Below are 57671 nucleotides of genomic sequence, written 5' to 3' on the forward strand. Positions count from 1 at the left end.
CAATGGATAGAGATAGGCTCTTCCAGGTAATTGGAAAAATACTAAAACTGCGGTCAGGATTAATGCGGTAGAGAAAACAACTAATGCGCTGGACCGAAGAAGAATCTCATCGAAATTGCTCAATTTGAATTTCATCAGCAATGCGGCACATATTGCACCTCCGGCTGTTGCTGAGACGATTATTGAAAAATTAACTGGAGGTAAACCTTCATAGGCTAGAAAGGACGCCAAATGTGGGTCGTAAATTCCTAAAGCCAGCGATGTAAGCAGGGAGTACAAAAAACCTATGCGTAGTTGAAAGGGCAAGGCATTGAATATAGAGAGTCCTCTTGTAATGTCGCGATAAAGTGGCAGGGCGTTGGTAGCGGTGCCATTCATTGGCGTTCGGAATGCCAGGCAAATAGACCTTAGGAGTGGGAAGGTTAATAAAACGGCGACTGCCGAAAAAAAGAATAAATCCTTAGGTGATAATGCTGCCGTTAACAAGCCTGCAAGTAACGGCGCAAAAATTTTGGAAGATTGATCAAATACACTTACGTGGCTGAAAAAAGATTTGCGCTCCTCGGCATGTATCAGTTGCCGAACTATAATGGTTATCGAAGGAAAGTAAAATAAATTTGACACACCTTTGAAAATGACGAAAAGCAAAAAGCTCTGAAGATCTGGAGACACTGCTAGCCCTACGGTAGACAGTGTGCGGAGTAAGACGCCGGATACTAGTGTTTTCCTTACGTCATATCGATCTATCAGCGTTCCTACGATAGGACCTAGAAACAACATAGGGGCGCCCAGGCAAAAAGCCAAGAACGCTATTGATGAAGGAGAGGCATGCCATAGATAAACGGGAACCGTAAAGATTAAAAAAATATCAAGCCATAGTGAGAAGCTGGATAGCGCTTGCACGCAAATAAGCTTACTTGACGTTTTCATCAGGTCGATCTGAATGTAGGAAAAGTGTGTCTTCAAATACGAAGCCGTCGAGTTCATGTTCACTGGCGAATCGATACAAGTCGCTAAGTCTATTTATAAAGCCGCGTCCGTTAAAGTTTAAGGAGGTGTTACAAAGTACGCCGACTCCTGATATAGCACGATAGGCGCTTAGCAGTTGATGTATACGAAAATTTTGCAATTCATTGACTGATTGAGGACGCGCTGAGTTATCAACGTGCGTCACCGCCGGAATGCTGGCTGAAATGACTTTACGAAACTCCAGCATGTAGGGTGAGGGGTTAGACGGGCAGAAATATTCAGCCATACATTCTTCTAAACATATCGGTGCTATAGGGCGGAATCCTTCGCGCCTCTTGATTTTGTTCAACTTAATGAGATTTTCTCTAGGATAGGGCGCCGCTAATATTGAGCGATTTCCCAGTGCTCTAGGACCCATTTCATATCTGCCCTGCACCCAACCTAATATGCAGCCTTCATGAAGTAATCGCGCTACACGTCTCGTCTCATAGGGTTCACTAATGAAGGTGCCTGTGTTATCTGTGTCAGAATGTGATAGCTCCCCTGCATAGGGTGACCAAGTTACTTTGGCAAGTCCTTTGGTATGCAGTAATGCATCAATCGCAGTTCCAATTGCAGACCCGCTGTCGTTTGTGCACGGAGGAATAAATACATCAGAGAATAGTTGTGTCTCTTTCCATTTTGAGTTCCAGTCACAATTTAATCCGCATCCGCCAACAATTAATAAAGGTGCGTCATCAAAGACCAGTAGCTGTGCAAAATCACGAAACAGATTGAAAATTGCGTTTGAAAGATGATATGCAAGTGATGCAAATCGAGGGTTGTTGAGTCCAATATTGTAATATGCACTTTTACGGAAATGGTGCTTGTGAAGCTTTCTAAAGTCTATGTTCTTGTCGACTAGGGTGGTTATTATGTGTCTGGCGTCCTCGTCAAGATTGCCATTTTCTCCATAAGCGGCAAGTGCCATGAGTTTGCCTGCATCACTTAAACGAATTTGTCCCGCTCCAAGATTAAAAGTAGGATCTGCGAGCGCATATAAAAAAGCAAATCTGTCCCCGGGGTTTTCAAGTGCACTACCTAATTTGGTAATGTTTACGTTTTCATCAATTCGATAGAATGCACCGAAATAGCCCTCCCAGAGCAATGCATAGCAAGGCTGTCCTTGTGGAAAGGGTGAAAGCCCGTATCCGCATAAAAGGTGTGAGCGCTCATGTGAGGATGAAAAATAAGTGACATTATGACCAAATATTGAACGTTCTTGATGAATAATCTTCTTTAGTCCTGAATAGCCTGCACCAATGATGTCACTTTCTGAGTTCAGTCCTCTACTCCAACCGCTCTGAGCTACTATATCCACGGGTTTGTTAATCATGTGAGAAACTTTCAGTAGTGCGTCAGGTGTCACGCTTGAAAATCGAAGGCCGTTATCTTTTTCTGCTTCTACAGAAAACTCCAAGTGGTTCCCCACAATTAGGGCTACCGCCCCGTCATGTCCATCTTTAAGGCCAAGTATTACAATGTCATTATTTTCTCCATTGACCATGCTCAGTCCCCTCATTAGATTCCGTCGAGTAGTTCTCTAACTTCTGTGGTGTACGAACTACCCGTTCCATTCCCCGCACCCACCAAAAAAATGACTTGCTCTGAAGGAAGGTTGACCTCTAAAAGTTCATTTATTTCTTTGTCATGAAAGTAACCGGTCAGCCAAGGATGTAAGCCAAGCGCCGTAATTAATAAATTTGCTGTTTGTGATAAATGTCCAACGTCCAGCAGCATTGGGCGATAGGCGCGGGAGTGGGGGTATTTCCACCAAAGCTTGTCAAAGCGAGAAGTAAAAAAAATTGCGAATGCTAAGTTGTTTGCCCAGTGCTGGCCACATAAATAAGTAGATATTACTTCAGGCGGAAGGTCGCGTACCTTCTCCAGAGTATGCTGTTCACTTATATAATGATAAATGCCGGGGGCAAGATCCTCGACATTTCGCACCCATACATAACCCTCCGTCGCTTGTAAGCCTCCGGCCGAAGGTGATGTTCTTCTGAAACCGAATTTTTGAGCGCCAATCGGAGCGTCGTAATCGGTCTCTTTCTTATCCGCTAAAGTTCCATACAGTATGGTTGCCAGTGATAATATTGATACTGAAGTGTCAAAAAAATCTCGGCAGGTATGACGCGCCAAAAGCGTCTCCCAAAGACTCGCTATTTTTAATAGCCGAAAGGTTTGGAGGTGGTAGTAATGTCTTTTCTCCTCCTTTTATCAAAGAAATATTTGGTTCGTTTTTATGAATTGACTTGCAAAAGTTTAAGTAGCTTTTGGCATATTCAATGTACATTTCAGGCTTGTCTGGGGTTGGCGAATTCGGGTGAGATGTCCCAATATGGAATATTTTTGATAGCACGTCCCAGCCCCATTCATCGGCTGGTTTCACTTCATACAGTACCCCGGAGGTGTCTATGGATATGTCATCAGCTGTATCCGATACGAAATCGCCTGCGGAAAAACTCACTAACCGCTCAAATTCTCTTGTGCTTATTTGGTATTGGACGTGATTTCTATAGTCCCACAAATAAGCTGCGCCATCTTTAAGCACTAAAAATATGTCGTTCGAGAGCCATTTTTTTTTCGCAGTACACATAGCCGCCTGACCACCCATGAGTGAGGTTCATTTTTAGTGGCTGCCTGGGCCGAAGCCCAGGCGGTACATCATTATTTAATCGCTAGCTTTCTGCTATTAGAAGCTTCGATAACGCTACCCCCATCGTTGGGAATAAATTTGTAGTGAGGTACAGTCACCGTCTTAATTGAGAAGTGAGGGGTCTGGTACGCGTCGTTTGACTGATTGTTGAGCGTCGGTTCTATAATTACACGTTTCATATATAGTTCCTCTGTGTTGGTGTCTTCGCAGATTTGCGATGCACTTAAACCGTATGAGGGCTTATTATGAATGTCAATTTCTGTTTTTTGAATTGTATTGTTTTTCAGCTGAGTCTTTGTGTGTTTTTGTAGGGGGTTGTCGGATAGTTCTGATTGGTATTTCCTACATCTCGCTCCATCGCGGATATCTAAAAATACTGATTAATACACAAGGCGGTAACATCCAGTTGCACATATGCCGAAGATTCGGTTGTCGTTGTGGTTCACATGTTTTTCTTCGCGGGTGCTCAATTTAGAGCGTTCAGTCGGGGGCACCAAGTGCGGCGTATGGAATGTCTACGTTGATATTGGCCTGTATCTGGGGTTTACCCTCGTGGCCGTGAACGCCGTACTGGGGGTAACTCCTCGAAGATCCAGCCGATCTTTCAGGGAGCGCTGTACCAGTGCTCAGCAAAATCTAGTACAGCGCTTAAATCCTGAGCAACAGGCATAAAAAATCCGGAGTCTGATAAGAACTCCGGATTTTCCGGCTGCTTGAGGATTAGTCAACAATCCTTAAGTGAACAGCATTGCGCGTTACTGCAGGCTTGTTGTTAGGATTTGATTACCCCGCGGGTGGGGTATCAAAGCCTCGCCGCTCAATCACATGAAAGACATCGCTCACGTCCTGCACCAGAATGCTTGCGGTATTGGCAACGTTATTCAGATCACGCTCGGCGAAGTCCGGCAGGCTGGAGCAGGCGATCAGATTGAGGTCTTCAAGGGCGGCGTTGAGGCGTTCACGCAGGCAGGCGTGGAGGTCGCTGTCGATTAACAGCACCGGGTAATCGGTGGCAGTTTCGGTGCAGGGGGTGAAATGACGGGGTGGCAGCTGTGTGCGGGTTCGCAGACCGAGGATACGAGGAACCCGGCAGGCCCGAAGGTCTCCCATACACAGCCATCATAAAATAAACGCTGGGCGCAACAGCGCTCGTCGTTTAGCGGGATGGCGGGGTGTCAGTCGCGGGAAGTAGTGGCTGACACTCCGCCATCGCGGGCAAGCCCGGCTCCTACAGGGCTCGTGGCTGTTCAGAGGTGGGAATAGTCTCTGACGCCATCGGACAATGCCTGCTCGAATCGAGGCCGATCCGTTCACTCGTGATCAATATCCAACTTCGCAAACGTCACCTTCGCGCCTTCCTTGCTGTCCCCGCTGTTGTCCTGCACATAAGCGCCCGCCTTGAAGTACAGCGGCTTGGCGGCCCACGCCGCACCAATGCGCTCGTTCCATTCGCTGTCGGCGGCGTACACGCTGAGCAGCCCGGCTTTGTTGAGGTTGATCACGTAGGTAAAGCTTTTCTCCAGCGGCACATTGGACGCGACGATGATCACGCGGCTTTCATCTTCATCCGGGCGCATGCGCACCTTGGCGACGATGTTGCCGGTCTGGGTCTTTTCCTTGAACTGGTATTCGAGCTTGATCAGCGGTTTCTGGCTGTCGTAGGCGTGGATCTGACCGATGACGATCTTGCCGCTGGAGGGCACCTGGTTGACCGCGAGGGTGGCGCGCAGGAAGTTGTCGGCTTCGGGGTAGGTCCAGTTGCGCAGGCGGCCGTCGGCGTAGGTTTCGCGCAGTTCGCTGCGCGGGTACACGGCGTTTTCGGTGCGGGTGCCGGTGACGGGTGTCCAGAATTGCACGTTGCTGCCTTCGGCCTGGAAGTATTGGTCGTTGAAGCCGCTGAGCAGCCTGGGTGTGTCGATGGTCGCGGGGGGAGAGCCGACCGGAATGCTCAGGTTCCAAGTGGAGAGGTCGATCATGGCGTTGGCCTTTTACAGGGGGTGAAGGCTTTGGCCCGGGGGCCTGACAGGTTCTTTATAGGCGGTGGTCGGCCAGTTGTTAAACACTTGCTGGCAATTTATTGGCGCCAAGGGAATGCCAAAAAGCCATGTTTCCCATGAACCGTGGGCTGTAGAGGTTGACCGTTAGTCGGCTGACTGAACTTTGGCGCAATGATGGCATCCACGTCACTTCTGATTTTCAGGATCCGGGGCTAGAGTGAGGCCTCAATGTTTGTCCGGGTTTTCTCTCAGAAGTGACCGGAGTAGACCCAAGGAAGAGACCTAGCATGGAATGCGTTCCACCTCATGGCGATGGCAGTTCGGTTCTTCTGGTGGTCGATGACTACCCGGAAAATCTGATCAGCATGCGTGCACTTCTGCAACGTGATGATTGGGTGGTGGTAACGGCCGCGTCCGGGGTGGAAGCCCTGGAGTTGCTGCTGCAGCATGAGGTCGACCTGGTGCTGCTGGATGTGATGATGCCCGGCATGGACGGTTTCGAAGTCGCGCGCTTGATGCGCGGCAGCCAGCGCACGCGCATGACCCCGATCATCTTTCTGAGCGCCAACGCTCAATCCCCCGCCGCCGTGCTGGAAGGCTACGCCAGCGGCGCCATCGACTACCTGTTCAAGCCCTTCGACCCGCATGTCCTCAAGCCCAAGGTCCAGGCGTTGCTGGAGCACCAGCGCAACCGCCGGGCCTTGCAGCGCCTGAGCCATGACCTGGAGTCCGCCCGGGCGTTCAATGCGTCGGTGTTGGATAACGCCGCCGAGGGCATCCTGGTGGTGAGTGAAGAGGGCATGATCGAATACGCCAACCCGGCGATTTCGCGCCTGCTCAATGCCACAATCCAGGAGCTGCAAGGCCAGGAGTTCCTGAGTTTCCTGCAAAAGCCCCACGTGCCCGTCTGGCTGGAATCGCAGATGTACGCCGGCTACCGCCGCGGTGAGACCTGGCGCCTGCATGATGCGCTCCTGCGCACCGGCCGCGGCCAGCAGGTGCCGGTGGCGTTGTCCTCTGCGCCGCTGCCCGCTGAACAGAAGGCCATGGTGGTGACGGTGCTGGATATGTCCGAAGTGCGTCACTTGCACCAGCAGCTGGAGTTCCAGGCCGTGACCGACCCGCTGACCGGTCTGCTGAACCGGCGCGGTTTTTACCAGGCGGTGGAAAACACCTTATCGCGCAGTGAGCGGACAGAGCAGTCCCTGGTGTTGCTGTACCTGGACCTCGACGGTTTCAAGCGGGTCAACGATTCTCTGGGCCATGATGCCGGCGACCGTGTATTGCGCTGGGTCTCGGAGCAATTGCAGGGCTGTCTGCGTTCCTACGACATTATCGGCCGCATGGGCGGCGATGAATTCACGGCGTTGCTGGAGCTGGAGTTTCCGGAGCAGGCGGCAAAGATCTCGGAAAAACTGATCGAACGCGTGTCGGTGTGCCAGCAGGTCGACGGTTTGGATGTCATGCTCGGCGTCAGCATCGGCATTGCCACCTTCCCGGATTGCGGCGCGGATTTGAGTGGTTTGCTACGTGCGGCCGACATCGCCATGTATGAAGCCAAGCGCGCCGGCCGTCAGCAATATCGCTATTACGACCAGGAAATGAACGGCCGCGCCCGCTCGCGGTTGATGCTCGAAGACAGCGTGCGTACAGCGATTCAAAACAAGGATTTCACCCTGGTCTATCAGCCCCAGGTTTCGCTGGTGGATGGGCGTTTGCGCGGCGTTGAGGTGTTGTTGCGCTGGCAGCACCCCAGCGTCGGCGATGTGCCGCCGGGGCTGTTTTTACCTTTGCTGGAAGAAGCACGGCTGATCAGCCAACTGAGCGCATGGATTTACCAGCAGATCGCCGCCCAGCGCCAGGCGTGGCAGGCCGCGTTCGACGATGAATTGGTGCTGAGCGTGAGCCTGAGCAGCAGCCAGTTCAATATGCCCAACCTGGTGAATCAACTGCAGCAGATGCTGGATCGCTATGGGCTGGAGGGGTACCAGTTGGAGGTGGAAATCGGCGAGGACTGCCTGATGAGTAACCTGGAAGAGGGCGCCAAGCAGCTCAAGTTGCTGCGCCGTATCGGGGTGCGTATCGCCCTGGATGACTTCGGTTCGGGACAGTGTTCCCTGGCGCATTTGCGTGACCTGGCCTTCGATACGCTCAAGCTTGATCCGCAATTGGTTGCGCGGCTGCCGGGCTCGGTGCGGGACGCGGCGATGGCGCGCAGCATTATCGAGCTGTGCAGGCATTTTGAGGTGGTCGTGGTGGCCGAGGGCGTGGAAACCCAGGAGCAGGCCCAGTGGCTCAAGGCCCAGGGTTGCCCGTTTATCCAGGGGCCGTGGGCGGCGCAGCCCTTGATGGCTGAAGAAGTGGTCGACTGGTCACGCGCCCGCACGCACTGAATTCGCTACACTGGCGCCCATCCGAATCCTGTTGCAGACCCCAATGACCGCGCTGAAATACCTCCAGGCCTACCCCGCTGCCCTCCAGGAGCAAGTGCGCCAACTGATCGCCAAGGACCAGTTGGGCGCCTACCTGGAGCAGCGTTACCCCGATCGCCATGGGGTGCAGAGCGACAAAGCCCTGTACGCCTATGCCCAGGCCTTGAAGCAGGAACACCTGCGCAACGCGCCGGCCATCGACAAAGTGCTGTTCGATAACCGCCTGGACCTGACCCACCGCGCCCTGGGCCTGCACACCACGATTTCACGGGTGCAGGGCGGCAACCTCAAAGCCAAAAAAGAGATCCGCATTGCCTCGCTGTTCAAAGAGGCCGCGCCGCAGTTCCTGCGCATGATCGTGGTTCACGAGCTGGCGCACTTCAAGGAATCGGACCACAACAAAGCGTTCTACAAACTCTGCGACTACATGATGCCCGGCTACCACCAGGTGGAATTCGACCTGCGGGTGTACCTCACGTATCGCGACCTGCAGGGCAAGCCCTGACCGCACAAGGCGACCAACCATGGATGTGAGCAAGACCAAAAGCAGCTTCTACCGCCGGCTGTACGTGGCGTACCTGATCGACAGTGGGCTGGCCAGCAGCGTCCCGGCGCTGACCGACGTCACCGGCATGCCCCGGCGCACTGCGCAGGACACGATTGCGGCGCTGGCGGACCTGGATATTGTGTGTGAGTTCGAGCAGGAGGATGGGGCCCGCAACCATGCCGGGCATTATCGGATTCGCGATTGGGGCGCGATTGATCGGGGGTGGATCGAGGTGAATCTCAGCCAGATCAAGCGGGTTCTGGATTATCCCTGAGTTCAGCGGTGGCTGGGCCGGCGCTATCGGGAGCAAGCCCCCTCCCACAGTTTGAACGGTGAATACATTCAAATGTGGGAGGGGCGGTGCGACGATTCGACTTGCTCCCGATAGCGGCCTCAAGCGCGCCGCATCCCGATATGTGGAATGTCATCCTCCAGGTATTCCTCACCCGCCACCACAAACCCATATCGCCCGTAATACCCCTGCAGATGGGCTTGGGCTGACAGGAAGATCGGCGTCTCAGGCCAGATCTCGTCAATCTGCCTGAGGGTTTCTTCCATCATCTGGTGCCCCAGCCCGGCGCCCCGTGCAACCGGCGCCACGATCACGCGGCCGATCACCACGTCGCCGCCCTGGGACTCCGGGTCCAGCAGGCGCAGGTAGGCCACCAGCTCGTCGTCTTTCCAGGCCATCAGGTGATGGGTATCGCCCGCCAGGTCTTGCCCGTCGATATCCTGGTAGACGCACTTCTGCTCGACAACGAAGACCTCGCCGCGCAAACGCAAAATGGCGTAGAGCTGCTCCTTGCCCAGGTCGGTGTGATGTTTACAGACCCAATCGACTGTCATGGTGTGTTCTCACTTGAATGTCTGTTCTGGATAGTAAGCGCGGCGGACGACTCTGTCTAAATCGACTATTTTTGTGAATGAAATCAATTTGCCATCATTGAGTGCTCTCGACGTCCGTTTCTTTGTGTAATCTGAGCTAATGTTAGAACCTCAGGCCCTGCCTGAGCCAAGGCCACCGCCCGCCGCCAAGGATTTTGAGCATGCCGCGATTGTCTCGTGCCGTTGCTTTGATTGGAGTGTTGTTGCTGGCGACACCTGTGTTCGCACAGCGTCTGCGCCTGGTCGCGGATGCCTGGCCACCGTTTACCGATGCCACCTTGATCAACGGTGGCCTGGCCACCGATATAGTCACCACGGCCTTGGCCCGTGCGGGCTATGCCAGTGACTTCGAACAAGTGCCCTGGGCGCGGGCGCTGATGGGGGTGGGCGACGGGCGCTATGACGTGCTGGTCAACGCCTGGTACGACGAGGCCCGTACACAATTGGGGCAGTTTTCCGGCGAATACCTGCTCAATCGCGTACGTTTCATCAAGCGCCGTGACGATCCCATCGAGTTTCAGAACCTGGAGCAGTTGCATGACTATCCCATTGCCGTGGTGCGCGGTTATGCCTATTCGGCGGCGTTCGATGGGGATGGGCAGTTGCAGAAAGTGCCGGTGCATAACTTCGCCATGGCGGTGCGCATGCTGGCGGCGCAGCGGGTGCGGTTGACCGTGGAGGATGAGTATGTGGCGCGCTATTACCTGTCGCGCGAGTCGGTGCGGGTGCGCAATGCGGTGGAGTTTCTGCCCACGCCGCTGAGCGAAAACAGCCTGCATATCCTGGTCAGCCTGAAGAACCCTGAGCATGCGCAGATCGTTGCCGGTTTTGACCGCGAGATTGCCAGGATGAAGGCGGATGGCAGTTATGAGCGGCTGATGAAGGCCCATGGCATGTAGGGCCTGTGCGGGCCTCATCGGGGGCTTGCCTCCGATAGCGACCTAAGCCGCGCTGGTATCTTTGATCAAATGCGCCGCCAAGGTGCGCAACGGCCCCAATTGCCGGCATATCAACGCCAACTGCGTCTGCACCAACCGCTGCCCTTCATCAATCTCATCCGGCATCTGCTCCAGGTCCGCCGCCAGGGCCTCCTCGGCATCGCTCTGAATCGCAATCGGCTGCTTGTTCGCCAGCCCGGTGGCGATTTCGTCAATGCTCGCCGCCAGGCTATTGCCGGCGCCATCGATCAAGTGCGCGCGCACCTCGGCCGGCAGTTGGGTTTCGCGGTGTGCTCCGAGCCCCGACAGGTAGCTGAGCAAGGTGTGCGACAGCACCAGGAAGCGGAAGCCCACGTCCGCTTCCTTACGGAAATGCCCCGGCTCCATCAGCATATTGGCCAAGGTGGTGGACAGCGCCGCATCGGCGTTGTGGGCATTGCGCCGGGCCAGGCGGTAGGCCAGGTCGTCGCTCTTGCCAGCGGCGTATTGCTGCATGATCTGGCGCAGGTAGATGCTGTTGCAGGTCAGGGTGTTGGCCAGCACTTTGTTCAGGCGCCGGCCTTGCCAGTCCGGGAGGAACAGGAACACCGCCAGGCCCGCGATCAGGCTGCCGAGCAGGGTATCGAACAGGCGTGGCAGGAACAGTCCGTAGCCATCGCCCACCTGGTTGAAGCAGAACAGCACCATCAGGGTGATCGCCGCCGTGGCCAGGGTGTAGCGGGTGGTGCGGTTGATAAAGAACACCAGGCCGGCGGCGATGGCGAACATCGATTGCACCAGCGGGCTTGGGAACAGGTCGAACAGCGCCCACGCCACGGTGAGGCCGATGGCGGTGCCGATGATCCGCTGGCCGAGCTTGCGCCGCGTGGCACCGTAGTTCGGTTGGCAAACAAACAGCGTGGTGAGGATGATCCAGTAACCCTGGGAGGCGTGGATCGCATGCAGCATGCCGTAGCCGACGGTCAGTGCCAGGGACAGGCGCAGCGCATGGCGGAACAGCAGCGACGTCGGCGTCAGTTGCGTACGCAGGCGCGTCCACATTTCCTTCAGGTTGCGTGGGGCGCGGTCCAGCAGGTTGCTGTCGGTGGCGTCGGCCAGGGCGTCGGGGTTGCTGGCGTCGCCGAGCAGGCGGTCGAGGGTGGACAGGTTGGCCGCCAGGGCGCGCAAGGAGCGCAGCAGGCCGCGCCAGGCCGGGTTGCTCTGGATGCGCAGGTGTTCCAGGGAGGCGTTCAGGTCGCCGAGGGCTTCGGCGAAGCTGTCGTCATAGATGAACGGCTGACGCAACTGGATCGACTCGGCCAGGGACTGGCAGGCCTTGCCTTGCTGGCGCAACAGGCGTTGGCAGCGGAACAGCACATCGCTGTGGAAAAACGCATCCGCCAGGGCGTTGTAAGGATAGTGAGAGGAGCTGGCGCGTTCGTGGATGTCCTGGGCCAGGAAGTACAGCTTGAGGTAGCGACTGACCTTCGAGCCGGGTCGGCCATTGCCGACGCGGTGCAGGATGATTTCCTTCGCCGCATTCAGCGCCGCCACCACCCGGCCGTTTTGCTGGGCCAGTTCCAGGCGGCGGGCTTCCACGTCCAGTTGGCGAATCGGTTCGAACAACGATGATTTGAGCTTGAGGTAACGTCCCAGTTCGCGGAACAACCGCGCCAGGCTCTGCTGCACCGGCTGGTTGGAGAACAGCGCCTGCCACAGCACCGATAACGCGCCGTACCAGGCGGCGCCGGCCACCAGCAGCAACGGCTCATGCCAGAAATCACTGACGGCGCCGCCGCGCTGGTCCACACCGATCATGGTGTAGACCGACAGAATCAAGGTGGCCGAAGCAATCGCACCATAGCGTTCGCCCAAAGCGCCGAGCATGGTCAGGCAGAACGTGGCCAGGGCCAGGGAGATGGCGAAAATCCAGGGGTAGGGGAACAGCAGCTCCACCGACAGCGCGGCAATGCTGAAACACACCAGCGTCACTGCCAGGGCGTTGAGGCGACCTTGCCAGCTGTCGTCGGTCTCGGCCAGGGCGCTGGCGATAATCCCCAGGAACAGCGGGATCAGCAGGGTCATTTCATCCTGATACCAGCACAGCGCCATGCTGCCGGTGAGGGCGATAAACACCCGGATGCTGTAGCTGAATTTATCCAGCGCCCACAGGCGCCGCATGGACTGCTTGAACGAGGTCGATGACATGAAGTCTGGAGTCTTCCGGGACGATGCCGCTAAATTGAGCCATCAGTGACGCCACGGCAAGGGTGGTGATCACATCTGGCAGCAAATTATTCCCAGGCATACCGCAAATCAAAATGTGGGAGGGGGCTTGCTCCCGATTGCAGTGTGTCAGTCAGAACATCTATCACTGATACACCGCTATCGGGAGCAAGCCCCCTCCCACATTTTTTACTGCGTCGTGTCAAACAAACTGCGCGGCCGCGTAACCGGAAGCCCAGGCCCACTGGAAGTTAAACCCGCCCAGATGCCCGGTCACATCCAGCACTTCCCCAATAAAGTACAAGCCCGGGCTTTTCAGCGATTCCATGGTCTTGGACGAGACTTCCCGCGTATCCACCCCACCCAAGGTCACCTCGGCCGTGCGGTAGCCCTCGGTGCCCGCCGGCACCAGTTGCCAGCTCGAGAGTTTTTGCGCGATATCGGCCACTTCAGCGTGGGTGTACTGCTTCATCGGCTTGGACGCGAACCAGGTATCCGCCAGCAGATTGGCCATCTTCTTGGTGAAGATTTCACCCAGCAGGGTTTTCAGCTCGCTGTTGGGGCGCTCGACCTGCTGCTGTTGCAGCCAGGTGTGGGCGTCGTGGTCGGGCAGCAGGTTGATCTCCAGCGTGTCGCCGGACTCCCAGTAGGAGGAAATCTGCAGAATCGCCGGGCCGCTGAGGCCGCGATGGGTAAACAGGAGGTTCTCGCGAAAGCTCTGGCCGTTGCAGCTGACCAGGCAATCCACCGAGGTCCCGGACAGCTCGCCACACAAGTCCTTGAGCTGGTCGGTGATGGTGAACGGCACCAGCCCGGCGCGGGTCGGCAACAGCTCATGGCCGAACTGCCTGGCGACTTGATAGCCAAAGCCGCTGGCGCCCAGGGTCGGGATCGACAGGCCGCCGGTGGCGATCACCAGGGATTCGCAGCGCAGTTCACCCAAGGTGGTTTGCAACTGGTAGCCGCTGTCGACCTTGGCGATTTCTTCAATCGAGGTGTCCAGGTGCAGGCTCACGCCGGTCTGGATGCACTCGTCCAGCAGCATGCCGAGGATGTCACTGGATTTGTTATCGCAGAACAGCTGGCCGAGTTTCTTCTCGTGGTACGGCACGCCGTGCTTGGCCACCAGGCCGATGAAATCCCACTGGGTGTAACGGGCCAGGGCCGACTTGCAGAAGTGCGCGTTGTGCGAGAGGAAGTTGGCCGGCTCGGTGTACATATTGGTGAAATTGCAGCGGCCACCGCCCGACATCAGGATCTTCTTGCCGGCCTTGTTCGCATGGTCGAGCAGCATCACCTTGCGCCCACGCCCGGCGGCGGTCAGTGCGCACATCAAGCCTGCGGCGCCGGCGCCAATGATCACAACTTCGGTCGAGCGCAAAACGGTGTCCTCATACAAATTCTGATTTGGAATGCAGTTAATGTGGGAGGGGGCTTGCCCCCGATAGCGGCGGTTCAGTCACATCTATATTGACTGACACTCCGCTATCGGGGGCAAGCCCCCTCCCACATTGGATCTCCATTGGTGCGGAGATCGTGTTACAGGATCCGCACACGCAACGAGCGGCCTTTGATCTTGCCGTCGTTCAAGCGCTGCAACGCCTGCTTGGCGATGCCGCGTTCCACGGCCACGAAGGCCTGGAAGTCGAAGATCGCGATCTTGCCGACCTGGGCACCCGGGATGCCGGCTTCGCCGGTCAATGCGCCGAGGATGTCGCCTGGGCGCACCTTGTCTTTACGGCCGGCGGCGATGCACAGGGTGCTCATCACCGGCAGCAGCGGACCACCGCTTTGCGGCTTGAGGTTGTCCAGTTGGTCCCAGTTCAGCGGCGACTTCTGCAATTGCTCGATGGCCTGGGCGCGATGCGCTTCGGACGGTGCCACCAGGCTGATGGCGATGCCGGTCTCACCGGCACGACCGGTACGGCCCACGCGGTGGATGTGGATTTCCGAGTCGCGGGCCAGTTCGACGTTGATGACCATGTCCAGCGCGTCGATGTCCAGGCCGCGGGCGGCGACGTCGGTGGCCACCAGCACCGAGGTACTGCGGTTGGCGAACATCGCCAATACCTGGTCACGGTCGCGCTGTTCCAGGTCGCCATGCAGGCCGACGGCGGAAATGCCCTTGGCCGTCAGGTGGTCGACGGTTTCCTGCACTTGCTGCTTGGTGAAGCAGAACGCCACGCAGGAGGCCGGGCGGAAATGCGCCAGCACCTTGGTCACGGCGTCCATGCGTTCTTCCGGGGAGATCTCGTAGAAACGCTGCTCGATCTGGTCGTCGGAGTGGAACGCTTCGGCTTTCACTTGCTGCGGCGCGCGCATGAACTTCGACGCCAGCTGCTTGATGCTCACCGGGTAGGTGGCCGAGAACAGCAGGGTCTGGCGGCGCGGCGGGGTCTTGCTGATGATGTCTTCGATGGCGTCGTAGAAGCCCATGTCGAGCATGCGGTCGGCTTCGTCGAGGATCAGGGTGTTCAAACCGTCCAGCACCAGCGAACCCTTGCGCAGGTGTTGCTGGATACGGCCCGGGGTGCCGACGATCACGTGGGCGCCGTGCTCCAGGGAAGCGATCTGCGGGCCGAGGGACACGCCGCCGCACAGGGTCAGGACCTTGATGTTGTCTTCGGCGCGGGCCAGGCGGCGGATTTCCTTGGCGACCTGGTCGGCCAGCTCACGGGTCGGGCACATCACCAGGGCCTGGCAGCCGAAGTAGCGCGGGTTGATCGGGTTCAGCAGGCCAATGCCGAACGCCGCGGTCTTGCCGCTGCCGGTCTTGGCCTGGGCGATCAGGTCCAGCCCCTTGAGGATCACCGGCAAGCTTTGCGCCTGGATCTGCGTCATCTCGACATAACCCAGCGAGTCGAGGTTAGCCAGCATGGCGGCGGACAGGGGCAAAGTATTAAAAGCGGTGGCGATGGTAGTCACGGGACTGGCTCTGCAAAACAAAATGTCGCGCAGTGTACCAGTCTCGTAGGATTTCCCCGCAAGTTCTAGACGAGACGCTGGTTAATGCTCGATATGCTGTTCCGGGCTGGCCGCCCGTTTGCCGTCTTTGGGCGACAGTTGCAGGAAGATCGCCGCTGCGAGCATCGCCATGATGCCCACGGTGAGGAAGGTCAGCTGGAACGCGCCGAGCACCGTGCTCACGCCATCGTTGCCCGATTCGGCGGTAAACCCGCCGAGCAATGCACCGGCACAGGCCACCCCCAGGCTCAGGGACAGTTGCGCCACCACCGACAGCAGACTGTTGCCGCTGCTGGCCTGGGCGTCATCGAGGTCGATCAGGGTGACGGTGTTCATCGCCGTAAATTGCAGCGAGTTGATCGCCCCCAGCACCGCCAGCATGGCCAGCAGCAGCGGGTAGGGTGTCTGCTCGCTGACCAGGCCCATGCTCGCCAGCATGATGCCCAGGGCCAGGGTGTTGCCGGTCAGCACCACGCGATAACCCAGACGCTCGATCAACGGACGCGCCACCGACTTGGCGAACATCGCCGCTGCCGCCAGGGGCAGCATGCTCATGCCGGCCTGGGACGGCGAGTACCCCAGGGCCACTTGCAGCAGCAACGGCACCAGGAACGGCAAGGCACCGCTGCCCAGGCGCGCGAACAGGTTGCCGAGGATGCCCACCGCAAACGTGCGGGTCTTGAACAGCGCCGGTGAAAACAGCGGGTTATCGATATGCCCGGCGCGCAGCCAGTACGCCGCCAGGCACGCCAACCCGCCGAACAGCAGCAGCATCACCCGCAGGTGCGGCAGGTGCAGCTCGCCCAGGCCTTCCATGGCAATGGTGATCAGCACCATCGCTGCGCCGAACAATAGAAAACCGAGGCCATCGAAGCGTGTGCGCTCGCTGCCGCGCAGGTCGGGGATGAATTTCCACACGGCGTAGCAACCGATCATGCCCACCGGCAGGTTGATCAGGAAAATCCAGTGCCAGGTCAGGTATTGCACCATCCAGCCGCCCATGGTCGGGCCGAGCAAGGGCCCGAGCAGGCCGGGGATGGTGATGAAGCCCATGATCCGCACCAGTTCGGAGCGGGGGTAGGCACGTAGCACCACGAGCCGACCGACCGGCAGCATCAGCGCACCGCCGAGGCCCTGGATGACCCGCGCGCCCACCAGCATGGTCAGGCTGCTGGACAGGGCGCACAGCAAGGAGCCGATGCTGAACAGCATGATCGCGCCGAAGAAGATTTTCTTGGTACCGAAGCGGTCGGCGATCCAGCCCGAGGCCGGGATCAGCAGGGCGACGGTGAGCATGTAGGCGATCACCACCCCTTGCATGCGCAGCGGGTTTTCCGCCAGGTCCCGGGCCATGGCCGGCAGTGCCGTGTTGAGAATCGTCCCATCCAGCGATTGCATGAAGAAGGCAATCGCGACCACCCAGGGGAGCCAGCGGGCGGTCTTGGCATCGAGAGGGGCACGATCTGGCATGGGGTACCTTTTTGTTAGCCGGCTATGTGTTGGCGATTATGCGCCATCCGTCGCTCCTTTTCCCACTGGCGGTTCGTCTAAATCCGACAGCGCCGCGTGCTCGCCCACCAGGAAATCCAACAGCGCACGGTGCACCGCCAAAGCCGCCTCGCGGGACTCCAGGTCGAGTAAATGCCCGGTGTGTTCGGCCACGGCAAAGCTGCTGCGGCCGACGTAGTGCTTGAACAGTTGGGCATCCGCGGCGGGGGTGTATTCGTCCAGCGTGCCGTTGAGAAAGTGCACCGGGGTTTCGATCTGGCGCAGTGCCGGCAAGTAGTTGCCATCACCCAGGGCCAGGACCTGGTGGATATGAAAGCGCGCCTGGCGGTACTCGGTGGTGGCCATGTTCGACAGGTGCCGATGATTGTTGCGCTTGAGGCGCGGCGACAGGTATTTGCCGACGGTCTCGTTCAGCAGGTGGCCGACGGCGGATTTGTCATCGGCCTCGATCAGCACCCGCACGCGCTCCACATAGTCGAGCATGGCCTGGTTGAGGTTGGGCGCCAGGGCCATCACCACCGAGCTTTCGATCGACGGCGGGTTGTGCGCCAGGGTCAGCAGCGTGGAAATACCGCCCCAGGAGGCCGAGACCAGGTGGTTGACCTGGAAGCGCTCGACCAGGGCGCGCAGGATTTGCACCTCGTCATCCTTGGTCACCAGATCCAGGTCGGTGTTGTGTTCGCGGGAATAGCCCGAGAAGGGTAGGTCGAACAACAACACATTGAAATGCTCGGCCAGGCATTTACTGGTACGGGCGAATGAGCGTGTGGTGGACAGTGCGCCATTGACCATCAGGATGGTCTTCTTTTCCGAATCGTTTCCCAACTGCTCAACATGAACGTTGTAGTGCTTGAACAGCTTTTCTATGACAAAACTTCCATGGTTCATGTCAACGCTCCAGCTTGCCCTTCCCGGGCAAGGTCGTGCTCTCGTGGGTGAGGTGGCGGGGTGCCACTAACCGTTATAACGAGGTTTTTCGCAGGCGACAACAGGCTGCCCGTGCAGACTGGTAGGAAGAGAATTTACGGTAGGAAGGGCTGAAACCGGGATGTCTGAAATCAGCACAGGACAAGGTGGGAGAGGGCAAGCCCGCTCCCACAGGGGGGGTGTATCTACAGGGTCAGGGTCAGGCGTTTAACCAGGGCACCCGGTAGCAGGTTGGACGCGGTATTGCGCTGGCCGTAGGTGCTGGCCGACAGCAGCAGTTCCCGCTCGGCGGTCAGCGCTTCCAGTTGCGAACCGAGCAACTGGTAGACACTGTCATCAAAACGCATGGTGCTGACCGGCGCCTTGATCTTGCCGTCTTCCACCCAGAACGTGGCGAAGCGCGTCATGCCGGTCAGGCGTGCGGCGGGCAGGTCGGAGTAATTCAGGTACCACAGGTTGCTGATGTAGAGCCCGTTGCCCAGTTGCTTGAGGATATCGGCCTGGGCCAGGGTGCCCGCCGCAATCTGCAAGGCGCTCGGTGACTCATCGCCGCTGGCGCCGTTGGCGCTGAGGCCATATTCGGCGGCGCTGCGGGAGTTCACCAGTTGGCCGTCGGCCTGGCCGGCGTTGATCAGGGTGACGTCACTGCGCGGGTAGCCTTCGCTGGAGAACGCCTGGCTCAGGGAGTCCGTGATGTGTTCTTTCACCGTCACCAGCGGGCTCAAGGACTGCTCGCCGGCATACAGCCGTTGCAACGAGCTGCCTTTGCTGGCGATGGCCTGGGCGGAAAAACCACCCCAGGTGATGATGCTGATGATTTCTTCCAGCGCCGCCGGGGCGAGGTAGGCGCGGTATTGCCCGGGCGCCAACGGGTGCAGCGGGCGGCCGAGGAACTCCAGCTGTTCGCGGGCGAGCTGGAAGCGCCGGGCGAACTCGGCGCTGTCCCAGGCGTCGCCGGCGTAGCTGGCTTTTACCGCCTCGCCATTGGCGTGGAACAGGCTGAAATCGAAGTTGAAGCTATTGGCCTGATGCCAGCCAAACGCGCCGTCCGAACTGGCGAAGCCCCGGCTGATCGGGCCGGCGGCATAGAAGCCGACCAGGTCGACGCCATCGGCCGCCTGGCTGATTTCTTCCAGCACCTGGGCCAGATCGGGCAGGGGGCGGGCTTGTTCGTGGTGGCTTTGCCAGGCGTTGTGGTTGAGCAACAGGTACGGGTCATGGGGCAGCAGCGGCAGGGTTTCGCGCAATTGCTGCAGGCCGTCGGCGAGGCGCTGGCGATCCAGCTCGGGCTCGCCGGCCAGGGTGATGCCGAGGTCGGCATGGCGGCCATCGCTGATCAGCTTGAGGTTGAGGCTGGCCTGCTGCACGTGCCCGGCCTGACGCACCTTGGCGTGGTTGAAGCGCACGAACTCGGACGATTCTGCCGCGTAGCCCAGGTGAAATTGTTCCTTGTCGGTGATGGCCTGCTTGAGCCACTGCACCAATGCCTTGAAGGTGTTCATCAGGCATCTCCTCCAAATACGTCAACGTTGCTGAACACACAGGCCGGCGACGCATGGCCGACGCGGATGACCTGGTTAGGCTCGCCCTTGCCGCAGTTCGGCGTGCCCAGCACCTTGAAGGTACTGGCGTCGCCCACGGCGCTGAGGTTGCGCCAGAACTGCGCGGAAATCGCCCGGTAGTTGGGGTTTTTCACTACGCCCTTGAGCTCGCCGTTTTCAATCAACTGGGCCCACTCGCAGCCGAACTGGAACTTGTTGCGCGCATCGTCGATGGACCACGAACGGTTAGTCGACATCAGGATGCCGCTTTCGATGCCGCCAATCAGTTGCGCCAGGCTCTTATCGCCGGCTTCGATATTCAGGTTGGCCATGCGGTCGATCGGCGCGCGGTTCCAGCTGCTGGCGCGGCTGTTGGCCACGCCGCCCATGCCCGAGCGGAACTGCGACAACGCCCCACCCAAGGGCTTGAGCAGCAGCCCTTCACGGATCAGGAATTGCTTGCTGGCGGCGGTGCCGTCGTCGTCATGGCCGTAGCTGGCCAGTTGCTCGGGAATGTCCGGGTCGAACGTCACGTTCAACAGCTTGGAACCGTATTGCAGCTGGCCGAAGTCGCTGGCCTTCACAAAACTGGTGCCGGCGTAATTGCGCTCGTCGCCGAGGATACGGTCGAGTTCCAGGGGGTGGCCGATGGACTCGTGGATCTGCAGGATCATCTGGTCGGGCATCAGCAGCAGGTCGCGCGGGCCCTGGGGCGTGTTGGGCGCCAGCAGCAGTTGCAGGGCTTCGTCGGCAATGCGCGGCGCGGCGCCCACCAGGCCGAAACGGCTGATCACGTCAAACCCGCCTTGCTGGCCGAAGTTACTGCCGCCGAGGGTGCGCGATTGGCTGTCGTTGCCGTCGTAGGCCGTGACGTTGACGCCGGGGAACACAAACCGCTGGGCCTGGCGCAGTTCGGCGCCGGCACTGTTGAGGTAGATCTGCTCGACGTGGGTCAGGCCGAGGCTGACCTCCCAGTTCACCAGGCGCTCGTCCTGGGGCACCGCAGAGGACTCATCGCCGAGCAGTTGGTAGCAGTCGCTCAAGGACGGGAAGGCGTGCTCGAGGTGCGGCGACAGGTAGTCGGCGACATCGCTGGACACCGGTTGGTTGCGCAGGTCGAGCAGGGCGTGCGGTTTTATCAGGCGGGCTTGCTGTTCGGCGCGCTCGAGGGCGGCTTGCAGGCCAGGCAGGGAAATATCGTGGGTCGCGGCGTAGGTTTCCACACCGTTCAAACGCACGGTGAGCATGGCACCTTCGTCGTGGTTCAGGTGCGGCGGTTCGGCGACGTTCTTGCGCACCGACAGGTACTGGCCGGACTCGCGCACGTAACGCAGGGAGAAAAATTCGGCGGTGGTGCGCAGGGCACTGAAATGCTTTTTGAGTGTGGTGTGGTGGTCGAACATGGGGCCTTCCTTGTGGGCGGCTCAGCGCGGGCAGGCACACAGAGTAGGCCTGGGCTGGGGAGCGATCAAGGAGAGGTGATTCTTTGTAGCGAGTGCCCCTGTGGCGAGCGGGCTTGCCCGCGTTGGGCTGCGCAGCGGCCCCCAAAATCTTGGGAGCGCTGCGCACTCCAGCGCGGGGCAAGCCCGTTCACCACAGGGTTTGGCGTTATTGCGCCAATGGCCCCACTTCACGTAACGGCTTGCCACGCACCGGCGCGTCGCCGGCCACGTAGTAGTCGGCAGTGCTGCGCGGCAGCGGCTGGCGGCCACGGATCTTGTCGGCGATTTTCTCGGCGATCATGATCGTCGGCGCGTTCAGGTTGCCGGTGGTGATGATCGGCATGATCGACGCATCGACTACGCGCAGGCCCTGCATGCCATGCACGCGGCCTTCGCCATCGACCACGGCCATCTCGTCGTCGCCCATCTTGCATGAGCAGGACGGGTGGAACGCGGTCTCGGCGTGCTCGCGGATGAACTTGTCCAACTGCTCATCGGTTTGCACCTCGATGCCCGGGCTGATTTCGCGGCCACGGTACGGGTCCAGTGCCGGCTGCTGCATGATTTCACGGGTCAGGCGGATGCCGTCGCGGAATTCCTGCCAGTCCTGCTCGGTGGCCATGTAGTTGAAGAGGATGCTCGGGTAGTCCCGTGGGTTCTTCGACTTCAGTTGCACGCGGCCACGGCTCGGCGAGCGCATGGAGCCCATGTGCGCCTGGAAGCCGTGCTCTTTCACTCCGTTGCTGCCGTTGTAGTTAATCGCGACCGGCAGGAAGTGGTACTGGATGTTCGGCCATTCGAATTCTTCACGGGTACGGATGAAACCGCCCGCTTCGAACTGGTTGCTGGCGCCGATGCCGGTGCCGTTGAACAGCCACTCGGCACCGATGGCCGGCTGGTTGTACCAGAGCAGCGACGGGTACAGCGACACCGGCTGGGTGCACGCATATTGCAGGTACAGCTCAAGGTGGTCCTGCAGGTTTTCGCCGACGCCGGGCAGATCGTGGACCACCGGGATGTCGAGGCTTTCCAGCAGCTTGGCCGGGCCCACGCCGGAGCGTTGCAGCAGCTGCGGCGAAGCGATTGCGCCGCTGCACACCAGTACTTCTTTACGCGCACGGGCTTCCACGCGCTCTTCGGCGGCACCGATCAGGTAACGCACACCCACGGCACGCTTGCCTTCGAACAACACCTTGTCGGTGAGGGCGTGGGTGACGATGGTCAGTGTGGAGCGCTTCTTGGCTATGTCCAGGTAACCGCGTGCGGTGCTGGCGCGACGGCCGTTAGGCGTGACGGTGCGGTCCATCGGGCCGAAGCCTTCCTGCTGGTAGCCGTTCAAGTCTTCGGTGCGCGGGTAACCGGCCTGCACGCCCGCTTCAACCATGGCGTGGAACAGCGGGTTGTTGCCGGCTTTAGGCGTGGTCACGCTGACCGGGCCATCGCCGCCGTGCCAGTCGTTCGGGCCGATGTCGCGGGTTTCGGCCTTGCGGAAATACGGCAGGCAGTCGAGGTAGCTCCAGTCTTCCAGGCCTGGCAGCTTCGACCAGTTGTCGTAGTCCATGGCGTTGCCACGGATGTAGCACATGCCGTTGATCAGCGAAGAGCCACCCAGGCCCTTGCCACGCCCGCATTCCATCCGGCGGCCGTCCATGTGCGGCTCCGGATCGGTTTCGTAGGCCCAGTTGTAGCGCCGGCCTTGCAGTGGGAAGGCCAGGGCGGCGGGCATCTGGGTACGGAAGTCGAGGCGGTAGTCGGGGCCGCCGGCTTCCAGCAGCAGGACGGTGACGCCTTCGTCTTCGGTCAGACGGGTCGCCAGGGTGTTACCGGCGGAGCCGGCACCCACAATGATGTAGTCGTATTCTTGGGACATAAATGCACCCTCTTTGAAGTGTGGTCAGGTCGGACCTCATCGGGGCGGTGCGACAAGCCCCGATGGCGGCCTCAAAGGCACTACAGAACCCGGGTCTTAGAACACCGAGGCGTAGTCGCCCAGCTCAACCTGTACCGATTTGATGCGGGTGAAGTTATTCAGCGAGCTGATGCCGTTTTCACGGCCCACACCGGATTGCTTGTAGCCACCCACCGGCATCTTCGCGTCGGATTCGCCCCAGGCGTTGATCCAGCAGATGCCCGCTTCCAGCTGGTGAATCACGCGGTGGGCGCGGTTCAGGTCCTTGGTCACAAGGCCCGCAGCCAGGCCGAAGTCGGTGTCGTTGGCGCGGCGGATCACTTCTTCTTCGGTTTCATAGGTGAGGATGCTCATCACCGGGCCGAAGATTTCTTCACGGACGATGGTCATCTCGTCGGTGCAGTCGGTGAACACGGTCGGGGCCACAAAGGCGCCTTTGGCCAGGTCGCCGTCGGTCAGGCGGTCGCCGCCGCACAGCACGCGGGCGCCTTCTTCCTTGCCTTTGGCGATGTAGCCCAGCACGCTTTCCATGTGGGCGAAGCTGACCAGCGGGCCGAAGTTGGTGTTGGCGTCCTGCGGGTCGCCAACGCGGATGCGTGCAACGCGCTCAACGATCTTGGCTTCGAATGCCGCTTGCAGGTGCTTGGGCACGAACACGCGGGTGCCGTTGGTGCAGACCTGGCCGGAGCTGTAGAAGTTGGCCATCATCGCGATGTCGGCCGCACGATCCAGGTCGGCGTCTTCGAACACGATCAGCGGCGACTTGCCGCCCAGTTCCATGGTCACTTCCTTGAGCGACGAGCTCGAAGCGCTGGCCATGACTTTCTTGCCGGTGTCGGTGCCGCCGGTGAACGAGACTTTCTCGATGCGCGGGTGCTCGGTCAGCCAGGTACCGACTTCACGGCCGCTGCCGGTCAAGACGTTGAACACGCCGGCTGGAACGCCGGCTTCGGTGTAGATCTCGGCCAGTTTCAGGGTGGTCAGCGAGGTGACTTCGCTTGGCTTGAAGATCATCGCGTTGCCGGCGGCCAGGGCCGGTGCGGATTTCCACAGGGCGATCTGGATCGGGTAGTTCCACGCGCCGATACCGGCGACCACGCCCAGGGGCTCGCGGCGGGTGTAGACGAACGAGGTGTCGCGCAGTGGGATCTGCTCGCCTTCGATGGCCGGTACCAGGCCGGCGTAGTATTCCAGCACGTCGGCGCCGGTGACGATGTCGACGTACTGGGTTTCGGAGAAGGCTTTACCGGTGTCCAGGGTTTCCAGGGCGGCCAGTTCGTCGTTGCGCTCGCGCAGGATGTCGACGGCACGACGCAGGATGCGCGAACGCTCCATGGCGGTCATGGCGGCCCAGATTTTCTGGCCTTTTTCAGCGCTGACCACGGCACGTTCAACGTCGTCGAACGTTGCGCGTTGCACTTGGGCGAGAACTTCACCGTTAGCCGGGTTGATGGCGTCGAAGGTGGCATCGCTGCCAGCGTCGCTGTAGCCGCCGTCAATGTAGAGTTTTTGCAGGTCGAAACGGGCCATAAAGTCCTCGCAAGTGCATAAGTGGTTGGCGTTACCCGCCGCACAGTGGGCCATGAGGGTGTGGCAACACTGGGCGGCGGACGTTCAGGGGTTGAGCGTTTATAAGGGCTCTAACTCACCTGCTTGGCCAATTGGAAATCCATGTATTCGTAAGCGATCCGTTGCGCCTGCGCCGTGTCGAAAGCGTCTCCCGACAGGGCGCCGCGCAACCACAAACCGTCGATCAGGGCCGCCAGGCCTCTGGCTGCTTTGCGTGCGTGCGGCAGTGGCAGCACTCGGCGGAACTGGCAGCACAGGTTGGAATACAGACGTTGATCGTTGATCCGCTGCAACCTGTGCAATGACGGGTGATGCATGCTGGTGGCCCAGAAGGCCAGCCAGGTTTTCATTGCCGGGCCATTGACCTGGCTGGCGTCGAAGTTGCCCTCGATGATCACCCGAAGGTGCGCCCGTGGGCTGTCGTCCTTCAGCGCAAGCCTGCGTTCGTGGACGTTCTCGATCAGCACGTTCATCAGGTAGCGCATCGTCGCGGCGATCAGGCCGTTCTTGTCCTGAAAGTAGTGACTGATGATGCCGTTCGAGACCCCGGCCAAACGGGCGATCAGCGCAATGCTGGCATCTCCCATTCCGACCTGGTCGATGGCCGTCAACGTGGCTTCGATCAACTGTTGGCGGCGTATGGGTTGCATACCGACCTTGGGCATGTAGCACCTCTCCTTAGGCCTGCCGACGGGCGATGAACGTTCGTCGACTTGAAGGCCAGTCTATTTTGTTTTGATTGAACGTTCAATCAACAAAGAATAAGCTCTGCGACAAATGGTCGCTGCCTACAGGTATTTCCTACGTGAGGGCCGCGGCATCCGGCACCTGCAAAAACCTTTGAAACAGGCGGTATCAAGGCCTGCCCACTGCCTGGTGGGGCTCAAGGATTTTCGGGGTGTCTTTATAACACCCGTCCGTCGACTGCCGAAAAATCGATAGGTCGGGATAACCGCTGCCTTGTGTTTCTCTCTCGCACTGCCCGGAGCATCTGCGCCATGAGTTCTGCCTCTCTTATAAAGACCCCGCCGGAAAAGGTACGGGTCAACGGTTGGGTGTTCTACACCTCCACCGCGCTGATTCTGTTGTTGACCGCCATTCTGATCATCGCCCCGCAGGAGGCCGGGCGCATGCTCGGCGTAGCCCAGGCCTGGCTTTCCAAAAGCTTCGGCTGGTACTACATGGTGGTCATCGCCGCTTACCTGGTGTTTGTGGTCGGCCTGGCGTTTTCGTCCTATGGCAAGTTGAAACTGGGCAGCAAGGACGACACCCCGGACTTCAGCTACGGCGCCTGGGCCGGCATGCTGTTCTCGTCGGGTATCGGCATCTCGCTGCTGTACTTCGGTGCCTCCGAGCCGCTGGATCACTACTTCAACCCGCCCGAAGGCGCCGCCGCCAGCAACAGCGCGGCACGCCAGGCGTTGCAGTTGACCTTTTTGCACTGGGGCCTGCATGGCTGGGCGATCTATGCGCTGGTCGGCCTGGCGGTGGCGTACTTCGCCTACCGGCATAACCAGCCGCTGGCCTTGCGTTCGGCGTTGTACCCGCTGGTGGGTGAGCGTTGGGTGAAGGGCGCGGCCGGTCACGCGGTGGACGGTTTCGGCATGTTCGTGACCCTGCTGGGCCTGGTAACGAACCTGGGCATCGGTTCGATGCAGGTGTCGTCCGGCCTGGAAAACCTGTTCGGCATGGCGCACAGCAACACCAACCTGCTGATCGTAATCATTGTGATGAGCACCGTGGCGACCATCGCCGCCGTGTCGGGCGTGGAGAACGGCATCCGCCGCCTGTCCAACCTCAACATCGTGCTGTTCAGCGGCTTGCTGATCTTCGTGCTGTTGTTCGGCCCGACCCTGCACCTGCTCAATGGCCTGGTGCAGAACACCGGCGACTACCTCAACGGCATCGTGCTGAAAACCTTCGACCTCTATGTGTACGAAGGCGATGGTGACAAGACCGAACGCTGGATGGGCCTGTGGACCCTGTTCTACTGGGCCTGGTGGATTTCCTGGGCACCATTCGTAGGCATGTTCATCGCGCGGATTTCCCGTGGCCGTACGGTGCGTGAACTGGTGGCCGGCGTGTTGCTGATTCCCCTGGGCTTTACCCTGGCGTGGTTGTCGATCTTCGGTAACTCGGCCCTGGACCTGGTGCTCAACCATGGTGCGGTGGAGTTGGGCAAGACGGCGCTGGAACAACCGTCCATGGCCATCTACCAGTTGCTGGAGCATTACCCGGCGTCGAAAATCGTTATCGGCGTGTCGATCTTCGTGGGCTTTGTGCTGTTCCTGACCCCGGCGGATTCCGGTGCGGTGATGATGGCCAACCTTTCCTGCAAAGGCGGCAATGTGGATGAAGACGCACCGCACTGGTTGCGCATCTTCTGGTCGGCGGTGATCACCCTGGTGACCATCGGCCTGCTGTTTGCCGGCAACTTCGAAGCCATGCAAACCATGGTGGTGCTGGCGGGGCTGCCGTTCTCGGTGGTGCTGATTTTCTTTATGTTCGGTTTGCACAAGGCGATGCGTCAGGACGTGGCGATCGAACAGGAGCAGGCGCAACTGGCTGAACGCGGGCGTCGTGGCTTCAGCGAGCGTTTGACGGCACTCGACCTGCAACCGAGCCAGGGCACTGTGCAGCGCTTTATGGACAAGCACGTCACGCCGGCGCTGGAAGAAGCGGCGACTGCGTTGCGTGAACAAGGTTTGGAAGTGCAGACGCTGCTGGGTAAATCCAAGCGCTGCATCGGTGTGCGCATCGAGATGGAAGAGGGCAACCCGTTCGTTTATGAAGTGAGCCTGGATGCTTACTCGTCGGCACCGAGCGACCTGCCCGAAGAAGAACGCACCCGCTATTACCGGGCCGAGGTGTACCTGCACAACGGGCCTCAGGAATACGACCTGATGGGCTTCGCCCAGGAACAGATCACCCGGGACGTGCTCGATCAGTTTGAAAGCCATCGGCAGCTCCTTGGCCGTGTCTATAGCTGATAGTTGAGCCTGGTGGTGCTTTAAATGTGGGAGGGGGCTTGCTCCCGATAGCGGTGTGTCAGTCAGTCCATCTGTTACTGATCCACCGCTATCGGGGGCAAGCCCCCTCCCACAGTTGTTTTGCAGTGTGTGTTAGCCCAGGTTTTTGCCCAGCAGGGCGTGGTAGAGCTCACTGTCGCCGAGGATCCCCACCACCTGGTTGTTGTCATGCAACACCAGCTTGTTCCCCGTCTGGTAACGAATCTGCAGCGCATCACGCATGCCGATATTCGAATCCACCAGTGTCGGCACCCGACCCAGACCTTCCACCGGTTGCCCCGGCGCCCAGTGCTGCAGGTTCATCACCACGCCATTCTGGCGGGCGCCCTGGATGGTGTTGCCTTCGGCCAGGTCCAGCCATGAGTCGCCACCCGGGTCGAGGCACACCGAACCGTTGACGCGTTTGCAGTTGTCCAGTGTGCGCATCAGGCTACGGCCGCACAGTACGTTCAGCGGGTTGGTATGGGCGACGAAGGTGCGTACGTAGTCGTCCGCCGGGTTCAGCACGATCTCTTCCGGCACGCTGTACTGGATGATCTTGCCGTCTTTCATGATCGCGATGCGGCTGCCCAGCTTGAGCGCCTCGTCGAGGTCGTGGCTGACGAACACGATAGTCTTGCTCAGCTTGCTTTGCAGTTCCAGCAACTCGTCCTGCAGGCCCTGGCGGATCAACGGGTCGAGGGCGGAGAAGGGCTCGTCCATCAGCAGGATGTCGGCGTCCATCGCCAACGCGCGAGCCAGGCCGACGCGTTGTTGCATGCCGCCGGACAGCTCATCGGGCTTCTTGTTGCGCCATTGGGTCAGGCCCACCAGCTCGAGTTTATCGTCCACCAGCTTGCGCCGTTCTTTTTCCGGGCGGCCCTGCATTTCCAGGCCAAAGCTGATGTTCTCGCGCACCGTCAGCCAAGGCATCAGGGCGAACTTCTGGAACACCATGGCGATGCGCTTGGTGCGCATCATTTTCAGCTCGGCGGGGCTGCAGGAGGCGATGTCGATCTGGCGACCTTCATGCTCCACGAACAGTTGGCCACGGCTGACGGTGTTGAGGCCGTTGATGCAGCGCAGCAGGCTCGACTTGCCGGAGCCCGACAGGCCCATCAGCACGCAGATCTCGCCTTTTTCCACATCCAGGCTGGCCTTTTCAACGCCGACAATCTGCCCGGTCTTTTTCAGGATTTCGTTACGGCTCATGCCCTGGTCCAGCAGCTTGAGCGCTTCGCGTGGGTCTTTGGAGAAGATCACGTCGACATTGTCGAATCGGATAATGCTCATGCATCACCCCCTACTTTGGCGTCGGGTTGTTTGCAGATGCGGTCGAGCATGATGGCCAGCAGCACAATCGCCAGGCCGGCTTCGAAGCCCAGGGCGATATCGGCGGTGTTCAGCGCGTTGACCACCGGCTTGCCGAGGCCGTCGGCGCCCACCAGGGCCGCGATCACCACCATCGACAACGACAGCATGATGCATTGGGTAATACCGGCAGCGATGCTCGGCATGGCGTGGGGCAGTTCAATGCGCGAGAGCAACTGACGGCGCGAGCAGCCAAAGGCCTTGCCGGCGTCCATCAACTCTTGCGGTACATCACGGATACCCAGGTAGGTCAGGCGGATCGGCGCGGCAATCGCGAACACCACCGTGGAAATCAACCCAGGCACCACACCCAGCCCGAAGAGGGTCAGGGTAGGGATGAGGTAGACGAAGGTCGGTACGGTCTGCATCAGATCGAGCACCGGCCGCATCATGGTGTAGAACAGCGGTTTGTGCGCGGCAACAATGCCCAGCGGCACACCGATGACCACGCAGACCAGGGTGGCGAACAGCACCTGCGCGAGGGTCTCCATGGTTTCCTGCCAGTACCCCAGGTTGAGGATCAGCAGGAAGGAGGCGATGACAAAAACAGTCAGTCCCCATTTACGTTGAATAAAGTGAGCCAGCAGCGCAATCAGACCGATCAATGCCAGCGGATTGAACCAGGTCAGCGCGAACGTCACGCCGTGGATCATCGTTTCCAGTGTCGATGCGATTGCGTCGAAGTAGTTGGCGCCGTGTTGGGTCAACCATTCGACGAAGGCAGCGATGTACTGGCCTAGTGGGATTTTCTGTTCAGTCAGCATGGTAGTGAATGTCCACATGCGAAGAGGGAAAACATCCCGGGGCAGCGCACCGCCCCGGGGTCAGCGGGATTACTTGGCGAGATACGCTTTGACGGCCTCCAGGCCTGGTTTGCCATCGACGGTGGTGACCCCGGCGAGCCAGGTGTCGAGGACTTGCGGGTTCTTTTTCAGCCAGGCCTTGGCGGCGGCATCGGGCTTCATCTTGTCGTCCAGGACGTTGCCCATCAGGGTGCTTTCCATGTTCAAGGTGAACACCAGGTTCTTCAGCAACTGACCCACGTTGCTGCATTCCTCGGTATAGCCCTTGCGGGTGTTGGTGTAGATGGTGGCCTGGCCGTAGTTGGGGCCGAACGAATCGTCACCCCCGGTCAGGTACTTCATCTTGAAGCGGGTGTTCATCGGGTGCGGTTCCCAGCCGAGGAACACGATGGCCTGGTCACGCTTGGTGGCGCGCTCCACCTGGGAAAGCATCCCGGCTTCGCTGGATTCGACCACTTTGAAACCGGCGGTCTTGAGGCCGAAGGCGTCTTTGTCGATCAGCGTCTGGATGGTGCGGTTGCCGTCGTTACCCGGCTCGATGCCGTAGATCTTGCCGCCCAGCTCATCCTTGAATTTGGCGATATCGGCGAAGTCTTTCAGGCCCTTGTTGTACAGCGCCTCGGGTACCGCCAGGGTGTACTTGGCGTTTTCCAGGTTGGCGCGCACGGTTTCCACGGTGCCGGCATCACGGTACTGCTTGATGTCGTTTTCCATGGTCGGCATCCAGTTGCCGAGGAACACGTCCATGTTCTTGCCGTCGGCCAGGGACTTGTAGGTCACAGGAACGGAAATCATCGTGGTCTTGGTCTTGTAGCCCAGGCCCTTGAGGATTTCGCTGGTGGTCGCGGTCGTGACGGTGATGTCGGTCCAGCCGACATCGGAGAAGTTGACGGTCTTGCACTGTTCCGGTTCTGCGGCGTGCGCCATGACTGGCAGACTCAGCATGGCGGCCAACAACAACGAGGGTGAACCTTTCATCTGGGTAGACTCCTGTGTTTTTTCTGGCGGCATTCGCCGCGCTTTATAAGTGTTGCGGTTGGAGCGTGCGGCGACAGCTCTGCCACGGTGCCTTGCAAACGAGTCGAGACTGATCATGTACCAGTGAAAATCTGACGCCTACAGGGGGCGTCGTATCCAGTACAGGGAGGGTCGTATCCAGTGTCGGTGACGTCGCTTACAGGTTTTTCCCAAGGTAAAACCGCTGTTTTTGCCCATCTGCACCGCTAAAAACGGCTGAAACAGGCGATCGCACGGGAGCGACGCTGGTGAGCATGGGTGCGTCGGTGTGAGACGCCGTGAGCGACAGCAAAAGCTTGATGATGCCGCCATCTGGGCGATCTGAGCGTAGCACCTCGTTCAAGCCTGGCCGTGCTTATCGAGGAGTTCTACCGCAATGGCTATCAGTGTTTTCGACCTGTTCAAGATCGGCATCGGGCCTTCCAGTTCTCACACCGTCGGCCCCATGCGCGCCGCGGCGTTGTTCGTCCAGGGGTTACGTGAACGTGAACTGTTGGAACAAGTCAGGCGTGTCGAAGTTCAGCTGTACGGTTCGCTGTCCGCCACCGGCATCGGTCACGGCAGCGACACCGCCACCATCATGGGGCTGATGGGCGAGTGGCCGGATGCGATCGATCCGTCGCAGATCGGCGTGCGCATCCACACCCTGCGCGAAACCGACACATTGCTGCTCGACGGGCGTTTGCCCGTGCCGTTCGTGTGGGCCCGGGACATGCGCCTGCTCGACGAAAACCTGCCGTTCCACCCCAACGCCATGACCCTGGTGGTGTTTGGTGATGACGGCGAGCTGCACCGCGACACCTACTACTCAGTGGGCGGTGGTTTCGTGGTGGATGAAGCCCAGGCGCAGAGCGGTGTGGCGGACATGGACCGCACCGAGTTGCCCTATGATTTCTCCAGCGCGGTGGAGTTGTTGCAGCTGTGCAAGACCCACAACCTGCGCGTTGCCGAGTTGATGCTGGCCAATGAAAAAGTCTGGCGCTCCGAAGACGAAATCCGCAGTGGCCTGATGAAGCTCTGGCGCGCCATGCAGGCGTGCGTGGAGGAGGGCCTCAAGCACGAAGGCATCCTGCCCGGCGGCCTCAATGTGCGCCGTCGTGCCGCCAAGTTGCACCGCAGCCTGCAGGAGTTGAACAAGCCCAATGTGATCGGCTCGACTTTGAGTGCGATGGAGTGGGTCAACCTGTTCGCCCTGGCGGTGAACGAAGAAAACGCCGCCGGTGGACGTATGGTCACGGCGCCCACCAACGGGGCGGCGGGGATCATTCCCGCGGTGCTGCACTACTTCATGAAGTTCAGCGACGAAGTCACCGAAGCCAACGTGGTCGACTACCTGCTCAGTGCGGCGGCGGTGGGGATCCTGTGCAAGAAGAACGCCTCGATCTCCGGGGCCGAAGTCGGTTGCCAGGGTGAAGTGGGTTCGGCCTGCGCCATGGCCGCGGCCGGGCTGGCGGAGATCCTCGGCGCAACCCCGGAGCAACTGTGCAACGCCGCCGAAATCGGCCTGGAGCACAACCTCGGCCTGACCTGCGACCCGGTGGGCGGGCTGGTGCAAGTGCCGTGCATCGAGCGCAATGCGATTGCCGCGGTGAAGGCGATCAACGCGGCGCAGATGGCCCTGCGCGGTGATGGCCAGCACTTTATCTCCCTGGACCGCGTGATCCGCACCATGCGCGATACCGGGGCGGATATGCATGACAAGTACAAAGAGACGTCCCGGGGCGGGTTGGCGGTCAGTGCGGTGGAGTGCTGATTAGCTTGTTGTGATGAACAGGGCCTTTGTGGTGAGCGGGCTTGCCCCGCGCTGGGTGGCGAAGCCTCCCCAATAAAGGCACCACATAGTTTCAGATAAAACCCGGTCGCGTGATTTTGGGGCGGCTTCGCCACCCAGCGCGGGGCAAGCCCGCTCACTACAAGTGAACACTCCAACCAAAATCGCCACCTTTTAGCGCGTCGCAAACAGATAAGTAGCTTCCAAACGATTTTCCCCTCGACCACCCGTCACCTGTGCGTGCGGTGACAGACTTTTCCTACGCGCTGAAAGCGCCTTCCCACAAGTGATACCGAACTGCTCACACCCCTTGAGCAGGGCGGCTGCCACTCCATTTTCGGCCATATCCCGCACTTACCGCGCGGGCTTATTTAGACGCGTCATCAGGTCGTTTTCAGGATTTGTTGAATGGCCATTCAAATTTAGGCATGGCATTTGCTCTATGAATTCAAAGCCTCTCGCCTTGCTGGATGAAGAGCGCAATAACAAGAGCCTCGCCTGAGGCCATCACCTGCTTTGTGTGAGGAGATACCGCCATGACGTCGTTCAACTCCGGGGCCCAACCCCAGAACCGTGCGCCTCAATCCATCGGCTTTTTGCTGCTGGACAATTTCACGCTGATTTCCCTGGCGTCGGCCGTGGAACCGCTGCGCATGGCCAACCAGCTGTCCGGCCGCGAGCTGTATCGCTGGACAACCCTGAGTGTCGACGGCAATCAGGTATGGGCCAGCGACGGTCTGCAAATCACCCCCGATGCCTCCATGCACAAAGCCCCGGCCCTGGACACTGTGATTGTGTGCGGCGGCGTGGGTATCCAGCGCACCGTGACCCGTGAGCATGTGTCGTGGCTGCAAAGCCAGGCGCGCCAGTCCCGTCGCCTTGGCGCGGTGTGCACCGGCAGCTGGGCCCTGGCCTGTGCCGGTCTGCTCGACGGCTTCGATTGCAGCGTGCACTGGGAATGCCTGGCGTCGATGCAGGAAGCCTTCCCACGCGTGTCGATGAGCACCCGTTTGTTCACCCTCGACCGCAACCGCTTCACCAGTTCGGGCGGCACTGCGCCGCTGGACATGATGCTGCACCTGATCAGCCGCGATCACGGCCGCGAACTGTCGGCGGCGATCTCCGAGATGTTCGTGTACGAGCGCATCCGCAACGAACAGGATCACCAGCGTGTGCCGCTCAAGCACATGCTGGGCACCAACCAGCCGAAGCTGCAGGAAATCGTCGCGCTGATGGAGGCCAACCTCGAAGAGCCGATCGACCTCGACGAACTGGCGGTGTACGTCGCCGTGTCGCGTCGCCAGCTGGAGCGGCTGTTCCAGAAATACCTGCACTGCTCGCCGTCGCGCTACTACCTCAAGCTGCGCCTGATTCGCGCGCGGCAGTTGCTCAAGCAAACGCCGATGTCGATCATCGAAGTGGCCTCGGTGTGCGGGTTTGTCTCCACGCCGCACTTCTCCAAGTGCTACCGCGAATACTTCGGCATTCCGCCACGGGATGAGCGTGTGGGCTCCAACACCACCCAGCAGGTGGCGATGATGCCGATTCCGCAGGCGCTGGTGTTGTCACCGTTGTCGGGGCCGATGTCGGCGTTGAGCCAGGCGCGCAATGAGTCGACTTTCGCGAGTGTACGGCTTTAAATCGAGTTGACTGTATCGGGGGCAAGCCCCCTCCCACACGTGACCGAGTTGTCATGACGAACCTGGCCAGATGTGGGAGGGGGCTTGCCCCCGATAGCGGTCTGTCAGGCGCCGGAGTTCTGCTTGAACTGCATCAGCGCTGGCAACAACTGCTTGTCGATCGCCTGGCGCACCGCCGGCAAAATCGTCGCACTGCCGGTGTACATCTGCTCAACCATACCCTTGAGCGCCTTGGCCCGCGCTTCGCTCAAACCGCGTACCGCGCACTCGCAGGCCTGTTCGGCGCTGGCGCCGCTGGACACCTCGAAACCCAGGGAGCGCAGTTGGCTCAGCAGGTCATCCTGGTCAATCAAATCCGCATGCATCATGACGTTTATCCTGGTGAAGGGAGCGGGGATCGACTTGGATTCTGGTAGGCCCCCGGCCGGTCGGCAAGGGCAGAATGCACGAATGGCTCAGATGGCTATGAGCGTGTCGTTTTCGGGCCATTTACCCACTGAAGTAATAGGCACACTGTCCATCAGCAAGCAGCTTGAAGGTTTGGTCACCCTCGGGATGCACGGCTCACACAAGGCACTCTGCCCCGATCCAGTCACGGCTGGACCGGGGCTTTTTTAGCGCTGCAGCACCAGGATTCGCGAAAGCAGTTCATCCCGGTCGATATAGCAACCCTGAAAGTGCCGCGCCCCGGAGGTGGGATCAAACGCATTGCGCGCATGCAACGTGCGGCGGTTATCGAAGCACCACAGCTCGCCCGGGTTCAGGCGCTTGACCAGCCGAAAGCGCGCCTCGCGCGTCATCGCGATAAAGCGTCGATAAGCCCGATACAGCAACGGCATCTGCGCCACCGACGTCTCGAACGGCCCACGCAAGAAGTTGGCCATGCGAATCTCTGCCACATCCCCCAAGGCGTCCAATGCGATGATCGGCGCGAGGCGACGATAGTCGCTGTGACGGTCTTTGTTGCGAAACTCCACGGGTATTTCACACAACGCGCGAAATGCTTCGGGATCCTCCTCGCGCAGGGCATTGGCGATGGCAAACCCATCGACAAAAATACTTTCGCCCCCGTCGGCATCGTTGACCAGGCAATGCAGGAATTGCAGCCCCGGTTGCAGCTCCCGGGTCGGCAAATCACTGTGCAAGGGCAGGTTGAAAGCGGTGTAGGCATTGCTGTCGGCATCGGCCTTGGATTGCACGTTGAACAGCACGCCGAAATTGCTCTCGCGGATAAATGAAATACGCTGGGCAACACGCGCCAGGGAGCCGGGTTCGGTGGGTACGCCGCGCATTTGCGTCAGGCCCGCGTCACGCAAGGCCAGCAGCCATTGCAGCAGCGCCGCAGGGTCTTGCATGACCGCCGCGTAGTCGAATATAGGCAGTTCGAAGGTGTTGTCCCAGAGCCGCGACTTTGGTTTCGCCGCCCGGCGTTCGGCGCGGGATTCATCGTCGTAGGCATGGGCCCGCAGCCAGCCGGGATCGTACTGGCTGCGATGACCGCCGTGCCATTCCACGCTGAGGAAGCCCTGGTCGATACGCACGCTGATGGCGCCGAGGTTTTCATCCACATCGACAATTTCCAGCACTTGCTCGCGGGTCACGCTGTACACGCATTGCGTGCACGGGCAGTTGTCCCGCAGCCACTGATGGTGAAACGGGCTGACCCGGCCATCGGCCCATGTCACGCGAATCTGATCGTCCAGCACCTGTGCATCGGCGAGGTCGCAGAGCTTCGGGTAAGTACGGAAATCGGCAACAGCGGCGGCGGTTTGCATGATGGCTCCTTATTTTTTCGGGGGCAGTCCAATCACTCGACCGAGGAGCGCGGGCCTTGGCAGGTCGGCTTGCTCAGCGCTGATCGCAATGAGTTTCTCCAACGTCGCCTCGGCAAACGGGGCCGAATGCGGACCCGCCAGGTCGACGTGCAGCAGCATCTGTTCGTTGCCGGCCAGTTCTTTCTCATCGCCCACTAAATGCAGGCTGTGATAAAGGTGCAGGCGCTTGGCGTCGTGGGCGATCAGTTGCGTGTGCACCTCCACTTCGGCGCCCAGTTTCACCTCGTGCAGGTAGTTCAGGTGCAGTTCCAGGGTGAACAGCGAATGGCCGCTGGCTTCGCGGTTTTCACTGTCCAAACCGAGGGTGTCCATCAGCGCGTCGGTGGCGTAGCTGAAGATCAGCAGGTAGAACGCGTCGCGCAGGTGGCCGTTGTAGTCCACCCAGTCGGCAAGGACTGGGGTGGTGTAGGTGGTCAGTGCAGGCATGGTGAGGGTTCCGTTATTCGGCGAAGGTCATGCCGTGCTTGGCTTTGGTGGTTTTCACCGCTTCCAGCACCGCCAGCAGGCAATCATCACGATAGCGTTCCAGCGCCGAAATGCTGTGTTTGCCCAGCTGGTCGCTGGTGCCATCGACCACGTCGTCGATCAACTTATCGGTCAACTCCGGTGCCGGCAGGTAGGTCCACGGCAACTGCAACGCCGGGCCGAACTGCGCCATGAAGTGGCGCATGCCCGCATCGCCACCCGCCAGGGTGTAGGTGAGGAAGGTGCCCATGAACGACCAGCGCAGGCCGGCGCCAAAGCGGATGGCATCGTCGATCTCGCCGGTGGTGGCCACGCCGTCATTCACCAGGTGCAATGCCTCGCGCCACAGCGCTTCAAGCAAACGGTCGGCGATAAACCCGGGGACTTCCTTGCGCACATGCAGCGGGCGCATACCGAGGGATTCATACACCTTGATCGCGGCCTGGATCGCTTGCGGCGCGGTGTGCTTGCCGCCGACCACTTCCACCAGCGGCAGCAGATAGACCGGGTTGAACGGATGGCCGACCACACAGCGTTCCGGGTGGGTCGAGCCCTCGTAGAACTCACTCGGCAACAGCCCCGAGGTACTTGAACCGATCAATGCATCGGGCTTGGCCGCGGCGCTGATCCTGCTGTGCAATTCCAACTTCAGCTCCAGGCGTTCCGGGGCGCTTTCCTGGATGAAGTCGGCGTCTTTCACGCATTCTTCGATGGTGGCCACAAAGCGCAGGCGGTCTTGCGCTGCGCCGGGTGCCAGGCCCTGTTTTTCCAGGGCGCCCCAGGCATTGGCGACGCGCTTGCGCAGCGCCGCTTCGGCACCCGGCGCCGGGTCCCAGGCCACCACATCCAGGCCGTGGGCCAGCGCGCGGGACACCCAGCCGCTGCCGATAACACCGCTGCCCAGGGCGGCGAAGGTTTTGATCTCAGTGATAAAGCGCATGGCAAATTCCTAAAACGTTCGGTGATTCCCTGTGGGAGGGGGCAAGCCCCTCCCACATTTTTTGATTCGGTTAGCCGCGTTTGGTAAGGCCCATCTTGATGCGACCCTCCGCCGGGGTCATGACCCGCGCGCCCAGGCGGCTGAGGATTTCGCCGGCGCGTTCCACCAGTTGACCGTTGGTGGCGAGTACGCCCTTGTCCAGCCACAGGTTGTCCTCCAGGCCGACCCGTACGTTGCCGCCCAGCAGCACCGCCTGCGCGGCCATGGGCATTTGCATGCGGCCGATCCCGAACCCGGCCCACACCGCGTCGGCCGGCAGGTTATCGACCATGGCCTTCATGGTGGTGGTGTCGGCCGGCGCGCCCCATGGAATGCCCAGGCACAGTTGGAACAGCGGGTTGTCGAGCAGGCCTTCCTTGATCATCTGCTTGGCGAACCACAGGTGGCCGGTGTCGAAGATTTCCAGCTCGGCCTTCACGCCCAGTTCCTGGATGCGCTTGGCGCCCGCACGCAACTGCGCCGGCGTGGAGACGTAAATCGTGTCGCCGTCACCGAAGTTCAGGGTGCCGCAGTCCAGGGTGCAGATTTCTGGCAGCAGCTCTTCCACATGGGCCAGGCGGGTCAGCGGGCCGACCAGGTCGGTATTGGGACCGAATTCCATCGGGTGCTCGCCGCCGCCGATCTCCAGGTCGCCGCCCATGCCGGCGGTGAGGTTGACGATGATGTCGATGTCAGCCTCACGGATGCGCTCCATCACCTCGCGGTACAGGGCGACGTCGCGGCTGAACTTGCCGGTCTCGGGGTCGCGCACATGGCAGTGCACCACGGTGGCGCCCGCCTTGGCGGCTTCCACCGCGGCGGCGGCGATTTGCTTGGGGGTGACCGGCACGTGTGGGCTTCTGGCGGTCGTGTCGCCAGCACCGGTGAGTGCGCAGGTGATGATGACGTCGTGGTTCATGGGGCGGTTCCTTACGGGCGTAGTGGTGCCGTTCGCAGCCAGGAGCGGCTGCGACACGGTGGTTCAAATCAGGTTATTTGCTGGTGAGTTGCAGGTTGGCTGCAGCCGGTTTGCCGTCGAAGGTGGTCACGCCTTCGAGCCAGCGCGCCTGGTCCTGGGGGTGATCCTTGAGCCACTGCCTGGCGGACTCGAGGGCGTCCTTGTGATCCAGCAACGGCTGCATCATCCGGCTCTCGTCGGCGGCGGTGAAGGTCAGGTTGGTCAGCAGCTTGTGCACGTTGGGGCACTGTTCGGCGTAGGCCGGCGCGGTGACCGTCCACACGCTGGCCATGCCTTCGTTCGGGCCCAGGGCGTCATCGCTGCCGGTGAGGTAGGTCATCGCGATATTGACGTTCATCGGGTGCGGCGCCCAGCCGAAGAACACCACGGCTTCCTTGCGGCGTACCGCACGGTCCACGGCGGCAAGCATGCCGGCCTCGCTGGATTCCACCAGTTGGAACTTGCCCAGGCCGAACTGGTTCTTGGCGATCATCGCCTTGATCTGGGTGTTGGCCCCCGAGCCCGGCTCGATGCCGTAGATCTTGCCGCCCAGCTCCTTCTCGAATTTGGCGATGTCGGCAAAGGTCTTCAGGCCTTTGTCCGCCAGGTAAGTCGGCACCGCGAGGGTCGCGCGGGCGTCTTCCAGGCTGGGTTTGTCGAGGACTTTGACCTGCTTGGCGTCGACGAACGGCGTGATGGTCTGGGTCATCAGCGGGTTCCAGTAGCCGAGGAACAGGTCCAGGCGCTGGTCACGGATACCGGCGAAGATGATTTGCTGGGAGGCGCTGGTTTGTTTGGTCTTGTAGCCGAGGCCGTCGAGCAACACTTGGGTCATGGCGCTGGTGGCGATGACGTCGGTCCAGTTCACCACGCCCATGCGCACGTTCTGGCAGGATGCCGCGTCGGCAGCCCATACGTTCGTGCTCAAGATGGCGCTGGCGCTGAGTGCAAGCACGCAGCGGCGAATCAGTCGGTTCATGGTGGATCCCTCGGCAGGTCGTTATTGTGGGGGCCGGCGTCTTTGTGCGCCGTGAGGCCAAGTTACGTAGCTTTGGAGGCGACAAAACGCACGGCGGCGACCAGCTCTTGCACTGCAGCGACCTGCCCCCTTGAATCCACCCGAGAACGGGAGTATCACAGTGCCACGCTGCCCGTCCTACGAGAGCGCCACCATGTCCCAGGATTTCTACTTTCTGCTGATGCCGGGGTTCTCGGCTATCGGTTTTATTTCTGCACTGGAACCTTTGCGCGTGGCCAACCGCTTTCGTGGCGAGTTGTACCGCTGGCATGTGCTGAGCGCCGATGGCGGCGCGGTGCTGGCGAGCAATGGCATGTCGGTCAACGCCGACGCCGCGCTGGAACCGCTGAAAAAGGGCGCGACGCTGTTGGTGGTGGCCGGCTTCGAACCGCTGCAGTTCGCCACGCCGGCGCTGGAACACTGGCTGCGCCGTCTGGACCATGACGGCGTGACCCTCGGCGCCATCGACACCGGCGCCTGCGTGCTCGCCGAAGCCGGCCTGCTCGACGGCCACCGCCTGACCCTGCACTGGGAAGCGATCGATGCCTTCAAGGAGTCGTACCCGCACCTGAGCGTGACCCAGGAACTGTTCGAAATCGACCGCCGCCGCATCACCTGCGCCGGCGGCACCGCCTCCATCGACCTGATGCTCGACCTGATCGCCCAGGCCCACGGCGCCGACCTGGCGATCCAGGTCTCCGAACAGTTCGTACTCGGCCGCATCCGCCCGCGCAAGGATCACCAGCGCATGCAGATCGCCACGCGCTACGGCATCAACAACAAGAAGCTGGTGCAAGTGATCGGCGAGATGGAGCAGCACACCGAACCGCCCCTGAGCACCTTGGCGTTGGCCGACGCGATCAAAGTTACCCGGCGCCAGTTGGAGCGTCTGTTTCGCCTGCATTTGAACGATACCCCGAGCAACTTCTACCTTGGCCTGCGCCTGGAAAAAGCCCGGCAGCTGCTGCGCCAGAGCGATATGAGCGTGCTGGAGGTGAGCATTGCCTGCGGGTTCGAGTCGCCGTCGTATTTCACCCGGAGTTATCGGGCGAGGTTTGCCAAGTGTCCGAGGGAGGATCGGCGACGGGAGGTGGTTTGACGGGCAATTATAGTGAATTATACTCATAACTATAATTTATAGTTGTTTTCATAATTGAGTATAAATCCATGTCCAAGCACAGCGGCTTCGTGTTCCGTCGCCCCGCCCTGGCAAGCAGTATTGCCGATGGCCTGGTGGGCGCCGGTATTCAGGATTTCACCTCTGGCCTGTTTCTCGCGGCCCCCCGTCGCACCGGCAAAAGCACTTTCCTGCGCGAAGACTTGATTCCGGAATGTCAGCTCCGGGGCTGGCTGACGGTGTATGTGGATCTCTGGGCTGACAAAGAGAAAGATCCTGCCGAGTTGATTGCTAGTGCTATTGCGGCTGCCCTGGTTCCCTATGAAAAGGGCATTCGCAAACTGGCCAAGAACATTGGCATCGAGAAACTGAGCTTTCTGCGAACGCTCTCCTGGGACTTTACCAAGCCACAATTGCCTGTCGGTGCGACGCTGACCCAAGCCTTGGAACTGCTCCACAGTGCTGCAGAAAAACCTGTTGTGCTGGTGATTGACGAAGCGCAGCACGCCTTAACCACCGAGTCGGGTATCAATGCGATGTTCGCGCTGAAGGCTGCCCGGGATCAGCTCAACCAGGGCCGTGACGAGGAGGGCAGCGGCTTGCGCCTGGTGTTTACCGGCTCCAATCGCGACAAACTCGCCCATTTGGTATTGGGTAAAAGCCAGCCGTTCTTCGGTTCCAGCATCACGCCGTTTCCGCTGCTGGGTAAAGAGTTCACCCAGGCCTACACCGTGCACCTCAACGCGCACCTGGCCGAGACCAACCAGTTCAACGCGGCTGATATTGATGAGGCATTTGAGCTGGTAGGCCGGCGTCCCGAGATGTTGCGCACGATCATCGGTGAAGTCGCGTTGGAACTGGGCGAGGCGAGCAATCTGGGCCAATTGCTGCACAGTCGCGCCGAACTGCTGCGCGCGGGTGTATGGACCGAGTTCGAAAGTGCCTGGAACGCCCTGACCATCCCGCAGCGCGCTGTGCTGGAGGTGATGGTGGAGCGTTCCCAGAACAACGAACCCTTCGCACCCTTCACCGACAGTACCCTCACGGCTGTCAGCAAGGCGCTGGAAGCCATGGGCAGTGACGTGGTGCCGGGCACGCAGACCGTCCAGGCCTGCATCGATGCCTTGCGCGACAAGGAGTTGGTGTGGAAGTCGAGTCGCGGCGGGTATGCGCTCGAAGACAAATCGTTCGGCGAGTGGCTGCGCCATGTCAAACGAAGCAAGGCGGCCGGTATTGCGGCCAGGAAGTAGGAGGGCAGGAAGGCCAAACCAGTCCAAAGACTGGTTTGGCCTATTCGATACGGCGTAGGGAAAGACTAGCGTGGCGGGTGCTACCACTCACTTCAGCGACGACCTTCATGACGTTAATCCCATTCGAAGAGTGTGTTACGGCTGTCTGACGTAAGGCTTGAGGGGGACCAGTCGATTGATGGCCGCCAGTGGATTGCCCAGCAGCAACTGTGCAGGCTCTGGTTTGAGTTTGTCCTGATTGATACTCGCCAATACACCGATGGCGGCATTCATCCCGGACATAAAGGCCCCTTCACACCAGCCTGGGTAGTTGCTGGCACTGTCCGAGGACAGGAATATTTGCCGATAGACTCGGTCCCTTGCCTGTGAGTTGAATGCGGGGTCCTGGGTGAACAGGTACAGGTTGCACAACGCATTCGAAGTCGCGAAGTCTCCAGGTGCGTCGAGTTTGAACCCACCTGCTGTACCGATCTGATCCTGCCAGTCGACGCCAATGGCATTGGGGTCGTCCTGCCTGTTACCCAACAAAGAGTGGAAGTACACCGTCGTACGAACCTGGCGGGTCGGGTTCTGCACATAGGGCAGCACGCTGGCCCACGCCCTGGAGCTTCGCCACCATTGCTGGGGAAATCCAGGCCCGAACCAGGCCGGGCTTTCGGTGAAATCAGCAATGCCCAGCGTGCCATTTTCCCGGGATGGTGCGATATCCAGCACGCTGCGCGCCATGATCGAGTCCAGGTTCCACGTGTACGAAAGCAATACGGCAACAGGGCCGGGCCGATCCTCCGCGATTGCCGGGATGAAGTAGCTGGAGCGGGTCCAGCCTTCGCTCATGAGGCAGCGTATGGGCCTGCCGTCGATGCGCGCCCAACTGCTGGCCAGTGTTGAGCCCTGTGCCCATGGCGCTTGGGGAACGACATAAAACGACTTGCTGGCGTTCATCATATTGAGCCGCGCCAAGGCGTTTTTCAGTGGCGCTATATGGCTTTTATAGATTGCCGAAGGCCAGGCTTTGTCGAAGTAGCTATGAAAGGCGTGAGGTACGCCATTGATCGGGATTTCTACCCGTAAGCCGTTACGCGGATAGCTCAGTTCACTGGCCAGCGACATCATCGTCAGCAGGGCCGTATGAGGTATGGCAGCAACGATATGGTCGGTGTTCACCGGTACCAATGCGACGCCTTCTACCCCTTCTTTGTTGAGGTTGCGTACCAGCAGGCCGGCTTGGGCTGACCCTCCGTCGGCCGATACGAAGACTCCCATTTCCTGTACCTCATGGCGTTCATGCACGGTAAAGGTGTTCTTGCCGGCTGGGCCGAATTCGTCCCTGAGCTTTTTCAGGATGGCATGCGCGATCATGCCCGAGCCAATGCCTGCCGGCAGAGCATATTCATCCAGGTAATCCCACAGCCAGATTCGCAGCATCTCCAGGAACCCCATGGAAAACATGCTGCCCATGCCGCCCGTGCCGAAGCCTACGTTGACGAAAATTGCCAACTGCTCTGGCGTCCACCCCTTGGGCTCCGCTACGTTGCCAAGCAGCCAGGTGCCCAGGTCCAGTTTGTCGAAGCGCTCGATCATCGCCGTCCAGAACGCCTGGATGCGGTTTTCTTCTTCAGCGGACAGCCGGGGTTGTTCAAGCAACCGCAGAATCTGGAGAATGCTGGAGCCGCCGCCTTGTATGTCGTTGATCGCATTGCGCACATCGGTGGAGACTTTGACGAACTGTGGGGGCAGGTCGGGCGCTTGTATGCTGCCTGCCAGCCACCGATGGGCGATACCGTCCTGGCACAGGACAGTGGGTACCAGGCCTGGGTTGGGGAACAGTTGGAGTAATGTGTCATCTCCCAGGATGTCCCCGAATACTTCCCAGGTGACCTTGGCCTTCGCGGGGAACCTCATGGCTCCCAGTTCACACACTATGTCGGCTTCCAGCTTGCGCACGAAACTGCAGGTGCGGCCATGGATATAGCGGTGCCAGTCGTCATCGACCTGTTCCAGCTGGTTGCGTTCGTACAACACCACATTCAAGCCTGCGCGCAGCAGCTCTCTTGCCGTCAGCAGCCCGGACATGCCTGCGCCAATGATGACGACACGCGCGTCTTTCTCTACACCCTCCAGAGGCTGGGCCAGCCAGCCTGATTCGGGGCTGGAGGCACGGAGGATACTTGCGTAGTCATAAGGGTAAGCGTCCACCAGGCGTGAAGTACCTGACTTGAGTTGGCCTATCGTTTGCGGACCGGCCATTGTACGTGTGCCACTGCTACCTCCCAGGGCAGCCAGGGATGGGAACCATGCCATGATCATCTCCTTGAATTGCTCGCAATACGTTGCTTGTCACTGCTCGGATGAGCAGTGATTTCAGCCTAGGTGAGTGCGTGAAACTCAAGGTTCGCTTCAGACCAGCGGATGGCCCTGAGCAACTTCCATTGTGGTGTCGAGTGTTTGACAGGGTGGATCTAATGTAGGAGTTATCCTTTTCCGTGGTGTCGGCTATGTCGCCGGTAGAGGGGGCTGCTAATGTAAAAACCGTTGCGGCTGACGCCAGTTAGTCAAACTAACCATTAATCAACTGATATTTAAAGTTCGTACTTAACTACTTAAGTTAAACGACAAGAGGTCCGTATGCTTAGGAAAATGCTTGCCTTCATCGCTTTTGCATCTGCCCCCGCCTGGGCTGCCAAAGCCCCCGCCTCCGCACCCGCGTCGTTCACTGGAGCCGATTACAGCGGGCGTTATGAGTGTACGGGTCGTGATAGCCATATCGGCGCCTTCAAGGGGGTTGTCGATATGCAGCTCAACGCCAGGCAAAGTACCGGCAAGTACGGTGCCTACACCTTCACCCTGACGTTGGAGGACAACTCTCGCTACAACGGTTTTGCCGCTGGCACCTCGGATACGCTGGCGGTTTACTTTGCGCATACCGACCCGGCACTGAAAGATTATGGGGTCGGTGTTGCTCAAGTTGTTCCAACACCGGAAGGTAAACTCGCTTTCACCAAATATTATTACGGCCCCGAATACGAAGGCGGCGGTCATGGGTTGGAACAGTGCGTCAGAAGTTGATGCGGATTACTTTTTCATCAGGCTTGAGCAGGCCGCCTTGAACGCTTCATGCTGATATTTGTTCAGCGTCGCTGGCAGTTCGAAGTTGTGCTTCTTGTTCTGGGCGTTGATGGTCTGCGGCGACAGTAACGTCACTTCAACCCCATCGAGCAACTGAAACACCCCTTCAATCTTGAAGGTGGTCGGGCCCCCGGCGAATTCACCTTTCTTGCTGCGCTTCTTGATGACGATGCGTTCGATCGCATTTTCCTGCACGAACGCTTTCACCTGGGCGGCGAACGCTTTGACGTTGGCCGCTTCATCGTCGTCTTCGAGGGCGATTTTCTTGGTGGCCAGGGCGACATGGGTCAGCGTCTGATCGGCCAGGGAAGCGACGGCGATGATGGCTTCGCTGCCTTTGATTTCGATGCCGCAGAGAGTCATTGGGTCGCCTTGGAAAGAGTCGTAGGGAGGGAAGGGTACCAGGACCTGGGCTTTTGCGGAGCCCAGGCCACCCGTCGGGATTTGTTTGGAACTGTTATTTTTGACAGTAGAAGGTAAAAAGTCAGCGTCCTACGTTATCCACGTCAGTAATTTGCGCATGGATATGGTTATGGACGTGAAAGCAAAGGTAAGAAAAAACATTCGTTCACTGACGAATGAGGAAAAACGCCGTTTTGTGAAGGCCTGCCTCCAACTCAAGAAAGAGGGCCGGTATGACGAATATGTTCATCAGCACCATCATGTGATGATCCCTACCGTGCTGCCCCATGAGCCTCGCCATCCTAACTATCGTAACGGAGCTCACAGAGGGCCTTCATTTCTCCCTTGGCATCGGGCGTTCCTCATCCAGTTTGAGACAGATCTGCAACGGCTTTACCCGGATCTCACCGTGCCTTATTGGGACTGGACTCAAGATGTCGCCGCGCCTCGTGACTCTCCCGTATGGGCAGACGACTTCATGGGGGGCGATGGTGTCGAGGCTGACCAATGGCGAGTCGCCACGGGACCTTTCGCCGAAAAAGAAGGCAATTGGCCTGTGCCTGGGTACCCTGAGGATGGGCTACCAGGGACCGGTTTGAAGCGTCAGTTCGGTGTAGTCATCGATTCGGTACCGACACCCGCAGACCTGGCGATGGCGATGAATGAGCGGTTGTACGACACGCCTCCCTATAATTCCAGTCCTTTCACCACGGGGTTTCGAAATCGCCTGGAAGGTTGGATTACCCAGCGCGGCGACTGCAAGAACGTTGAGAAGCCTGGTTCTCAGCTGCACAACCGTGTTCACCTGTGGATTGGCGGCAATATGCTGCCGATGACATCACCTGATGATCCGGTTTTTTTCCTTCATCATTGTTATATCGATAAGGTATGGGCTGATTGGCAGCAGCTACGAGCTGGCGATGATTCGGCGTGGTCACCGCATTACGCGCCCCTTGAGGCGGGACCACCAGGGCACAACTTTGACGACGTGCTCAAGCCATGGACACACAAGATCAGCGACATGATGAACATTGCTGACTTGGGCTACAGCTATGAGCAGAGTGTGGATAAGCCCAAACCGACCAGCCCGTTCAGAAAGTCGCCTTTCATGGAGTAAGGCCATCCCTGTTCCCGGCGGCGCGGCCGTTGAGGTCGCGCTGGCTGGGGGTTATCACTCCTGCCCAATCGACTCCAAAAACTCCGACCGCTCATCACTCATCCGCGCCAAACAGTCATTCTGTGCAATCGCATAGGCCTTGGTGCCCGTCACCGCTGGAAAGGTGTCCACCGCACAATCGGCGTCACGCAGTTTTTCCCATTTCTGCTGGGCATCCTTCAGACGAGCGGTAATGTCGGCGAGTTTGGTCTTGTCGCTGCCATAGGTGGAATGCATGCGTTCCAGCAGACCCTGATAATTATCCTTGAGCAATTGCTCGGCAGTGGTTTTGTTGTAGGTGGCGCATTCCAGGGTTTGCTTGTCGTTTTCGATGCCATCGCACGGCGTGCTGTCGGTGTCTTCGGCTGCGTGGACGCCGGTTGCGATGAGTGCCAAAGCCAGGAAAATCGATTTCATTGCGCCGTCTCATATCAGGTGATGCGGGAATTCTGGCTCAAGCGTAAGACAAATAACAGCCGCCAGTCAGACACCTCTTAACAGCCTTTGTCGTGGATTGACGCTTTCGGCAATTCCCCTGTCGTTTTTGCACCCGGCTCGGTCGGCCCCTGGGCATATGCTGGCCCCAAAGCGCCGGCAGACGATTCGGCGCATGAATCGCCAAAATAAGGGGACGCCTGATGAGCCCAGCCGAATTGCACGCCGACAGCATCGTTATCGACGGGCTGATCATTGCCAAGTGGAACCGCGACCTGTTCGAGGACATGCGCAAAGGTGGCCTCACCGCCGCGAATTGCACCGTGTCGGTGTGGGAAGGGTTCCAGGCCACGATCAACAACATCGTCGCCAGCCAGACCCTGATCCGCGAGAACAGCGACCTGGTGATCCCGGTGAAAACCACCGCCGACATCCGCAAGGCCAAGGAACAGGGCAAGACCGGCATCATCTTCGGCTTCCAGAACGCCCATGCATTTGAAGACCAGCTCGGCTATGTCGAGATCTTCAAGCAGCTCGGCGTCGGTGTGGTGCAGATGTGCTACAACACCCAGAACCTGGTCGGCACCGGTTGCTACGAGCGCGACGGCGGCCTGTCGGGCTTCGGTCGCGAGATTGTCGCCGAGATGAACCGCGTCGGCATCATGTGCGACCTGTCCCACGTCGGCTCCAAGACCAGCGAAGAAGTCATCCTCGAATCGAAAAAACCGGTGTGCTACTCCCACTGCCTGCCGTCCGGCCTTAAAGAGCACCCGCGCAACAAGTCCGATGAAGAGCTGAAGTTCATCGCTGACCACGGCGGCTTTGTCGGCGTGACCATGTTCGCGCCGTTCCTGGCCAAGGGCATCGATTCGACCATCGACGACTACGCCGAAGCCATCGAATACACCATGAATATCGTCGGCGAAGACGCCATCGGTATCGGCACCGACTTCACCCAGGGCCATGGCCAGGATTTCTTTGAAATGCTGACCCATGACAAGGGCTACGCCCGCCGCCTGACCAGCTTCGGCAAGATCATCAACCCGCTGGGCATCCGCACCGTCGGCGAGTTCCCCAACCTGACAGAGACCCTGCTCAAGCGCGGCCACCCCGAGCGTGTGGTGCGCAAGATCATGGGCGAGAACTGGGTCAACGTCTTGAAGGACGTTTGGGGCGAATAAGCCAACTATCCACGGGCTACACCACAACGAATTTTTCTGGAGTTAAGTTTCCATGGCCAAGATCGCCCCGCAATTGCCTATTGAAGTCGACAGCGAAACCGGTGTCTGGACGTCCGACGCCCTGCCGATGCTGTACGTGCCGCGCCATTTCTTCGTCAACAACCACATGGGCATCGAAGAAGTGCTGGGCGCCGAGGCCTACGCCGAAATCCTCTACAAGGCCGGCTACAAGTCCGCCTGGCACTGGTGTGAAAAAGAAGCCGAATGCCACGGCCTGGAAGGCGTCGCGGTGTTCGAGCACTACATGAAGCGCCTGTCGCAACGCGGCTGGGGCCTGTTCAAGATCCAGGACATCGACCTGGATAAAGGCACCGCCAGCGTCAAGCTCGAACACTCGGCCTTCGTCTATGTGTACGGCAAGGTCGGGCGTAAGGTCGACTACATGTTCACCGGTTGGTTTGCCGGCGCCATGGACCAGATTCTGCAAGCCCGTGGCAGCCAGATTCGCACCGTGGCCGAACAAGTCTACGGAGGCTCCGAAGAGGGCCACGATGACGGCTTGTTCACCGTCAAGCCGTTGTAAGCCGAGGACCGTGCCATGGCTTTCGAAGCAATGTTCCAGCCGATCCAGATCGGCAAACTGACCATCCGCAACCGCGTGCTCAGTACCGCCCACGCCGAGGTGTATGCCACCGACGGCGGCATGACCACCGACCGCTATGTGAAGTACTACGAAGAAAAAGCCAAGGGCGGTATCGGCCTGGCGATCTGCGGCGGTTCCTCGGTGGTTGCCATCGACAGCCCCCAGGAATGGTGGAGCTCGGTGAACCTGTCCACCGACCGCATCATCCCGCACTTCCAGAACCTGGCGGATGCCATGCATAAGCATGGCGCCAAGATCATGATCCAGATTACCCACATGGGCCGTCGCTCCCGTTGGGATGGCTTTAACTGGCCGACCCTGATGTCGCCGTCCGGCGTGCGCGAGCCGGTGCACCGTGCCACCTGCAAGACCATCGAGCCGGAAGAAATCTGGCGTGTGATCGGCAACTACGCCCAGGCCGCGCGGCGTGCCAAGGCCGGTGGACTGGACGGTGTGGAACTGTCCGCCGTGCACCAGCACATGATCGACCAGTTCTGGAGCCCACGGGTCAACAAGCGTACCGACGAGTGGGGCGGCACCTTCGAAGGCCGCATGAAGTTCGGCCTCGAAGTGTTGAAGGCCGTGCGCGCCGAGGTCGGTGACGACTTCTGCGTGGGCATGCGCCTGTGCGGTGACGAGTTCCACCCGGACGGCCTGTCCCACGAGGACATGAAACAGATCGCCAAGTACTACGACGACACCGGCATGCTCGATTTCATCGGCGTCGTCGGCTCGGGTTGCGACACCCACAACACCCTGGCCAACGTAATCCCCAACATGAGCTATCCGCCGGAGCCGTTCCTGCACCTGGCGGCCGGTATCAAGGAAGTGGTCAAGGTCCCGGTGCTGCACGCACAGAACATCAAGGACCCGAACCAGGCCACGCGCATCCTGGAAGGCGGCTATGTGGACATGGTCGGCATGACCCGTGCGCACATCGCCGACCCGCACCTGATCGCCAAGATCAAGATGGGCCAGATCGACCAGATCAAACAGTGCGTCGGCGCCAACTATTGCATCGACCGCCAGTACCAGGGCCTGGACGTGCTGTGCATCCAGAACGCCGCGACCTCCCGTGAGTACATGGGCGTGCCGCATATCATCGAGAAGTCCACCGGGCCGAAACGCAAAGTCGTGGTGGTCGGTGCCGGCCCTGCCGGGATGGAAGCCGCGCGGGTGGCCGCCGAACGTGGTCACGACGTGACCCTGTTCGAGAAGAAAGAATTTATCGGCGGGCAAATCACCACCGCCTCCAAGGCCCCGCAGCGCGACCAGATCGCCGGTATCACGCGCTGGTTCCAGCTGGAGCTGGCGCGTTTGAAAGTCGACCTGCGCCTGGGCGTGGCCGCCGATGCCGAGACCATTCTGGACCTGCGTCCGGACGTGGTGGTGCTGGCGGTCGGCGGGCATCCGTTTATCGAGCAGAACGAACACTGGGGCGCTGCCGAAGGCCTGGTGGTGAGCAGCTGGGACGTACTCGACGGCAAGGTCGCACCGGGCAAGAACGTGCTGGTGTACGACACTATTTGCGAATTCACCGGCATGTCGGTGGCGGACTTCCTGGCCGACAAAGGCTGCCAGGTGGAAATCGTCACCGATGACATCAAGCCGGGCGTAGCGATCGGCGGTACGTCGTTCCCGACCTACTACCGCAGCATGTACCCCAAGGAAGTGATCATGACCGGCGACATGATGCTGGAAAAGGTCTACCGGGAGGGCGACAAGCTGGTGGCGGTGCTGGAGAACGAATACACCGGCGCCAAAGAGGAGCGGGTGGTCGATCAGGTGGTGGTCGAGAACGGCGTGCGTCCGGACGAAGCGATCTACTACGGGCTCAAGGAGGGTTCGCGCAACAAGGGCCAGGTCGACGTCGAAGCCCTGTTCGCGATCAAGCCGCAGCCATGCTTGAGCGAGGCGGGCGAGGGGTACTTGCTGTTCCGTATCGGTGACTGTGTGGCCCAGCGTAATACCCACGCTGCCATCTATGACGCCCTGCGCCTGTGCAAAGACTTTTGATGAGGTGAACGCGGTCAAATGTGGGAGGGGGCTTGCCCCCGATAGCGGTGGTTCAGCGACAACTGTACCAACTGACAGTCCGCCATCGGGAGCAAGCCCCCTCCCACATTCGGGCCAGTTTCACAGTAGACCTGTGCGGTCTGTGGGAGCTTCACCATGTTGAACACCTTGCTGCCTATTCTCTTATTCGCCGCCCTGGGCCTTGCCGTCCTCGGCGCCCTGCGCCGCGTGAACATGTGGCGCCGTGGCCGTGCCTCCAAGGTCGACCTGCTGGGCGGCCTGCTGGCCATGCCCAAGCGCTACATGGTCGACCTGCACCACGTGGTCGCCCGCGACAAATACATCGCCAACACCCACGTCGCCACGGCCCTGGGCTTTGTGCTGTCGGCGCTGTTGGCGATCCTGGTGCACGGCTTCGGCCTGCATAACCGCATCCTCGGCTACGCCTTGCTGCTGGCGTCGGTGTTGATGTTTGTCGGCGCCACCTTCGTTTACCTGCGGCGGCGCAATCCGCCGTCGCGCCTGTCGAAAGGCCCGTGGATGCGCCTGCCGAAAAGCCTGATGGCGTTCTCGGTGAGTTTCTTCCTGGTGACGCTGCCGGTGGCGGGGATCCTGCCCGCCGACTTCGGCGGCTGGCTGCTGGCTGCGCTGCTGAGCGTGGGTGTGCTGTGGGGTGTGTCCGAGATGTTCTTCGGCATGACCTGGGGCGGCCCGATGAAGCACGCCTTTGCCGGTGCCCTGCACCTGGCCTGGCACCGTCGCGCCGAACGCTTTGGCGGCGGCCGTTCCACCGGTTTGAAACCCCTGGACCTGAGCGACAAGAGCGCGCCCCTGGGCGTGGAAAAACCCAAGGATTTCACCTGGAACCAACTGCTTGGCTTCGATGCCTGCGTGCAGTGCGGCAAGTGCGAAGCGGCGTGCCCGGCTTTCGCCGCCGGCCAGCCGTTGAACCCGAAAAAACTCATTCAGGACATGGTGGTCGGCCTGGCGGGCGGCACCGATGCCAAGTTCGCCGGTAGCCCGTATCCGGGCAAAGCCATTGGCGAACACGGCGGCAATCCGCATCAGCCGATCGTCAACGGCCTGGTGGACGCCGAGACCCTGTGGTCGTGCACCACCTGCCGCGCCTGCGTGGAAGAGTGCCCGATGATGATCGAGCACGTCGACGCCATCGTCGACATGCGCCGCCACCTCACCCTGGAAAAAGGCGCGACCCCGAACAAGGGCGCCGAAGTCCTGGAAAACCTGATCGCCACCGACAACCCCGGCGGCTTTGCGCCGGGCGGTCGCCTGAACTGGGCGGCGGACTTGAACCTGCCGTTGCTCAGCGACAAAGGCAGCGTCGACGTGGTGTTCTGGGTCGGCGACGGCGCCTTCGACATGCGCAATCAGCGCACCCTGCGCGCATTCGTCAAAGTGCTCAAGGCGGCCAAGGTCGACTTCGCCGTACTCGGCCTGGAAGAGCGCGACAGCGGCGACGTCGCGCGGCGCCTGGGCGATGAAGCGACCTTTCAGATGCTCGCCACGCGCAATATCCAGACGTTGGCCAAGTACAGCTTCAAGCGCATCGTCACCTGCGACCCCCACAGCTTCCATGTGCTGAAAAACGAGTACGGCGCCTTCAACGGCAACTACCGCGTGCAGCACCACAGCACCTTCATGGCCGAGCTGATCGGCGAGGGCGCGCTGAACCTGGGCCAGCACAAAGGCAATAGCGTGACCTACCACGACCCGTGCTACCTGGGCCGCTACAACGGCGAATACGAGGCGCCGCGCCAGGTGCTGCGGGCGCTGGGCATCGAGGTCAAGGAGATGCAACGCTCGGGTTTCCGCTCGCGCTGCTGCGGCGGTGGCGGCGGCGCGCCGATCACCGATATTCCCGGCAAGCAACGTATCCCCGATATGCGCATGGAAGACATCCGCGAGACCGGTGCCGAGCTGGTGGCGGTGGGTTGCCCGCAATGCACGGCGATGCTCGAAGGTGTGGTTGAGCCGCGCCCGTTGATCAAGGACATCGCCGAGCTGGTGGCCGATGCATTGCTGGAAGACGTCGCACCGGCCAAAGCTCCCAACAAGCGTGAACCTGCGGAGGTGCACTGATGAGCGACATTATCCGCCGCGACCCACGGGCCGAATGGATTGCCCGCAACCGTCTGCACCCGCTGCATGCGGCGATGCAGCCGGTGCAACACAGCTGGATGGGGCCTAACGGCGTCATCCGCAAGAACGTGCATGGCGTCGGTTTTATCGGCCCCAACGGCATCAAGCGCATCGACCGCAGCGGTGCCCAGCAGGGCGGTGCGGCCAAGCGTACGGCGGCGATTGAAGTGCAGTTGCCGCTGCATCAGGTGCCTGCGCCTGCGTTCTACATCAACGTAGTGCCGGACATGGTCGGTGGCCGCTTGAGCAGCCACGACCGCGACCTGCTCGGCCTGGCGCGGCAACTCGCCGGCAGCGACGGCGCGGTGCTGGCGGTGGTGTTTGGCGAACACAAGGAAAGCGCGTTTGCCATGGCCGGTGTCGATCGCCTGCTGGTGCTCGACGGCCGCGAATTCGACGGTTATTCACCGGAGCAACGCGTGCAGGGTTTGCGCGCTGTGGATAACCAATTCAACCCGCGCCATTGGTTGCTGCCCGACAGCCGCAGTGGTGGCGGCGAGTTGGGTCGGCGCTTTGCCGCCAGCCTCAAGGAGCGGCCGGCCACTCGCGTCTGGCAGATCAAGGGCGACGAGTGCATCGGCCGCGCCGGTGCGGGCCGGGAAGACTTGGCGCGGCCGCTGCCACGCCTGATTCTGGCCGCCGCCGAATGCGCCGATCCGGTCAGCGACACACGCCATGAAGTGTTGCCTGTGGAGTTATCCACAAGCCTGGCACGCAGCCTGCCGCGTATCGAGGATCTCGGTGCGGTGGCGGTGGACCCGGCGGCGATTCCCATGGCCGAGGCCGAGTTTATTTTCTCCGGCGGCAACGGCGTGAAGGACTGGGCGCTGTTCCACCAGACCGCCGCGGCATTGGGGGCCACCGAAGGCGCCTCGCGGGTGGCGGTGGACGATGGGTTCATGGCCCGTGATCGCCAGGTCGGCGCCAGTGGTACCTGGGTGACGGCGCGGGTGTATGTGGCCGTGGGGATTTCCGGGGCGATCCAGCACCTGCAAGGCATTGGCGCCTGCGACAAGGTGGTGGCGATCAACCTCGACCCGGGCTGCGACATGATCAAGCGTGCCGACCTGTCGGTGATCGGCGAAAGCGCCGCGATTCTGCAAGCCTTGATCGCTGCGGTCGAGGCCTACCGCAATGGCGCCAAGCGCGATGCGGCTTGAGGACATGACCATGACCACGAATGTAATCAGCCTGGTGTCCATCGGCGCCCACCCCACCTCTGGCCGGCCACGCCGCGCCGAACAGGATGCGCGCGCCGTCGAACTGGGTCTGCAGATGGCTGGGGATAAGTTGCAGGTGCTGCACGCCGGCAACATCGCCGAACCGACCTTGCGCAGCTACCTGGGCATGGGCCTGTCACAGTTGCACGTGCTGGAACAATCGGAGGGCAGCGATGCGTTGCCGGTGCTCGGCGAGTACCTGCGGGACGCCGGTGCCCAGGTGGTGCTTGCCGGCAGCCAGGCCGAAACCGGTGAAGGCTCGGGCATGTTGCCGTTCCTGTTGGCCGAGCAATTGGGCTGGCCGCTGATTGTCGGGCTGGCCGAGGTGGAGTCTATCGACGGCGGCGTAGCCCATGTGCTGCAAGCCTTGCCCCGTGGGCAGCGCAGGCGCTTGAAGGTGCGCCTGCCGTTTCTGGCGACGGTGGATAACGCCGCGCCAAAACCTAGGCAAAGCGCCTACGGTCCGGCACAACGCGGTGAATTGGCGGCCCACGAAGTGGAAGTCGAGCAGGACGCGTTATTCACAGGCGCCGTGCTGCAACCGGCCAAGCCCCGGCCCAAGCGCCTCAAGGTGATCAAGGCCAAGAGCGGCGCCGACCGTATGAAGGCGGCTACGGCCAAGGCCAGTGGCGGCGGTGGGCAGGTGCTCAAGGGTGTGAGCGCCGAGGAAGGCGCCCAAGCCATTCTCAAGTTGCTGATCGAAGAAGGTGTGGTGCGCTAACCCACCAACACTGCAAAACAAATGTGGGAGGGGGCTTGCCCCCGATAGCGGTGGACCAGTCAAGGATACTGAGACTGACACACTGCAATCGGGAGCAAGCCCCCTCCCACATTGGATCTTCATTGGGGCGCAGGTTCGGGCGCAGGCTTGGGCACCAGGTCCGGCAGCGGTGGCGGCAGGGGTTGCCAGGTGGCATCCGGCTGTTGCATCGGCGGTGGCAGCGCCGGCGTGGGGTCGCCGCCAATCGGCTTGAGGATCATTTTGTCGGTGGTGTCGCGCAGGATCATGCCCTGGGTCGAACTGCGCGCCTCGGTGCCGCTGTGGAAGGTGCTGATCTGGGCAATCGGCAGGTCCAGGTTGCGTTCGATCCTCGGGGTCAGCAGCAGGATGATCTCGGTTTTCTGCTGGGTATTCTGGTTGGTGCCGAACAGCTTCTTGCCGATCCACGGGATCTGGCTCAACCACGGCAAACCCGAGCCCTCGTCGACGTCCGCCGTGCGGATCAGCCCCGAGACGATCTGGGTTTCATTGTTGCGCGCGGTCAGCAGGGTCTTGGTGGCCCGTGAGCCGAGTTCGAAGGTGGCCGGTACGTTTTCCGAGCCGGGAATACGCTTGGTGATATGGCTCATTTCCACGTTCAGCTCCAGGTTCACCTCATCGCTCAGGCTGATATTCGGCTTGACCGTGATCTGCAACCCCACGTCCTGGTAAGACACCGACGAGGTGGTGATCTGGTTGGCGGTGGTGGTGGTCACCACCGGGATCTTGTCGCCGATGTTCACCTGGGCTTCTTCGCGGTTGCGCACCCGCACCCTGGGGTTGGCCAGGGTCCCTGTGGCACCGCTGCGTACGTCGCCCAGGCCTCGTTCGTCCGAAGGTTGCAGTTGCCAGGTGTCACGCCTGCCGGTCAGCGGGTCCATGGGGATCTTGCGCAGGTCGCCACGGTCCACCAGGGCTTGCAGGGACTCGGGATTGGCGCCGTTGTCCTCGCGGTATTGGTCCAGGGCCTGGCGAATGGAAGACAGGTTGTGGCGCAGCACGGTTTCCTGGGCCTTGGTGTGCTGGCGGAAGTACTGCGGGGTGACCAGGGTCATGAGGGTGGCGATGATCGCCATGACCACCAGCAACTCAATCAGGGTAAACCCTCGATCACCATTGGCTGTATGACGTTCCATTCAAGCTCTCCCGGGTGCTTCGGGATGAAACGTCGAATACATCTTCTCCCTCTTGTGGGTTGTCGGTGATGCTCTTTTCAATGCGGCCGTCGTCACTGGCGTCTTTGTAGGCATCGATCGCACGCCGCATTTCCCGCAGTGAGCGTTGCAGGTCCAGTTCGCGATCACGTTTACCCACAAACGTTGTGAGCGTAGCTGTGGATAAGATGTTCGTGGGTCTCCGCAACCCCCGTGAATCAACGCCTGCAAGCCGTTGTACGAAAAACAACCAAGCTAAGTCACGGTTTTTAGGTGCTTTTTTGTGTGGATAAGGTTGAAGCGGTGTTCGGACTTGCCCCCAAAGTCTGTTGGCGCTTCTGTGGATAAGATGTTTGCTATCCGCTACAGGCCTTATGAATAGAGGCTTTCCGTCGTCTGGTTGTTTATTGATCAAATTGCCGCTAAACCCCAGGAATATAGCTGGAACCCTTGGTATATGAAGGTTTGACGCGGTTTTCCACAGCGCTGCCGAAGTTGCCCCCAAAGTCTGTTGGCGGTTCTGTGGATAAGGTGTTTGCGTACCGCTACAGGTCACGTTCTACGTGGCTTTTAGGGTTTTGATCAATAAATGATCAATGTGCCGTTGGAACCGTCAACTTGAATAAGTCACGGATTTTCTTCAATTAATTTTGGTTGGCTGGCGCAGTTGCCCACAATTGCTGTGGGTGGCTTTGTGGATAAGTTGTTGGGTAAAGGCTGGAGGGCAGGCTGGCAGTGGTCTGCGAAAGAGTTGATCAAATATTAAGCAGTGTGAGGTTCAAGTGGGGGAGGGGCAAGCCCTAATGCCAGTCAGTTAAGCGTACATCGCCTCCTGTAGGAGCGAGCTTGCTCGCTCCTACAAAAAGCCTTAAGCCCCCTCTCACAGTTTTGAGCTGTGGGTATCGGTTATTCGTGTGCAGCCACGCCTTTCAGGTAAGGCGCCGGCGCTGCGCCGAGGTTGTTCAACATGCGCTCGCTGTACCAGTCCACGAAGTTCACCACGCCGAACTCATAGGTCTTGGAGTACGGGCCGGGCTGGTAGGCGGTGGAGTTGATCCCGCGCTGGTTCTCCTCGGCCAGGCGACGGTCCTGGTCGTTGGTTGCGTCCCACACCTGGCGCATGCGCTCCACGTCGTAGTCCACGCCTTCCACGGCGTCCTTGTGCACCAGCCACTTGGTGGTGACCATGGTTTCCTGGGCGCTGATCGGCCACACCGTGAACACGATGATGTGGTCGCCCATGCAGTGGTTCCAGGAGTGCGGCAGGTGCAGGATGCGCATCGAGCCGAGGTCGGGGTTCTTGATACGGCCCATCAGCTTGGCACAGCCCTGCTTGCCGTCCAGGGTCATCGACACGGTGCCCTTGAGCAGCGGCATGCGCACGATACGGTTGCGCAGGCCGAAGCTGGCGTGGGCGTAAGGGATCTTCTCGGCATCCCAAGCGGCGGCGGAGGCTGCCACGTGGTCTTTAAAGGCCTGATCGGCGCGCGGGTCGGTGACGTCGTCCCATTCCAGCAGGGTTTTCAACAGCTCGGGGTGCGACGCGTTGCAGTGGTAGCACTCGCGGTTGTTTTCCAGCACCAGCTTCCAGTTGGCTTTTTCCATCAAGGTGGTTTGCACCGCCACCTTGGTGTTTTCCATGTCGTAGGGTTCC

Annotated in this window: 47 protein-coding genes and 2 pseudogenes (2 of these 49 running past the window's edge); 17 read left to right on the forward strand and 32 right to left on the reverse strand. The window is 60.1% G+C overall.

What is annotated here, in order from left to right:
- The 6 genes from BB029_RS31755 to BB029_RS02790 all read right to left on the reverse strand — a co-directional run.
- On the reverse strand, positions 1–930 hold the 5' portion of the coding sequence (locus tag BB029_RS31755) for an MFS transporter (protein WP_256558119.1). The gene continues 288 nt to the left of window position 1, outside the view; only the first 930 of its 1218 coding nucleotides appear in the window; its start codon is at positions 928–930; the stop codon falls past the left edge of the window.
- Positions 914–2515: a carbamoyltransferase C-terminal domain-containing protein gene (locus BB029_RS31760; RefSeq protein WP_218188791.1), complete on the reverse strand. Its 1602-nt coding sequence runs from the start codon at positions 2513–2515 to the stop codon at positions 914–916. Before BB029_RS31760 ends, BB029_RS31755 begins: the two co-directional genes overlap by 17 nt.
- Positions 2516–2529: 14 nt before the next feature.
- Positions 2530–3150: a SagB family peptide dehydrogenase gene (locus BB029_RS31765; RefSeq protein ID WP_168166792.1), complete on the reverse strand. Its 621-nt coding sequence runs from the start codon at positions 3148–3150 to the stop codon at positions 2530–2532.
- Positions 3119–3625: a hypothetical protein gene (locus BB029_RS32705; RefSeq protein WP_141696502.1), complete on the reverse strand. Its 507-nt coding sequence runs from the start codon at positions 3623–3625 to the stop codon at positions 3119–3121. The genes BB029_RS31765 and BB029_RS32705 overlap by 32 nt, the downstream gene beginning before the upstream one ends.
- An 825-nt stretch (positions 3626–4450) precedes the next feature.
- Positions 4451–4777 (reverse strand): fructose-bisphosphate aldolase, encoded by a 327-nt coding sequence (locus BB029_RS02785; RefSeq protein WP_065938162.1) that lies wholly within the window; start codon positions 4775–4777, stop codon positions 4451–4453.
- A gap of 200 nt (positions 4778–4977) precedes the next feature.
- Positions 4978–5643 carry a polysaccharide lyase family 7 protein gene (locus BB029_RS02790; protein ID WP_065925486.1) on the reverse strand — a complete coding sequence of 222 codons (666 nt, stop codon included), beginning with the start codon at positions 5641–5643 and terminating at the stop codon, positions 4978–4980.
- Positions 5644–5951: 308 nt separating this feature from the next.
- Between BB029_RS02790 and BB029_RS02795 the strand changes: the two genes are divergently transcribed.
- Genes BB029_RS02795 through BB029_RS02805 form a run of 3 tightly spaced genes read left to right on the forward strand, consistent with a single transcriptional unit; the run spans position 5952 to position 8917 of the window.
- The gene (locus BB029_RS02795; protein WP_065938163.1) at positions 5952–8057 is read left to right on the forward strand and encodes a bifunctional diguanylate cyclase/phosphodiesterase; all 2106 of its coding nucleotides are present in this window, start codon (positions 5952–5954) and stop codon (positions 8055–8057) included.
- A gap of 43 nt (positions 8058–8100) precedes the next feature.
- Positions 8101–8601, forward strand: coding sequence for a M48 family metallopeptidase (locus tag BB029_RS02800; protein WP_065925484.1), 501 nt, complete (start codon positions 8101–8103; stop codon positions 8599–8601).
- Positions 8602–8620: 19 nt separating this feature from the next.
- A complete protein-coding gene (locus BB029_RS02805; RefSeq protein WP_053128093.1) occupies positions 8621–8917 on the forward strand; it encodes a helix-turn-helix domain-containing protein in 297 nt (98 codons plus the stop codon).
- A gap of 119 nt (positions 8918–9036) precedes the next feature.
- Here BB029_RS02805 and BB029_RS02810 read toward each other — a convergent pair whose 3' ends face one another.
- The gene (locus BB029_RS02810) at positions 9037–9489 is read right to left on the reverse strand and encodes a GNAT family N-acetyltransferase (protein WP_065938164.1); all 453 of its coding nucleotides are present in this window, start codon (positions 9487–9489) and stop codon (positions 9037–9039) included.
- A 200-nt stretch (positions 9490–9689) separates the two neighbouring features.
- Between BB029_RS02810 and BB029_RS02815 the strand changes: the two genes are divergently transcribed.
- Positions 9690–10427 (forward strand): ABC transporter substrate-binding protein, encoded by a 738-nt coding sequence (locus tag BB029_RS02815; RefSeq protein ID WP_065938165.1) that lies wholly within the window; start codon positions 9690–9692, stop codon positions 10425–10427.
- Between the two features lie 42 nt (positions 10428–10469).
- Here BB029_RS02815 and yccS read toward each other — a convergent pair whose 3' ends face one another.
- From yccS to betI, 10 genes are all read right to left on the reverse strand, one after another.
- A complete protein-coding gene (gene yccS / locus BB029_RS02820; RefSeq protein ID WP_065938166.1) occupies positions 10470–12653 on the reverse strand; it encodes a YccS family putative transporter in 2184 nt (727 codons plus the stop codon).
- A gap of 220 nt (positions 12654–12873) precedes the next feature.
- Positions 12874–14052 (reverse strand): NAD(P)/FAD-dependent oxidoreductase, encoded by a 1179-nt coding sequence (locus BB029_RS02825; RefSeq protein ID WP_065938167.1) that lies wholly within the window; start codon positions 14050–14052, stop codon positions 12874–12876.
- 158 nt (positions 14053–14210) lie between these two features.
- Positions 14211–15548 (reverse strand): ATP-dependent RNA helicase DbpA, encoded by a 1338-nt coding sequence (dbpA, locus tag BB029_RS02830; protein ID WP_235865629.1) that lies wholly within the window; start codon positions 15546–15548, stop codon positions 14211–14213.
- Between the two features lie 129 nt (positions 15549–15677).
- On the reverse strand, positions 15678–17105 hold the full coding sequence (gene mdtD / locus BB029_RS02835) for a multidrug transporter subunit MdtD (RefSeq protein ID WP_065938168.1): 1428 nt from the start codon (positions 17103–17105) through the stop codon (positions 15678–15680).
- A 36-nt stretch (positions 17106–17141) separates the two neighbouring features.
- Positions 17142–18032 (reverse strand): alpha/beta fold hydrolase, encoded by an 891-nt coding sequence (locus BB029_RS02840; RefSeq protein WP_065938169.1) that lies wholly within the window; start codon positions 18030–18032, stop codon positions 17142–17144.
- Between the two features lie 224 nt (positions 18033–18256).
- The gene (locus tag BB029_RS02845) at positions 18257–19573 is read right to left on the reverse strand and encodes a TldD/PmbA family protein (protein WP_065938170.1); all 1317 of its coding nucleotides are present in this window, start codon (positions 19571–19573) and stop codon (positions 18257–18259) included.
- Complete coding sequence (locus BB029_RS02850; RefSeq protein WP_065938171.1) at positions 19573–21015, reverse strand: TldD/PmbA family protein; 1443 nt, start codon at positions 21013–21015, stop codon at positions 19573–19575. Before BB029_RS02850 ends, BB029_RS02845 begins: the two co-directional genes overlap by 1 nt.
- 205 nt (positions 21016–21220) lie before the next feature.
- Positions 21221–22924: a choline dehydrogenase gene (gene betA, locus BB029_RS02855; RefSeq protein WP_027606022.1), complete on the reverse strand. Its 1704-nt coding sequence runs from the start codon at positions 22922–22924 to the stop codon at positions 21221–21223.
- A 96-nt stretch (positions 22925–23020) separates the two neighbouring features.
- Positions 23021–24493, reverse strand: coding sequence for a betaine-aldehyde dehydrogenase (gene betB / locus BB029_RS02860; RefSeq protein WP_027606021.1), 1473 nt, complete (start codon positions 24491–24493; stop codon positions 23021–23023).
- Between the two features lie 110 nt (positions 24494–24603).
- Positions 24604–25197, reverse strand: coding sequence for a transcriptional regulator BetI (gene betI / locus BB029_RS02865; RefSeq protein ID WP_053128113.1), 594 nt, complete (start codon positions 25195–25197; stop codon positions 24604–24606).
- A 390-nt stretch (positions 25198–25587) separates the two neighbouring features.
- On the opposite strand from betI, the gene BB029_RS02870 reads away from it, so the two are divergent.
- Positions 25588–27522 carry a BCCT family transporter gene (locus BB029_RS02870; RefSeq protein ID WP_256558122.1) on the forward strand — a complete coding sequence of 645 codons (1935 nt, stop codon included), beginning with the start codon at positions 25588–25590 and terminating at the stop codon, positions 27520–27522.
- A 132-nt stretch (positions 27523–27654) separates the two neighbouring features.
- On the opposite strand, the gene choV is transcribed toward BB029_RS02870, so the two are convergent.
- The 3 genes from choV to BB029_RS02885 form a co-directional block, all read right to left on the reverse strand.
- On the reverse strand, positions 27655–28833 hold the full coding sequence (gene choV / locus BB029_RS02875; RefSeq protein ID WP_065938173.1) for a choline ABC transporter ATP-binding protein: 1179 nt from the start codon (positions 28831–28833) through the stop codon (positions 27655–27657).
- Positions 28830–29675, reverse strand: coding sequence for a choline ABC transporter permease subunit (gene choW / locus BB029_RS02880; RefSeq protein WP_016972877.1), 846 nt, complete (start codon positions 29673–29675; stop codon positions 28830–28832). Before choW ends, choV begins: the two co-directional genes overlap by 4 nt.
- A 69-nt stretch (positions 29676–29744) precedes the next feature.
- A complete protein-coding gene (locus BB029_RS02885) occupies positions 29745–30692 on the reverse strand; it encodes a choline ABC transporter substrate-binding protein (RefSeq protein ID WP_065938174.1) in 948 nt (315 codons plus the stop codon).
- Positions 30693–31107: 415 nt separating this feature from the next.
- Here BB029_RS02885 and BB029_RS02890 point away from each other — a divergent pair, with 415 nt between their 5' ends.
- Positions 31108–32484 (forward strand): L-serine ammonia-lyase, encoded by a 1377-nt coding sequence (locus BB029_RS02890; protein WP_065938175.1) that lies wholly within the window; start codon positions 31108–31110, stop codon positions 32482–32484.
- A gap of 554 nt (positions 32485–33038) precedes the next feature.
- Positions 33039–34142, forward strand: coding sequence for a GlxA family transcriptional regulator (locus tag BB029_RS02895; protein ID WP_065938176.1), 1104 nt, complete (start codon positions 33039–33041; stop codon positions 34140–34142).
- Between the two features lie 104 nt (positions 34143–34246).
- Here the strand turns inward: BB029_RS02895 and BB029_RS02900 are convergent, their stop codons facing one another.
- The 6 genes from BB029_RS02900 to BB029_RS02930 form a co-directional block, all read right to left on the reverse strand.
- Positions 34247–34510, reverse strand: a complete 264-nt coding sequence (locus BB029_RS02900; protein WP_027606014.1) for a hypothetical protein — start codon at positions 34508–34510, stop codon at positions 34247–34249.
- Between the two features lie 246 nt (positions 34511–34756).
- Positions 34757–35917 carry a gamma-butyrobetaine dioxygenase gene (locus tag BB029_RS02910; protein ID WP_065938178.1) on the reverse strand — a complete coding sequence of 387 codons (1161 nt, stop codon included), beginning with the start codon at positions 35915–35917 and terminating at the stop codon, positions 34757–34759.
- Between the two features lie 9 nt (positions 35918–35926).
- Positions 35927–36403 (reverse strand): thioesterase family protein, encoded by a 477-nt coding sequence (locus BB029_RS02915; protein WP_027606011.1) that lies wholly within the window; start codon positions 36401–36403, stop codon positions 35927–35929.
- A 13-nt stretch (positions 36404–36416) separates the two neighbouring features.
- Entirely contained in the window at positions 36417–37382 is a 966-nt protein-coding gene (locus BB029_RS02920; protein WP_065938179.1) for an L-carnitine dehydrogenase, read from the reverse strand.
- A 70-nt stretch (positions 37383–37452) separates the two neighbouring features.
- A complete protein-coding gene (locus tag BB029_RS02925) occupies positions 37453–38340 on the reverse strand; it encodes a 3-keto-5-aminohexanoate cleavage protein (RefSeq protein WP_027606009.1) in 888 nt (295 codons plus the stop codon).
- A 73-nt stretch (positions 38341–38413) separates the two neighbouring features.
- Positions 38414–39358 carry a choline ABC transporter substrate-binding protein gene (locus tag BB029_RS02930; RefSeq protein ID WP_065938180.1) on the reverse strand — a complete coding sequence of 315 codons (945 nt, stop codon included), beginning with the start codon at positions 39356–39358 and terminating at the stop codon, positions 38414–38416.
- Between the two features lie 193 nt (positions 39359–39551).
- Here BB029_RS02930 and BB029_RS02935 point away from each other — a divergent pair, with 193 nt between their 5' ends.
- Together BB029_RS02935 and BB029_RS02940 are read left to right on the forward strand one after the other, a co-directional pair.
- A complete protein-coding gene (locus BB029_RS02935) occupies positions 39552–40496 on the forward strand; it encodes a GlxA family transcriptional regulator (RefSeq protein WP_027606007.1) in 945 nt (314 codons plus the stop codon).
- Between the two features lie 68 nt (positions 40497–40564).
- Positions 40565–41764 carry an AAA family ATPase gene (locus BB029_RS02940; RefSeq protein ID WP_065938181.1) on the forward strand — a complete coding sequence of 400 codons (1200 nt, stop codon included), beginning with the start codon at positions 40565–40567 and terminating at the stop codon, positions 41762–41764.
- Positions 41765–41899: 135 nt separating this feature from the next.
- Here the strand turns inward: BB029_RS02940 and BB029_RS02945 are convergent, their stop codons facing one another.
- Positions 41900–44065 carry an FAD-dependent oxidoreductase gene (locus tag BB029_RS02945; protein ID WP_168166793.1) on the reverse strand — a complete coding sequence of 722 codons (2166 nt, stop codon included), beginning with the start codon at positions 44063–44065 and terminating at the stop codon, positions 41900–41902.
- Positions 44066–44389: 324 nt separating this feature from the next.
- Between BB029_RS02945 and BB029_RS02950 the strand changes: the two genes are divergently transcribed.
- The gene (locus tag BB029_RS02950; RefSeq protein ID WP_065938183.1) at positions 44390–44830 is read left to right on the forward strand and encodes a hypothetical protein; all 441 of its coding nucleotides are present in this window, start codon (positions 44390–44392) and stop codon (positions 44828–44830) included.
- Between the two features lie 6 nt (positions 44831–44836).
- On the opposite strand, the gene BB029_RS02955 is transcribed toward BB029_RS02950, so the two are convergent.
- Positions 44837–45253, reverse strand: coding sequence for a DUF3010 family protein (locus BB029_RS02955; RefSeq protein ID WP_065938184.1), 417 nt, complete (start codon positions 45251–45253; stop codon positions 44837–44839).
- Positions 45254–45338: 85 nt separating this feature from the next.
- On the opposite strand from BB029_RS02955, the gene BB029_RS02960 reads away from it, so the two are divergent.
- Positions 45339–46409, forward strand: coding sequence for a tyrosinase family protein (locus tag BB029_RS02960; RefSeq protein WP_256558120.1), 1071 nt, complete (start codon positions 45339–45341; stop codon positions 46407–46409).
- A gap of 54 nt (positions 46410–46463) precedes the next feature.
- Here the strand turns inward: BB029_RS02960 and BB029_RS02965 are convergent, their stop codons facing one another.
- Positions 46464–46865 (reverse strand): lysozyme inhibitor LprI family protein, encoded by a 402-nt coding sequence (locus BB029_RS02965; RefSeq protein WP_027606004.1) that lies wholly within the window; start codon positions 46863–46865, stop codon positions 46464–46466.
- Positions 46866–47086: 221 nt separating this feature from the next.
- On the opposite strand from BB029_RS02965, the gene BB029_RS02970 reads away from it, so the two are divergent.
- The 6 genes from BB029_RS02970 to BB029_RS02995 all read left to right on the forward strand — a co-directional run bounded on the left by BB029_RS02970 (position 47087) and on the right by BB029_RS02995 (position 54824).
- Positions 47087–48064, forward strand: coding sequence for a dipeptidase (locus tag BB029_RS02970; RefSeq protein ID WP_010207105.1), 978 nt, complete (start codon positions 47087–47089; stop codon positions 48062–48064).
- A gap of 52 nt (positions 48065–48116) precedes the next feature.
- Positions 48117–48647 (forward strand): DUF5943 domain-containing protein, encoded by a 531-nt coding sequence (locus BB029_RS02975; protein WP_027606002.1) that lies wholly within the window; start codon positions 48117–48119, stop codon positions 48645–48647.
- Between the two features lie 15 nt (positions 48648–48662).
- A complete protein-coding gene (dgcA, locus tag BB029_RS02980) occupies positions 48663–50723 on the forward strand; it encodes a dimethylglycine demethylation protein DgcA (RefSeq protein ID WP_065938186.1) in 2061 nt (686 codons plus the stop codon).
- A 156-nt stretch (positions 50724–50879) separates the two neighbouring features.
- Positions 50880–52823 carry a dimethylglycine demethylation protein DgcB gene (gene dgcB / locus BB029_RS02985; RefSeq protein WP_065938187.1) on the forward strand — a complete coding sequence of 648 codons (1944 nt, stop codon included), beginning with the start codon at positions 50880–50882 and terminating at the stop codon, positions 52821–52823.
- A complete protein-coding gene (locus BB029_RS02990; protein WP_065938188.1) occupies positions 52823–54043 on the forward strand; it encodes an electron transfer flavoprotein subunit alpha/FixB family protein in 1221 nt (406 codons plus the stop codon). Before dgcB ends, BB029_RS02990 begins: the two co-directional genes overlap by 1 nt.
- A 10-nt stretch (positions 54044–54053) precedes the next feature.
- Positions 54054–54824, forward strand: coding sequence for an electron transfer flavoprotein subunit beta (locus BB029_RS02995; protein ID WP_065938255.1), 771 nt, complete (start codon positions 54054–54056; stop codon positions 54822–54824).
- 119 nt (positions 54825–54943) lie between these two features.
- Here BB029_RS02995 and BB029_RS03000 read toward each other — a convergent pair.
- From BB029_RS03000 to gbcA, 3 genes and pseudogenes are all read right to left on the reverse strand, one after another.
- A pseudogene (locus tag BB029_RS03000) lies at positions 54944–55654 on the reverse strand (type II secretion system protein GspD); the annotation flags it as partial.
- Positions 55655–55999: pseudogene (locus tag BB029_RS33455) on the reverse strand (type II secretion system protein); the annotation flags it as partial.
- A 924-nt stretch (positions 56000–56923) separates the two neighbouring features.
- Positions 56924–57671 carry the 3' portion of a glycine-betaine demethylase subunit GbcA gene (gbcA, locus tag BB029_RS03005; RefSeq protein WP_065938190.1) on the reverse strand. Its footprint extends 548 nt past the window's final position, so the window shows 748 of its 1296 coding nt (coding positions 549–1296); its start codon lies beyond the right edge, outside the window; its stop codon occupies positions 56924–56926.

Source organism: Pseudomonas sp. S3E12, assembly GCF_001702295.1.
Taxonomy (GTDB): Bacteria; Pseudomonadota; Gammaproteobacteria; order Pseudomonadales; family Pseudomonadaceae; genus Aquipseudomonas; species Aquipseudomonas marginalis.

What these genes read in the sequence shown, in the direction of transcription:
- BB029_RS31760 (WP_218188791.1), bottom strand. Translation starts at nt 2,515, where the DNA reads ATGGTCAATGGAGAAAATAATGACATTGTAATACTTGGCCTTAAAGAT.
- BB029_RS32705 (WP_141696502.1), bottom strand. Translation starts at nt 3,625, where the DNA reads ATGGGTGGTCAGGCGGCTATGTGTACTGCGAAAAAAAAATGGCTCTCG.
- BB029_RS02785 (WP_065938162.1), bottom strand. Translation starts at nt 4,777, where the DNA reads ATGGGAGACCTTCGGGCCTGCCGGGTTCCTCGTATCCTCGGTCTGCGA.
- BB029_RS02790 (WP_065925486.1), bottom strand. Translation starts at nt 5,643, where the DNA reads ATGATCGACCTCTCCACTTGGAACCTGAGCATTCCGGTCGGCTCTCCC.
- BB029_RS02795 (WP_065938163.1), top strand. Translation starts at nt 5,952, where the DNA reads ATGGAATGCGTTCCACCTCATGGCGATGGCAGTTCGGTTCTTCTGGTG.
- BB029_RS02800 (WP_065925484.1), top strand. Translation starts at nt 8,101, where the DNA reads ATGACCGCGCTGAAATACCTCCAGGCCTACCCCGCTGCCCTCCAGGAG.
- BB029_RS02805 (WP_053128093.1), top strand. Translation starts at nt 8,621, where the DNA reads ATGGATGTGAGCAAGACCAAAAGCAGCTTCTACCGCCGGCTGTACGTG.
- BB029_RS02810 (WP_065938164.1), bottom strand. Translation starts at nt 9,489, where the DNA reads ATGACAGTCGATTGGGTCTGTAAACATCACACCGACCTGGGCAAGGAG.
- BB029_RS02815 (WP_065938165.1), top strand. Translation starts at nt 9,690, where the DNA reads ATGCCGCGATTGTCTCGTGCCGTTGCTTTGATTGGAGTGTTGTTGCTG.
- yccS (WP_065938166.1), bottom strand. Translation starts at nt 12,653, where the DNA reads ATGTCATCGACCTCGTTCAAGCAGTCCATGCGGCGCCTGTGGGCGCTG.
- dbpA (WP_235865629.1), bottom strand. Translation starts at nt 15,548, where the DNA reads ATGCTGGCTAACCTCGACTCGCTGGGTTATGTCGAGATGACGCAGATC.
- mdtD (WP_065938168.1), bottom strand. Translation starts at nt 17,105, where the DNA reads ATGCCAGATCGTGCCCCTCTCGATGCCAAGACCGCCCGCTGGCTCCCC.
- BB029_RS02840 (WP_065938169.1), bottom strand. Translation starts at nt 18,032, where the DNA reads ATGAACCATGGAAGTTTTGTCATAGAAAAGCTGTTCAAGCACTACAAC.
- BB029_RS02845 (WP_065938170.1), bottom strand. Translation starts at nt 19,573, where the DNA reads ATGAACACCTTCAAGGCATTGGTGCAGTGGCTCAAGCAGGCCATCACC.
- BB029_RS02850 (WP_065938171.1), bottom strand. Translation starts at nt 21,015, where the DNA reads ATGTTCGACCACCACACCACACTCAAAAAGCATTTCAGTGCCCTGCGC.
- betA (WP_027606022.1), bottom strand. Translation starts at nt 22,924, where the DNA reads ATGTCCCAAGAATACGACTACATCATTGTGGGTGCCGGCTCCGCCGGT.
- betB (WP_027606021.1), bottom strand. Translation starts at nt 24,493, where the DNA reads ATGGCCCGTTTCGACCTGCAAAAACTCTACATTGACGGCGGCTACAGC.
- betI (WP_053128113.1), bottom strand. Translation starts at nt 25,197, where the DNA reads ATGCCCAAGGTCGGTATGCAACCCATACGCCGCCAACAGTTGATCGAA.
- choV (WP_065938173.1), bottom strand. Translation starts at nt 28,833, where the DNA reads ATGAGCATTATCCGATTCGACAATGTCGACGTGATCTTCTCCAAAGAC.
- choW (WP_016972877.1), bottom strand. Translation starts at nt 29,675, where the DNA reads ATGCTGACTGAACAGAAAATCCCACTAGGCCAGTACATCGCTGCCTTC.
- BB029_RS02885 (WP_065938174.1), bottom strand. Translation starts at nt 30,692, where the DNA reads ATGAAAGGTTCACCCTCGTTGTTGTTGGCCGCCATGCTGAGTCTGCCA.
- BB029_RS02890 (WP_065938175.1), top strand. Translation starts at nt 31,108, where the DNA reads ATGGCTATCAGTGTTTTCGACCTGTTCAAGATCGGCATCGGGCCTTCC.
- BB029_RS02895 (WP_065938176.1), top strand. Translation starts at nt 33,039, where the DNA reads ATGACGTCGTTCAACTCCGGGGCCCAACCCCAGAACCGTGCGCCTCAA.
- BB029_RS02900 (WP_027606014.1), bottom strand. Translation starts at nt 34,510, where the DNA reads ATGATGCATGCGGATTTGATTGACCAGGATGACCTGCTGAGCCAACTG.
- BB029_RS02910 (WP_065938178.1), bottom strand. Translation starts at nt 35,917, where the DNA reads ATGCAAACCGCCGCCGCTGTTGCCGATTTCCGTACTTACCCGAAGCTC.
- BB029_RS02915 (WP_027606011.1), bottom strand. Translation starts at nt 36,403, where the DNA reads ATGCCTGCACTGACCACCTACACCACCCCAGTCCTTGCCGACTGGGTG.
- BB029_RS02920 (WP_065938179.1), bottom strand. Translation starts at nt 37,382, where the DNA reads ATGCGCTTTATCACTGAGATCAAAACCTTCGCCGCCCTGGGCAGCGGT.
- BB029_RS02925 (WP_027606009.1), bottom strand. Translation starts at nt 38,340, where the DNA reads ATGAACCACGACGTCATCATCACCTGCGCACTCACCGGTGCTGGCGAC.
- BB029_RS02930 (WP_065938180.1), bottom strand. Translation starts at nt 39,358, where the DNA reads ATGAACCGACTGATTCGCCGCTGCGTGCTTGCACTCAGCGCCAGCGCC.
- BB029_RS02935 (WP_027606007.1), top strand. Translation starts at nt 39,552, where the DNA reads ATGTCCCAGGATTTCTACTTTCTGCTGATGCCGGGGTTCTCGGCTATC.
- BB029_RS02940 (WP_065938181.1), top strand. Translation starts at nt 40,565, where the DNA reads ATGTCCAAGCACAGCGGCTTCGTGTTCCGTCGCCCCGCCCTGGCAAGC.
- BB029_RS02945 (WP_168166793.1), bottom strand. Translation starts at nt 44,065, where the DNA reads ATGGCATGGTTCCCATCCCTGGCTGCCCTGGGAGGTAGCAGTGGCACA.
- BB029_RS02950 (WP_065938183.1), top strand. Translation starts at nt 44,390, where the DNA reads ATGCTTAGGAAAATGCTTGCCTTCATCGCTTTTGCATCTGCCCCCGCC.
- BB029_RS02955 (WP_065938184.1), bottom strand. Translation starts at nt 45,253, where the DNA reads ATGACTCTCTGCGGCATCGAAATCAAAGGCAGCGAAGCCATCATCGCC.
- BB029_RS02965 (WP_027606004.1), bottom strand. Translation starts at nt 46,865, where the DNA reads ATGAAATCGATTTTCCTGGCTTTGGCACTCATCGCAACCGGCGTCCAC.
- BB029_RS02970 (WP_010207105.1), top strand. Translation starts at nt 47,087, where the DNA reads ATGAGCCCAGCCGAATTGCACGCCGACAGCATCGTTATCGACGGGCTG.
- BB029_RS02975 (WP_027606002.1), top strand. Translation starts at nt 48,117, where the DNA reads ATGGCCAAGATCGCCCCGCAATTGCCTATTGAAGTCGACAGCGAAACC.
- dgcA (WP_065938186.1), top strand. Translation starts at nt 48,663, where the DNA reads ATGGCTTTCGAAGCAATGTTCCAGCCGATCCAGATCGGCAAACTGACC.
- dgcB (WP_065938187.1), top strand. Translation starts at nt 50,880, where the DNA reads ATGTTGAACACCTTGCTGCCTATTCTCTTATTCGCCGCCCTGGGCCTT.
- BB029_RS02990 (WP_065938188.1), top strand. Translation starts at nt 52,823, where the DNA reads ATGAGCGACATTATCCGCCGCGACCCACGGGCCGAATGGATTGCCCGC.
- BB029_RS02995 (WP_065938255.1), top strand. Translation starts at nt 54,054, where the DNA reads ATGACCACGAATGTAATCAGCCTGGTGTCCATCGGCGCCCACCCCACC.